At 69.7% G+C, this 44,453-nt stretch carries 39 protein-coding genes, 2 tRNA genes and 1 pseudogene (1 of these 42 cut by a window edge); 17 read left to right on the forward strand and 25 right to left on the reverse strand.

All coding sequences use genetic code 11. The annotated features are described in order from the left end of the window. Positions 1-257: the 5' portion of a DUF1641 domain-containing protein gene (locus tag AB0M95_RS22870; protein ID WP_358525087.1), read on the reverse strand. It extends 280 nt beyond the left edge of the window; only the first 257 of its 537 coding nucleotides appear in the window; its start codon is at positions 255-257; the stop codon falls past the left edge of the window. Positions 258-382: 125 nt separating this feature from the next. On the opposite strand from AB0M95_RS22870, the gene AB0M95_RS22875 reads away from it, so the two are divergent. From AB0M95_RS22875 to hypB, 3 genes are all read left to right on the forward strand, one after another. After that, positions 383-1,522, forward strand: coding sequence for an AraC family transcriptional regulator (locus AB0M95_RS22875; protein WP_363767940.1), 1,140 nt, complete (start codon positions 383-385; stop codon positions 1,520-1,522). A 92-nt stretch (positions 1,523-1,614) separates the two neighbouring features. Continuing rightward, on the forward strand, positions 1,615-1,953 hold the full coding sequence (locus AB0M95_RS22880) for a hydrogenase maturation nickel metallochaperone HypA (protein ID WP_358525083.1): 339 nt from the start codon (positions 1,615-1,617) through the stop codon (positions 1,951-1,953). 6 nt (positions 1,954-1,959) lie between these two features. After that, complete coding sequence (gene hypB / locus AB0M95_RS22885; protein WP_363767944.1) at positions 1,960-2,742, forward strand: hydrogenase nickel incorporation protein HypB; 783 nt, start codon at positions 1,960-1,962, stop codon at positions 2,740-2,742. Positions 2,743-2,808: 66 nt separating this feature from the next. Here hypB and AB0M95_RS22890 read toward each other — a convergent pair whose 3' ends face one another. Together AB0M95_RS22890 and AB0M95_RS22895 are read right to left on the reverse strand one after the other, a co-directional pair. Beyond that, complete coding sequence (locus AB0M95_RS22890) at positions 2,809-3,120, reverse strand: ribulose bisphosphate carboxylase small subunit (protein WP_363767947.1); 312 nt, start codon at positions 3,118-3,120, stop codon at positions 2,809-2,811. Positions 3,121-3,130: 10 nt separating this feature from the next. Then, on the reverse strand, positions 3,131-4,549 hold the full coding sequence (locus AB0M95_RS22895) for a ribulose-bisphosphate carboxylase large subunit (RefSeq protein ID WP_358525073.1): 1,419 nt from the start codon (positions 4,547-4,549) through the stop codon (positions 3,131-3,133). Between the two features lie 84 nt (positions 4,550-4,633). Here AB0M95_RS22895 and AB0M95_RS22900 point away from each other — a divergent pair, with 84 nt between their 5' ends. The 4 genes from AB0M95_RS22900 (at position 4,634) to AB0M95_RS22915 (ending at position 9,859) form a co-directional block, all read left to right on the forward strand. Continuing rightward, entirely contained in the window at positions 4,634-5,656 is a 1,023-nt protein-coding gene (locus AB0M95_RS22900) for a LysR substrate-binding domain-containing protein (protein WP_363767950.1), read from the forward strand. A 608-nt stretch (positions 5,657-6,264) separates the two neighbouring features. After that, positions 6,265-7,629: an amidohydrolase family protein gene (locus AB0M95_RS22905; RefSeq protein WP_363767953.1), complete on the forward strand. Its 1,365-nt coding sequence runs from the start codon at positions 6,265-6,267 to the stop codon at positions 7,627-7,629. Between the two features lie 197 nt (positions 7,630-7,826). Beyond that, the gene (locus tag AB0M95_RS22910; RefSeq protein ID WP_363767956.1) at positions 7,827-8,552 is read left to right on the forward strand and encodes an Atu4866 domain-containing protein; all 726 of its coding nucleotides are present in this window, start codon (positions 7,827-7,829) and stop codon (positions 8,550-8,552) included. A gap of 77 nt (positions 8,553-8,629) precedes the next feature. Beyond that, on the forward strand, positions 8,630-9,859 hold the full coding sequence (locus AB0M95_RS22915) for an MFS transporter (protein ID WP_363767959.1): 1,230 nt from the start codon (positions 8,630-8,632) through the stop codon (positions 9,857-9,859). A 79-nt stretch (positions 9,860-9,938) separates the two neighbouring features. On the opposite strand, the gene AB0M95_RS22920 is transcribed toward AB0M95_RS22915, so the two are convergent. Beyond that, positions 9,939-10,781 carry a helix-turn-helix transcriptional regulator gene (locus AB0M95_RS22920; protein ID WP_363767962.1) on the reverse strand — a complete coding sequence of 281 codons (843 nt, stop codon included), beginning with the start codon at positions 10,779-10,781 and terminating at the stop codon, positions 9,939-9,941. A 129-nt stretch (positions 10,782-10,910) separates the two neighbouring features. Here AB0M95_RS22920 and AB0M95_RS22925 point away from each other — a divergent pair, with 129 nt between their 5' ends. The 3 genes from AB0M95_RS22925 (at position 10,911) to AB0M95_RS22935 (ending at position 12,694) form a co-directional block, all read left to right on the forward strand. Then, a complete protein-coding gene (locus AB0M95_RS22925) occupies positions 10,911-11,201 on the forward strand; it encodes an Atu4866 domain-containing protein (protein WP_363767965.1) in 291 nt (96 codons plus the stop codon). Further along, positions 11,113-11,928 carry an oxidoreductase gene (locus AB0M95_RS22930; protein ID WP_363767968.1) on the forward strand — a complete coding sequence of 272 codons (816 nt, stop codon included), beginning with the start codon at positions 11,113-11,115 and terminating at the stop codon, positions 11,926-11,928. Before AB0M95_RS22925 ends, AB0M95_RS22930 begins: the two co-directional genes overlap by 89 nt. A 370-nt stretch (positions 11,929-12,298) precedes the next feature. After that, positions 12,299-12,694, forward strand: a complete 396-nt coding sequence (locus tag AB0M95_RS22935; protein WP_363767971.1) for a cation transporter — start codon at positions 12,299-12,301, stop codon at positions 12,692-12,694. Positions 12,695-12,737: 43 nt separating this feature from the next. On the opposite strand, the gene AB0M95_RS22940 is transcribed toward AB0M95_RS22935, so the two are convergent. From AB0M95_RS22940 to AB0M95_RS22955, 4 genes are all read right to left on the reverse strand, one after another. Beyond that, on the reverse strand, positions 12,738-13,217 hold the full coding sequence (locus tag AB0M95_RS22940; protein ID WP_363767974.1) for a hypothetical protein: 480 nt from the start codon (positions 13,215-13,217) through the stop codon (positions 12,738-12,740). Beyond that, positions 13,127-13,873, reverse strand: coding sequence for a hypothetical protein (locus tag AB0M95_RS22945; protein ID WP_363767977.1), 747 nt, complete (start codon positions 13,871-13,873; stop codon positions 13,127-13,129). The genes AB0M95_RS22940 and AB0M95_RS22945 overlap by 91 nt, the downstream gene beginning before the upstream one ends. A gap of 1,083 nt (positions 13,874-14,956) precedes the next feature. Beyond that, complete coding sequence (locus tag AB0M95_RS22950; RefSeq protein ID WP_363767980.1) at positions 14,957-16,114, reverse strand: site-specific integrase; 1,158 nt, start codon at positions 16,112-16,114, stop codon at positions 14,957-14,959. A gap of 499 nt (positions 16,115-16,613) precedes the next feature. Beyond that, entirely contained in the window at positions 16,614-16,865 is a 252-nt protein-coding gene (locus AB0M95_RS22955) for a hypothetical protein (protein ID WP_363768041.1), read from the reverse strand. Between the two features lie 191 nt (positions 16,866-17,056). On the opposite strand from AB0M95_RS22955, the gene AB0M95_RS22960 reads away from it, so the two are divergent. From AB0M95_RS22960 to AB0M95_RS22970, 3 genes are all read left to right on the forward strand, one after another. Then, positions 17,057-17,653 carry a TetR/AcrR family transcriptional regulator gene (locus AB0M95_RS22960; protein WP_363767983.1) on the forward strand — a complete coding sequence of 199 codons (597 nt, stop codon included), beginning with the start codon at positions 17,057-17,059 and terminating at the stop codon, positions 17,651-17,653. Between the two features lie 159 nt (positions 17,654-17,812). Continuing rightward, positions 17,813-18,547: an SDR family oxidoreductase gene (locus AB0M95_RS22965; protein ID WP_363767986.1), complete on the forward strand. Its 735-nt coding sequence runs from the start codon at positions 17,813-17,815 to the stop codon at positions 18,545-18,547. Beyond that, positions 18,544-18,756 carry a hypothetical protein gene (locus AB0M95_RS22970; RefSeq protein WP_363767989.1) on the forward strand — a complete coding sequence of 71 codons (213 nt, stop codon included), beginning with the start codon at positions 18,544-18,546 and terminating at the stop codon, positions 18,754-18,756. Before AB0M95_RS22965 ends, AB0M95_RS22970 begins: the two co-directional genes overlap by 4 nt. Positions 18,757-19,481: 725 nt before the next feature. On the opposite strand, the gene AB0M95_RS22975 is transcribed toward AB0M95_RS22970, so the two are convergent. From AB0M95_RS22975 to AB0M95_RS23040, 14 genes are all read right to left on the reverse strand, one after another. Beyond that, complete coding sequence (locus tag AB0M95_RS22975) at positions 19,482-20,720, reverse strand: helix-turn-helix domain-containing protein (protein ID WP_363767992.1); 1,239 nt, start codon at positions 20,718-20,720, stop codon at positions 19,482-19,484. Positions 20,721-20,821: 101 nt separating this feature from the next. Beyond that, positions 20,822-22,021: an FAD-binding oxidoreductase gene (locus tag AB0M95_RS22980; protein ID WP_363767994.1), complete on the reverse strand. Its 1,200-nt coding sequence runs from the start codon at positions 22,019-22,021 to the stop codon at positions 20,822-20,824. After that, the gene (locus AB0M95_RS22985; RefSeq protein ID WP_363767997.1) at positions 22,021-23,142 is read right to left on the reverse strand and encodes an aromatic ring-hydroxylating dioxygenase subunit alpha; all 1,122 of its coding nucleotides are present in this window, start codon (positions 23,140-23,142) and stop codon (positions 22,021-22,023) included. Before AB0M95_RS22985 ends, AB0M95_RS22980 begins: the two co-directional genes overlap by 1 nt. After that, a complete protein-coding gene (locus tag AB0M95_RS22990) occupies positions 23,139-24,005 on the reverse strand; it encodes an alpha/beta fold hydrolase (RefSeq protein ID WP_363768000.1) in 867 nt (288 codons plus the stop codon). Before AB0M95_RS22990 ends, AB0M95_RS22985 begins: the two co-directional genes overlap by 4 nt. After that, positions 24,002-25,219, reverse strand: coding sequence for a Xaa-Pro peptidase family protein (locus AB0M95_RS22995; RefSeq protein WP_363768003.1), 1,218 nt, complete (start codon positions 25,217-25,219; stop codon positions 24,002-24,004). The genes AB0M95_RS22990 and AB0M95_RS22995 overlap by 4 nt, the downstream gene beginning before the upstream one ends. Before the next feature lie 2 nt (positions 25,220-25,221). Beyond that, positions 25,222-26,949 carry an ABC transporter ATP-binding protein gene (locus tag AB0M95_RS23000; RefSeq protein WP_363768005.1) on the reverse strand — a complete coding sequence of 576 codons (1,728 nt, stop codon included), beginning with the start codon at positions 26,947-26,949 and terminating at the stop codon, positions 25,222-25,224. Further along, the gene (locus AB0M95_RS23005) at positions 26,946-27,734 is read right to left on the reverse strand and encodes an ABC transporter permease (RefSeq protein ID WP_363768008.1); all 789 of its coding nucleotides are present in this window, start codon (positions 27,732-27,734) and stop codon (positions 26,946-26,948) included. Before AB0M95_RS23005 ends, AB0M95_RS23000 begins: the two co-directional genes overlap by 4 nt. Then, on the reverse strand, positions 27,731-28,705 hold the full coding sequence (locus AB0M95_RS23010; protein WP_363768011.1) for an ABC transporter permease: 975 nt from the start codon (positions 28,703-28,705) through the stop codon (positions 27,731-27,733). Before AB0M95_RS23010 ends, AB0M95_RS23005 begins: the two co-directional genes overlap by 4 nt. After that, complete coding sequence (locus AB0M95_RS23015; RefSeq protein WP_363768014.1) at positions 28,702-30,114, reverse strand: ABC transporter substrate-binding protein; 1,413 nt, start codon at positions 30,112-30,114, stop codon at positions 28,702-28,704. The genes AB0M95_RS23010 and AB0M95_RS23015 overlap by 4 nt, the downstream gene beginning before the upstream one ends. A gap of 137 nt (positions 30,115-30,251) precedes the next feature. Beyond that, positions 30,252-31,436, reverse strand: a complete 1,185-nt coding sequence (solA, locus tag AB0M95_RS23020) for an N-methyl-L-tryptophan oxidase (protein ID WP_363768017.1) — start codon at positions 31,434-31,436, stop codon at positions 30,252-30,254. A 156-nt stretch (positions 31,437-31,592) separates the two neighbouring features. After that, positions 31,593-31,668, reverse strand: a tRNA-Met gene (locus AB0M95_RS23025). A 53-nt stretch (positions 31,669-31,721) separates the two neighbouring features. Beyond that, the gene (locus AB0M95_RS23030) at positions 31,722-32,123 is read right to left on the reverse strand and encodes a DNA-binding protein (RefSeq protein WP_358525031.1); all 402 of its coding nucleotides are present in this window, start codon (positions 32,121-32,123) and stop codon (positions 31,722-31,724) included. Further along, positions 32,120-32,368 (reverse strand): type II toxin-antitoxin system CcdA family antitoxin, encoded by a 249-nt coding sequence (locus AB0M95_RS23035; protein WP_358525028.1) that lies wholly within the window; start codon positions 32,366-32,368, stop codon positions 32,120-32,122. The genes AB0M95_RS23030 and AB0M95_RS23035 overlap by 4 nt, the downstream gene beginning before the upstream one ends. Before the next feature lie 655 nt (positions 32,369-33,023). After that, positions 33,024-33,100: transfer RNA gene (locus tag AB0M95_RS23040), tRNA-Ile, on the reverse strand. 350 nt (positions 33,101-33,450) lie between these two features. Between AB0M95_RS23040 and AB0M95_RS23045 the strand changes: the two genes are divergently transcribed. From AB0M95_RS23045 to AB0M95_RS23055, 3 genes are all read left to right on the forward strand, one after another. Continuing rightward, the gene (locus AB0M95_RS23045; protein ID WP_363768021.1) at positions 33,451-34,227 is read left to right on the forward strand and encodes a serine/threonine-protein kinase; all 777 of its coding nucleotides are present in this window, start codon (positions 33,451-33,453) and stop codon (positions 34,225-34,227) included. A 114-nt stretch (positions 34,228-34,341) separates the two neighbouring features. Next, positions 34,342-34,602 (forward strand): WD40 repeat domain-containing protein, encoded by a 261-nt coding sequence (locus AB0M95_RS23050; protein WP_363768023.1) that lies wholly within the window; start codon positions 34,342-34,344, stop codon positions 34,600-34,602. Between the two features lie 94 nt (positions 34,603-34,696). Next, complete coding sequence (locus AB0M95_RS23055) at positions 34,697-35,245, forward strand: flavoprotein (RefSeq protein ID WP_363768026.1); 549 nt, start codon at positions 34,697-34,699, stop codon at positions 35,243-35,245. 307 nt (positions 35,246-35,552) lie between these two features. On the opposite strand, the pseudogene AB0M95_RS23060 reads toward AB0M95_RS23055, so the two are convergent. After that, positions 35,553-36,662: pseudogene (locus tag AB0M95_RS23060) on the reverse strand (RNA-guided endonuclease TnpB family protein); the annotation flags it as partial. A gap of 488 nt (positions 36,663-37,150) precedes the next feature. Between AB0M95_RS23060 and AB0M95_RS23065 the strand changes: the two are divergent. After that, positions 37,151-38,518 (forward strand): cation:proton antiporter, encoded by a 1,368-nt coding sequence (locus AB0M95_RS23065; protein WP_363768029.1) that lies wholly within the window; start codon positions 37,151-37,153, stop codon positions 38,516-38,518. A 38-nt stretch (positions 38,519-38,556) separates the two neighbouring features. On the opposite strand, the gene AB0M95_RS23070 is transcribed toward AB0M95_RS23065, so the two are convergent. Then, positions 38,557-42,087, reverse strand: coding sequence for a serine/threonine-protein kinase (locus AB0M95_RS23070; RefSeq protein ID WP_363768032.1), 3,531 nt, complete (start codon positions 42,085-42,087; stop codon positions 38,557-38,559). 106 nt (positions 42,088-42,193) lie between these two features. Then, the gene (locus tag AB0M95_RS23075) at positions 42,194-43,630 is read right to left on the reverse strand and encodes a carboxyl transferase domain-containing protein (RefSeq protein WP_363768035.1); all 1,437 of its coding nucleotides are present in this window, start codon (positions 43,628-43,630) and stop codon (positions 42,194-42,196) included. Positions 43,631-44,453 lie beyond the last annotated feature (823 nt).

The raw sequence follows: 44,453 nt of genomic DNA on the forward strand, positions 1-44,453 counted from the left end.
AGTTTCGGAAGATCAAGCGGTTTCAGCGCCTCGGGCGCGGCGGCCATCGCGCCGCGCAGCTCTCCGACCGCCTTGGCGAGACCTCCGGCGATCGTGTCCCCGCGCCGCACGAACCCGTCGAGGCCCGTCACCAGGATGGCCAGCAGGTCGGCGTGGTCAAGCAGGTCGCACAGCGCCTCGGCCACGCGGGGGTCGTCGAGCTTCGACAGCACGGAGTCGCCGTGAGGCGGCGCGGTGAGCTGACGGTCCGATGCCACATGTGCCTCCGTGAAGGACGCACTTCTTAACCGGACGGAAAAGAAGTTGACATGAACAGGAGAGGCCCAATGTTAGGAATGCCGTACGCTGGCTGACTATCACTCAGGCGCACGCGCTGCCACGATTGCGCACAATCACTGCCATCTGTGCGAAGATCAGCGGCGCAGCAGGGGGAATCGAGTCGATCATGTCGCGGCTGGCCAAGTTCACTTTCATCGACGCCAGGCGCACGGCCAACCCCGTACGCCCACGAGCCCGCTCGCGCGGGATCCCCCGCGCGCTCGAAGCCCACGAGATCTTCTACACCGATGATCTCCACGACGCCTCCCTGCTGATCGGGCAGGCCCTCTCCGACAACCGGCTCACCCTGACGGGCTTCGACTCCAACCGCTTCGCCGCGAGCCTGCACGGCGTGCGACTGCGCGACGTGTCGATGCTGTACATGGACCTGCACGTCGCCGCCACGTTGGACTTTCCCGTCATCGGCCCGTACATCGCGGTGCACATGCCGATGAACGGCCGGGCGTTGTGCGACCAGGGCGGCCGCAGGCTGGAGGCGAACACCACCCGCGCCATCATCACCTGTCCCGGGCAGAGCGTCGTCATGCGCTTCGACCACGACTCGCCACAGCTGATCATCCGCATCGAGCAGGAGGCGCTCACCCGTTACGTCGCCCGGCTGCTCGGCAGGACATTGACCCGTCCGATCGTCTTCGAGCCCGAGATGGAGCTGATCAGCGACACGGCGGTGCGCTGGAACGGCGCGCTCCAGCTCCTGAACACCGAGATATTCCACACCGGATCACTCGTGCAGCGCGGGCACGGCGTCGGCGCGCTGGAAGAGCTGATCATGAGCAGCCTGCTCTTCGTGCAGCCGTCCAACTACTACGAGCAGCTCGTACGACCGACGGGCAAGCCGGCCAGGCCCGCGGTGCGGCTGTCCCTCGACTTCATCGAGGCCAATCTGGCCGAGCCGATCACCATGAACGACATCGCCCGGCACGTGAACATGAGCGTCCGGGCGATCCAGCAGGGATTCCAGGCCGAGCTCGGCACCACGCCGATGAGCTACCTGCGCGACCGCAGGCTCGAACGGGCGCGCGAGGAACTCACCGACGCGATCCCGTCCGACGGCGTCACGGTCACCCACATCGCCGAGCACTGGGGCTTCACCCACCTCAGCAACTTCGCGACGCTCTATCGCAAACGCTGGGGCGAATCACCGTCCGACACCCTCCGCAATGGGTCCTCAACCTCCTCGTGAGGCCCAGGGGCGGATCCCCAGGGTTGGAAGCCCCGTGCCTTAACGTGTAACCTCTGCGAAATCCCCGGGCACCCACGAGGGAGCCGGTTGCCATGCACGAACTGTCGATCTGCCGCTCCATCGCCGGCATCGTCACCGAACACGCGGATGAACGACCGGTGCGCACCGTGCACGTCCAGGTCGGCCATCTGCGCCAGATCGTCCCCGACACCCTGGTCTACTGCTGGTCCATCGTCATCCAAGGCACCGCGCTCGACGGCTCGGAGCTGCGGGTCGAGAGCATCCCGGCACGCATTCGCTGCACCGAATGCGAGCACGCCGAGACGCTCACCGCGCCGGTCATGCGCTGCGGGTCGTGCGGGAGCCCGCGGGTGTCGATCGTCGCGGGCGAGGAATTCCTGATCACTTCGCTGGAACTCGCGGAGGCGTGAGCATCGATGGGACGATTCCATCAACACGACGGACACGAACACGAACACGGGCACGGCCACGGGCACACCACGGCGGCCGGCGGTGGTCACGATCTCGGCGACCACTCGGGCTACCAGACCGGCGCCGAGCGCGTCGACGTGCTCGAGCGGATCTTCGGCGAGAACGAGCGTACGGCCGCCGGAAACCGCGCCGATTTCGACGCGGCCGGGGTGACGGTCGTCAACCTGATGTCCTCGCCGGGAGCCGGCAAGACCTCCCTGCTCCGCGAGACGCTGCGGCGCCTTCAGGGCCGTGTCCGCGTCGGCGTCATCGAGGGCGACATCGAGACCAGTCTGGACGCCGATCGCCTGCGAGGCTTCGGCGCGGCCGTCGCGCTCGTGAACACCGGCGACGGCTTCGGCGGCGAATGCCATCTCGACGCGCCGATGGTGCGCTCCGCGCTCCCCCGGCTGCCCCTGGACGAGCTCGACCTCGTCGTCATCGAGAACGTCGGCAACCTCGTGTGCCCCGCGGAGTTCGAGGTCGGCGAGCACGCTCGCGCGATGGTCTACTCCGTCACCGAAGGCGAGGAGAAGCCGCTGAAGTACCCGGTCATGTTCCGCACGGCCGACCTGGTCATCGTCAACAAGATCGATCTGCTGCCGTACCTGGATTTCGACCTGGACGCGTTCTACGCCAACCTGCGCGCGGTGAACCCGGCCGCGACGGTCATCGAGACCAGCGTGAAGAACGGCGAGGGAGTCGCCGAGTGGTGCGCCTGGCTGACCGATGTCAAGTCCGGTACGTAGCTCCGGGCATGCCGGCGGGACCGGGCGCGGCTGAGCCCGGTCCCAGCCCCGGCCGGATCCGGCGCTTCAGGGACGGTGGACGATGAAGCTGAGCGCCGTTGTCTGGCGCCCGAGCGAGGCGTCGTACGCGGTCACCCGCACATGGCTGCCCGGATGGGCGGCGCGACACTCCCGCACCTGCGCGAGCGCGACCGCGGGGTCGTCCAGGTCGAACAGCGGCAGCGCCCACATGTCCCAGTAGATGTTCCTCGGGCTGGGGTCCTCGGTGTGCTCGACCCCCACCGCCCAGCCGCGCCCGACGGCGTAGCGAATCTGGGCGAGGATCTCGTCGTCGGACAGGTCGGGAAGGTAGGAGAAGGCTCCCTGGGTGATTCTCATGGTGTTCCTCTCACGCGCCCGCGGGCGACATGACGTCGGGCTGGTCGGTCGACTCGAAGGCGAACTCCACGTCGCCCCAGGTCGCGAGGGCCGCCGCCAGCTCCGGTGAGTGCTTGGCGGCTTCCTTCAAGATGGCCGGTCCTTCGATCGCCAGGTCACGGCCCTCATTGCGGGCCTTGACCACGGCTTCGAGCGCGACCCGGTTGCCGGTGGCGCCCGCGGCCACGCCCATCGGGTGGCCGATGGTGCCGCCCCCGAACTGGAGCACCACGTCCTCACCGAGGTGGTCGACGAGCTGGTGCATCTGCGCGGCGTGGATGCCGCCCGAGGCGACGGGCATCACGCCGGGCATCGAACCCCAGTCCTGCTCGAAGTACAGGCCCTGTTCCGGGGAGACCGAGGTGAACGAGTCGCGGCATGTCGCGTAGTAGCCCTTGGTCACCTGGGCGTCGCCTTCCAGTTTGCCGACCACGGTCCCGGCGTGGATGTGGTCGACGCCGAGGAGCCGGCACCACTTGGCGATCACCCGGAAGCTGACGCCGTGGTTCTTCTGCCGCGTGTAGGTCGAGTGCCCGGCACGGTGCAGGTGCAGCAGCACTCCGTTGTCCCTGGCCCACTTCGACATCGACCCCATCGCGGTGAAGCCGATCGTGAGGTCGATCATGATGATCGGGCTGCCGACCTCCTTGGCGAACTCGGCCCGCTCGTACATCTGCTCCATCGTCGCGGCGGTGCAGTTCAGGTAGTGCCCCTTGATCTCCCCGGTCCGCTCCTCCGCTCTCCTGACGGCTTCGCTGACGAACTGGAACCGGTCCCGCCAGCGCATGAACGGCTGCGAGTTGATGTTCTCGTCGTCCTTGGTGAAGTCGAGCCCGCCCCTGAGCGCGTCGAACACGACCCTGCCGTAGTTCCGCGCCGAGAGCCCCAGCTTCGGCTTGATCGTCGCACCGAGCAGCGGCCTGCCGTACTTCCCGAGGATCTCGCGCTCCATCACGATGCCGTGCGGCGGCCCCTGGAAGGTCTTGACGTACGCAAGGGGGATGCGCATGTCCTCCAGCCGCAGCGCCTTCACGGCCTTGAACCCGAAGACGTTGCCGATGATCGACGACGTCAGGTTGGGGATCGACCCCTCCTCGAACAGGTCGATGTCGTAGGCGATGTACGCGATGTACTCGCCGGGACGCACCTCGTCGACCCGGTACGCCTTGGCCTGGTAGTGGTCGTACGCCGTCAGCCGGTCGGTCCACACGACCGTCCAGGTCGCGGTGGACGACTCGCCCGCCACCGCGGCCGCGGCCTCCTCCGGCGGCACCCCCGGCTGCGGGGTGATCCGGAACGCGCACAGCACGTCGGTGTCCTTGGGCACGTAGTCCGGGTCGTAGTAGCCGAGCTTCGCGTAGGGGATGACCCCTGAACTCAATCTGTCCATGGCCCTACCCTCCATCGCCGATTGTCCAGTTGTCTATTGAGAGTTCTGTCGTGATAATCAAGTAAAAGCTTGATGGAGTGTGTGATGACGCTGACCCAGTTGCGAACCTTCCTGGCGGTGGCGGAGACCGGCTCGGTGCGGGCGGCGGCCAAGCGCCTCGTGGTCACCGAGTCGGCGGTGTCGGCGTCGGTGGCGGCGTTGCAGCGGTCGCTCGGCCTCCAACTCCTGCGCCCTTCGGGCCGCGGGCTGGAACTGACCGAAGCAGGAGAGGTCTACGCCGGATACGTGCGCCGATCGCTCGGCCTGCTCGAATCGGGACGCACGGCCGCCCTAGGCGAGACCGACCCCGAGGGCGGCGAGCTGAGGATCGCCGCCGTGACGCCCGCCGGGGAGCAACTCGTCCCTCGCCTGCTGCATGCCTTCCGCCAGGCCCATCAGCGGGTCCAGATAAATCTGGAGATCGGCAACCGGGAGCGGGTCCACGAGCTACTCGACCGTCACGAGGTGGACCTCGTCGTCGGTGGCCGTCCCCCCACCGGATGGACCGTGCTCGCCATGCGCCGGCACGAGTTGCTCATCGTCGCCGCTCCCGTGGAACCACCAAGAGGCGACGGGCACACCGCTCGCATGGAACCACCGGAAGGCGACGGCCACACCGCTCGCATGGAACCACCGAAAGGCGACGGGCCCGCCGGAACGCCGGAACCATGGGAACGGCGCCGCGCATGGCTGGAGGACCAGACCTGGCTGCTCCGCGAGCACGGGTCCGGCACCCAGGCGAGCACCCAGGTCCTGCTGGAGGAGCTGGACATCGCGCCGCCGACGATGACCATCGGCTCCAACGCCGCCATCAGGGAGGCCGTGATCGCGGGCCTCGGGGTCAGCCTGATGTCCCGGGACGCGGTGGCACGCGACCTGGCATCAGGCGCGATCGCCGTGCTCGACACCCCGAGAACGCCCCTGCGCCGAGACTGGCACCTCATCGCCCACCCAGGCGGCCTGCCCGCCACCGCGGCCCTGTTCGTCCGCCACGTCGTAGCCTCGGGAGAGTTCACCACCCCCGCGCACCCGACCCCACCGCATCCACCGCATCAACGGCCCTGCTGAGGGCCGCTGTGGCATAGGACCGTCTCCACGCTTTCAGGGGATTGTCAGGCAGCCGTGACCGCCGGAATGCCGTATTAGAGCAGAGGGCACTGGCGGAGCGTTCGGTCGTGGTCATCGCTTGATCGTCGTCAAGGCCTGACCTGAAGATCGACCTTGAGTGATCCACCGTGTGTGTCCTTCTACGCACCGAGAGTATTCATCGTTGCAGCTCACACGACGTGCGATCTGTGAGTCGATGTGCCGATGGACTGGATGGTCTCCCCGGGCTCCGGTTGTCAACTGTGGCTGTCGGCGCTGCTGACTGTCTGGCGATACGAGATCGTCAGTGGCCGGCGGCATGTGGTGTGTCGGTGGCCGCGGCCTCGTCGTAGGCGATAAGGGTGGAGTGGCCGGCGCCGAGATGCCGGGCGGCGGCGACCGGTTCCTGAGCGTCGTGGTGTCGCAGGGCGATGGCGAGCCTGGGTGTGCTGTACCTGGGCAGATGGCAGCCTGGTTGCCGCCGTCGACTGGGCCGAAGCTGAGGTCACAGCTCACTCCGCGAGGGCCCGTTGCCCTGGCATGACGAACAGGATCTCTCCTTGATCGCCTCTGGCACCACCAGTCCTGCTGTGCTCGAACAGCTTCAGCGCCGATCCGCCGACCCGAAGCGGCGCATCCTGTTCACCGGCGCGACCATCGTCACCATGGACCCCGACTCCGGTGTCCTGTACGGCGCGGACCTGCTCGTCGAAGGCGACACGATCCTCGGCGTCGGCCCTGGCTTGAGCCGGGAGGGCGCGGTGGTCGTCGACGCGACCGGCACGATCCTGGCCCCCGGCTTCGTCGACACCCACCGGCACGCCTGGGAGACGCAGCTGCGCCGGATCATGCCGGACGTCGACGACCTCGGCGCCTACGTCATGTCCACTCTTGCCGGTTACGCCACGGTCTACCGGCCCCACGACATGTACGTCGGGACGAAGCTGGCCGCTCTGACGGCGATCGACAGCGGCATCACGACCATGCTCGACTTCTCCCACAACTCCCGCACCCCCGAGCACTCCGACGCCGCCGTCGAGGCTCTCGTCGACAGTGGCATCCGCGGTGTGCACGCTTCCATGGGCCCGCATTTCGGCGACTGGGACAAGCAGTGGCCCGGTGACCTGGCCCGGCTCAAGGAGAAGTACTTCGCCAGTGACGACCAGTTGCTGACCCTGCGGCTGGCCGCGCTGGCCACCGACGAGATCGCCGGGGCCGCTCTCGCCTACGGCCCCGAACTCGCCCGCACGGCGAAGGAACTGGGCATCGGGGTGAGCGTGGACGCCGTGTTCGGTATCTCTTCCTCGCAGGCCGTTCTGGAATGGGAGAGGGCCGGCATCCTCGGCGCTGACCTCACCCTGATCCACGCCACCGGCCTGACCCCCCAGGCGTGGAAGGCGATCGGGGAGAGCGGAACGACCATTGCCCTGGCCCCGACCTCGGACGCCCAGATCGGACTGGAGACCGCGATCCCCGCAGTCGACGAGGCCCTGTCGGTGGGGGTGCGGCCGGGTCTGAGCATCGACGTCGAGGTGGCGTTGGTCAGCGACATGTTCACGCAGATGCGGGCCCTGCACGCCATCCAGCGGATGCGCGCGGTCAACGCCGTCTACGGCACCGACCGGCAGCCGGCCCGCATCACCACCTACGACGTCCTGGACTTCGCGACCCTCCAGGGCGCCCGTACCAACGGCCTGGACGGCGTCACCGGTTCGCTCACTCCGGGCAAGAAGGCCGACCTCCTGGTCATCCAGGCGGAAGACCTCAACAACATGCCGCTCAACGATGCGGTCGGCACCATCGTCCTGGGCTCGGACGCGCGCAACATCAGCGCCGTCCTCATCAACGGCGAACCCCGCAAATGGAACGGCCAGGTCCTCGACGTCGACCTGCGCGCTCTGCGCGACGAGGTCCACGCCTCCCGCGAGTACGTGCTCAACACCCCCGCGGCCTGAGCACCGTCCCTTCGCTTCGAAGATCCGAGCAGCACCTTCTCCAGGCTTCAGGGAAGCGGTGCGCCGCCTCACCCGGCCCGGAGAGCGGGGCGCGCACCCGCCATCTCGCGGGAGAGAACGGGACTGCGGCAGAGCCCGCGCGCCCGGCATCAGGGCCTCACCCAGCACCACCGACGACACCGAAAGCAGATACCGACATGCCCACCACATCCTGGACGGCGCCGCGCCGCGACGACGAGGTCCTGCGCGCCGTGGGTGACCCGCAAGGGTGCCCGCTCCTGCTGACCGGCGGCACGGTCATTACCGGCGATCCGCTGCTGGGCGACTGGCAGGAAGCCGACGTCCTCATTGGCGGTTCCGTGATCGTGGGGATCGGCCCCGGCCTGCTGACCGCGGCCGGGGACGACAACATGATCGTCGTCGACTGCGCGGGCACCCTCGTCCTGCCCGCCGCCATCGACTTCACCGCCCCACACACCAGCGCCACCCTGACCCCGGGCCGGGCCGCCGACATCGCCGTCCTGCGCCTGGCCGACACCCCCGGAATACCCGTCGGCGCGGTACCGGCCCGCGGCGGCCACCTCGACCTCCTGGTCACCGACGGGCAGGTCCGCCTCTGGAACGGCCGCCCCCTCGACGCGGCCGGCACCACCACCGCGCCGGCCCCCGCGGGTGCGCCCGCCCACGACCCGGCGCATCCCTTCCTGGGGATGTGGGTCGACGACGACGGCTTCGTGCGCCAGGAGCTGCTGCCCGACGGGCGCTACGACGAGGCGCGCGGGGAGCGCCCCAGCGCCTACCAGGGCCGCTACTGGATCACCGGTAACCGCATCGACTACCTCGACGACCTGGGTTTTTGGGCCTTCGGCGAATTCCAGGACGGCAGCCTGCACCACGCCGGCTACCGCTTCACCCGCCGCTGACCACGCCACCCCACGTCTTTCCCCGGCCGATCGCACCTCCCTCGTGCGATCGGCCGGCCCGTACCCCCGGAGTCCGCATGTCCCGTCCCACCCTCACCCCCCGGCACCCGGCCCAGGCCGGCGCACCGCTCGCACCCCCTGACCGGGCCCCCGCCACCGCGGCAATCGCGCTGCTGACCTCGCTCGGTGTCCTGGTCGTCGGCCAGATGTACACCGTCCTGGCCCTGCTCCACCCCATGGCCCTCTCCCTGCACACCACACCCGAGAAGATCACCTGGACCGTCACCGCGTTCGGCTTCGCCTACGCCGCCGGATTCCTTCTCGCCGGCCCCCTCACCGACCGGTACGGGCCACGCGCGGTGATGACCACCGGGCTGGCGGCGGCAACGGCAGCCACCGCTGCGGTCAGCACGGCCCCGGACCTGACCTGGGCCATCACCCTGCGCATCGTCCAGGGACTGACAGCCGCGACATTCGCGCCCGCCGCGTTCTCCTACATCGCCCACCACCTCGCACCACAGCGGCGCGCGATCGCGCTGACCTGTGTCACCAGCGGCATGCTCGGGGCCGCCGTCCTCATGCAGATCGCGGCCCAGGCCGTGGCGGCCGGGCCCGGGTGGCGCGCGGTGTTCCTCATCAGCGCCGCCCTCATGGCCCTGAGCCTGCTGCCCGTGCGCCGCACCCTGAGCCCCACCCCGCGCCGGGACACCGACGGTGGCCTGCTCCGGGCCTTCACCGCGATGCCGCGGCTGCTGCGCAAGGGCCGCCTGGTTGCCCTGTACGCGGCCACCGCGACCCTGATGGGCGCATTCGTCGCCGTCTACACGGCCGTGGCCGCCGCCGGACCGCCCGGTATCGCCGGGCACCCCGGCGCGATCCTGGCCCTGCGGGCGAGCGCGCTGCCCGCACTGATGGCCGTCCCGCTGCTCGCGTCCCTGCTGTCGCGGCTGGCCGCGCCGCGGCGACTGGTGCTCGCCCTGGGGACGGCCGCCGTCGCCGTCGCCACCGCTTCCCTGCTCGGCGGCCACGCCATCGCCTTGGCCGTGGCGCTGCTGCTGTTCGTGGCCGCCGTCGCGACCGGGGCGCCCGCTGTCGTCGAGACCGTGAACGCCACCGCCCCGCACGCGCGGGGCGCGGCCGTCGCCCTCTACGCGTGCAGCATGTTCATCGGCGCCAGCCTGGGCCCGCAACTGGCCGGCGCCCTGACCGGGCAGGGCTTCGGCATCATCCTGCGCGTCGCCGCCGCCGGGCTCGTCCTGGGTACCGTTCTAGCGCTGCCGACCCTGCGCCACCAGCACCCGGAGTAATCTCCTTCCATTTCGTGCAGGTGAGCCCCTCGCACCACATGGTGCGAGGGGCTCACCTGCACGAGGCCGTGCCGCTGCGTTACTGCTCCGTGGCGGATTCCTGGTGGCGTGTGACGTGGAGGCTGCCGAGCAGGGCGAGCGCCTGGGCACCGGGGCTGCCGGGTGCGGCGTGGTAGATCACCAACTGCTGGCCCGGCGCTCCGCGCACGTCGAAGGTCTGGTAGGTCAGGTCGAGGGCACCGACGTCGGGGTGAACGAGCTCCTTACCGTCCCGGGTCTTTCCGTGGACGGTGTGCGAGGACCACAGGGCGGCGAACTCCTCGCTCTCCTGAGACAGGGAGCCGACGAGGTCGTGCAGACGCCGGTAGTGCGGGTCCAGGCCCGTGGCGTGACGCAGTCCGGCCACGACCGCCTCCGCAGCCCGCCCCCACTGCGTGAAGAAGCTCCGGGCGGCCGGGTCGAGGAACGTCATGCGGGCCATGTTGTCCATGTCCTCGAACGGCGAGAACAGCGCGTCGGCCAGCGCGTTCGACGCCAGGAAGTCGTTGGCCGGGTTCAGGACGAACGCCGCGGCGCTCGAGTATCCGTCCAGCAACTGGCGCAACGCGGGACTCACGCTCTCTCGCGGCTGCGGCCGCTGACCGTCCGGCGCGGTACCGGCCAGCCGGAACATGTGCTCCCGCGCCTGCTCGTCCATCCGCAGCGCACCGCTGATGGACTCCAGGATCTGCGGAGACGGGCTGCGCTCGCGGCCCTGCTCCAGTCGGGCGTAGTAGTCGCTGTTCATCCCGGCCAGGACGGCCACCTCCTCCCGCCGCAGCCCCGCCACCCGGCGCGCACCGTAGGAGGCGAGCCCGACATCGTCGGGCCGCAGGCGGGCGCGGTGGGCGCGCAGGAAGTCTCCGAGATCATTGCTGCTCACCCCTCCAGGCTACGCCGCCCTCCGCCCCGCTGCCTGGGTGCGCCGTACCCAGGCACGACTCGCCCTGGCTCGCGCCCGCCGACCCGCCCACGCTGGTGATCAGCACAGTCAGACGAGAAGGAGCGCAAGGTGAAAAAGCAGTCGAGCGGGCCGCGGGAAGCCGTCGGGCGAAAGACCGGTGACGTGGACGTGGTCGGGATGTGGGTGACCGCGGACGGGCACATCCGCCAGGAGCTGCTGTCCGACGGCCGCTACGACGAGGCCCGCGGTGGCCACCGCAGCGCCTACACCGGCCGCTACACGGTGACCGGCAGCCACCTCGACTACGTGGATGACACCGGCTTCACCGCCACCGGCGACATCCGCGACGGCGTGCTCTTCCACGAGCACCTCGTCCTGTACAAGGAGGAGCAGGCGTGACCCGCACGGCGAGGACCTTCCTGATCACCGGCGTCAGCAGCGGCCTGGGCCGGGCGTTCGCCACCGCCGCCCTGGACGCCGGCCACACCGTCGTCGGCACCGTCCGCAACGACACCGACGCGACGGCGTTCACCGTCCCGGCCTGGAGGGCACCTTCGAGGAGACGCCCCTGGCCGACCTGCGCGCCCAGTTCGACGTCAACGTCTTCGGCGCCGCCGCCACCGTGCAGGCCGTCCTGCCGTTCATGCGCGAACGCCGCCGCGGCCACATCCTGGCCGTCACCTCCATGGGCGGCCTGGCCACCTTCCCCGGCGTTTCCGCCTACTGCGGCAGCAAGTACGCACTGGAAGGCATCCTCGAAGCCCTCGGCAAGGAAGTCGCCGGCTTCAACATCCACGTCACCGCCATCGAACCCGGCTCCTTCCGCACCGACTGGGCCGGCCGCTCCATGATCCGTACGCCGCGATCCATCCCCGACTACGACGAGGTGTTCGAGCCCATCCGCGCCGCCCGCCAGACCGCCAGCGGCAACCAGCTCGGCAACCCCGCCAAGGCCGCCGCCGCCCTTCTGCGCATCCTCGACGAAGCGAATCCGCCGGCCCACCTCGTCCTCGGCTCCGACGCCCTGCGCCTGGTCCGAGCCGGACGCGAAACCGTCCAGAGCGACCTCGACACCTGGGAAGACCTCACCCTGTCCACCGACTACACCCCCGACGACGCGCCGTAAGTCGGTGCCGCCGGCGCACACGCGCCGCCAACCTTGGGGCCATCCTCACCACGAATCTCCTGATGTCACCGGGTCGCGCCGCCTACGCCAGGCCCGTCGCCGCTTGTTCAGCGCGGCCGCCGTAGTGGTGGGGTCGAGCAGCGCCGCCGAACTCGGTCACGGCGATACGGATGACGCCGCCCCCATCCGGGGCCCGGCGGCACTCCGGATGCGCGCGAGTTCGGCGGCGCCCTCGGCGAGGACCTTCTTCCGGCCGGTGGCCTACGAGTCGTTCAGCGCGCCCAGTACCTGACGCCACAACCGCCTCGACTCCATCATCAAGGTCTCCGCCGCCGCCGTCGCCTGGCAGTTCTCCGCCCACGAGCACGCCGTGCGCCAGGCCCGGGAGAAGACCAAGCTGCGGACCATCGCCGTCTCCTTCTTCGCCCTCGCCGCCCTCTCCTTAGCGGTCATGCCGTTCCTGTCCGCTGCCCAGCGCCGTGCCGGCCGCGCACTCGGCTCCGCCAGCGCGGTCGCCGACTCCAAGCAGACCCTGCTCTGCATCTGCCTGTCCGTCGTCCTCCTCGCCGGGCTGATCCTCAATGTCACCCTCGTTTGGAGCTGGGCCGACCCGACTGCCGCCCTCGTCATCACCGCGATCGCCGCAAAAGAAGGCCGCGACGCCTGGCAGGGCAAGGGCTGCTGTGCCCCGAACACCGCTCTCGCCCCGCAAGCCGGCCGGGAGGCCGACGCCTGCGGCTGCCAGACCGGCTGCGACTGCTGCTGACCACATCCGAACGACGGCCTGGTGCCCCAGCGTGACTTCGTGATCATGGCCTCGTGGTTTGCACTTCTCCCCCGAGCAGCCGGGTGTTCTCCACCATCAGGCGTTGAACGACGTTGCGCAGCGACAGCAGGTCCGCCTCCCCGCGCCGGGCGCCTGCCAGGGCCTGGTCCCGCTCCCGGCGCAGTTCTTCGACCTCGGGGTTCGCGTCCAGGATCGCTACGTGCTCGCCCCGCGCGCTGGCCGCGAGATCCCGCACGCGGAGGGCTCGAAGTTCGGCACGGGTTGTGTCGAGCTCCCGGCGCAGCGCGGCGTTCTGTTCGAGGAGCATGCGGTTCTCCACCGTCAGCGCGGCTTCCTGTCGGGCTACGGCGGCGGACACTGCGCGGGGGCGGTCGCCGGCGAGGTGGGCGCGGACGGCCTCCGCCTCGGCTTTCAGGTCGCGGTGGCGCTGGAGATACTGCGGGTTGACTTCGGCTCGCCTGGTGATCTCCGCGTCGGAGAGCGGCGTGCGGGCCCTGCGCATGCTAGTGATGACGTCCAGCACCCGGCGGCGGCACCGCTCGCTGTCGGACCGACGCCGGGCCGCGGCAGCCTCCCGCGCCGGGTGATGACCTCGACGTCGGTGGGGTGCAGCGGCAGCTTGTGGCGGCGGCGGACCTTCTGCATCCAGTAGACGAGGAACGGGTAGCGGCGTCGCTGGACGCTGCCGTCGGCCGCCTCGATGTCGATGTCGTGCCACACCACGCAGTCGAACTCCAGGTGCCGGACCTCCCAGGGGCGCCGACCGATCCGCAGGGAGAGCTCGGTGAAGTCCCGCGCGGTGCCGTCGGGCAGCAGGGCGAGGTTCTCCTCGCCCATCAGCTGCAGGAACACTGCCTCGGGCAGGGCGTCCTGGGAGCGGCCCTCCATCTCGCTGTCGGTGTCGTCGCGGTCCGGGTACCGCGGCACGTCGCTCGCCAACAGGTGTACCCCGGCGGCTTCGTTCGCGGCCAGCCACGCACGCTCCTGGTCCAGGACCGCACGCAGCGTATGCACCAGGCCCCAGTGCCGTTGAGGGGTGACCAGCAGCGGTCCGCCGCCCGCGGTCGATGGCAGCAGCCGTTCGCCGATGACGGCCCGCCGCGGGTCGCCTGCGTCGAGCCCCTGGTAGTCGGCTGAATCGCGGGCCCGCTGGGCCACACCGCACGTACTTGGTGATGCCGGCCCGGCCCACTGCCGCCGGCTGGCGGCCCTCGCCCGGCAGAGTGCGCAGGAACATCGCGAACCAGCGGGCCGCGTAACCGACCAGCCGCAGCCGCTGCTCGGAGACACCGGACGCGGCGAGCTGCAGCACGTGCTGCTGGGCGACGTGGAGCAGCCAGGGCGCGTGCACGTCGCTGAGATCGACGGTCCCGCCGGAGAACCGGGGGCTCAGCACGTCGAGCCGGATCACCGCACGCTGGTGCTCCGACTCACGGTCGGCGTACCGAAGTTGCACGGACCTGCGCCACAAGCGCAGGCAGGTCGTGCTCTGCCCCTTCGCCGGCAGGTCGGCCGCCAGCAGGTCGGTCGCCGAGTGGTCCGCGAGCCAGCGGATGCCGGACTTGACCTGGGAGGGGCTGATGCGGCCGCCCTGCCGCAGCTGGCCCTCGTAGCCGAGCAAGACCTGGGCGCGCACCACCTCGTTGAGCTCCGCCAGGGGGACGATGCCCATCGTGGTGTAGACCGCCGGGGCGGTGCGTGCCCACTGCGTCAGGTCGGGTCTGCCGGCCACGGACCACTGCCGCTGGTGCGGCGTGCACAGCCTGGTGCCCTTCGTGTTGGCCCAGCGTGAGCAGACGCGCACCGCGCACTCGCCCAGCCGGGACGCGGCCGCGGGCCGGTTGCCAAGTACTCCGTGACCGTCAGGCCCGCGGCCGCCCGGGCGCCGGCGCAGCTCTTGCACAGCCCGCTCGCCTCGGCCGGCCGCGGGCAGCCGACCGAGCACCGCGTCTCGCCGTACACGCGGCGGGCTGGTGGCGCCGGGGCGGTGGCGCACCAAGAGCTGATGTTGCCGGGAGAGCCGGCCGCCCGCCAGGCCGCCATACACCGATGGCACAGCCAGGGCGAGCACTCGACGGGCCGGTCGCAGGCCGGGTGGACGCAGGACCGCAGGGTGTGCCAGTCCGCGCCCAGCGGGAAGTGCAGCTCAAGGGCCCGCCCGGTCCAGGCCGTGCTTGGCGAGGTACTGCCAGTCGGGCTCCGCCGTTGTGGCGGCGGGCGGCGCGTACGGTGCCGGGCTGGTCATGAGAGCCCGAAGAGCTGGTCGGAGACCGCCCGGGCAGCGGCCGCCACCTTCGTGTCCGGGACGGACCGGTAGATGTCCTGGCTCGTGACGTCACTGTGGCCGAGCAGGCGCTGGAGGACGTCCCGCGCGATGTCGAGGTCCGCAGCGGTCTCGCCGAAGGTGTGCCGGAGCATGTGCGGATGCAGGTGCCGCAGCCCGGCCCGCGCGGAGAGATCGGAGAGCAGGTCCTGGATCCGCCGCGGGCTGAGCGCGTCACCGCCGGGGTCGCCCGTCGGGCCGGGGAAGGTGACGAAGGCCCAGGGGCTTGCGCCGGCTCGCCGGATGGCGAGACGCTCGCGCATCCAGTCGGCGTAGAGCATCTCCACCGCGCCCGGCACGGGCACGATGACCATGCCGCGGTTCTTGTTGGCCGCGCCCTTCGGATGCCCGCCGCGTTTCCGCAGATGGACATGCGGACCCAGGACGTAGGAGCAGCCGGGCACGGTCCGGCCAAGCGGAACGAAGTGGATGTCCTCACGCATCAATGACACGAGTTGGCCGACCCGAAGTGCGCAGCAAGCCGTGATCGCCACCATGCATCTGTCCCGGGCGGTTTCCGTCGCCAGCAGGAGGCGAGCGAACTCCTCGTGGGTGGCGGCGAGCGCACGCGCCGATGAGTGGCTCGGCCGGGAGTCCACGCGGATCCGCGGCCTGACCGCGACCATTCCGCGGCCCGTCTCGGCCGGGACGGTCGTGAACAGCGCGCTGAAAGCCTCGGGCTCAAGGCGCCCAAGGTCGGCCAGGTGGAGGTAGAAGCCGTGGATGGCGGCCAGAGCCGGAGCGAGAGTGGCCTCTTCGGGGAGTCGGCCGTTCCCCCGGCCGCTGCTTGCCCGCGGAGTGGTCCGCAGGTGCATCACGTACGTCGCCATCCGAAGAGCGGCGTCGTTCCGGGAGAGGCCGCGCTCTTCGGACCAGACGTGGAGCCGCTTCAGGTGGCCCGCGTAGGTCTTGGTGGTTGATTCCTCGCAGGACCGCCCGAATCGCAGGTGACGAAGGTGGTCGTCGACGTCGCCGACCACGGTCAAGGTGGGGCCGGCCAGCACCGTCCAGTAGGCGAGCTCGTCGCTCACTGCGACGCGAACGATCTCCGCATGCATCGGTGCCGTGATGACCACAGCATGACCGTAGCCGAGTGACCGCCCCCACCTGCCCAGAACCATCAATCTCATGACATACAGGGCATTTATCAGTTATAGGGCCGAACTATGGCACCGCCCCAGTCCCCAACCTGTCGGTCAACGCGCGGCTCCCGAGGTTGTCTTACTCGACCTTTGACGTCGATCGGTACGAATGAGACAAAGCAGCATCACGACGCGTAGAAGCCGGGAGTCAGCGGAAGTCCGCTGGCTGAGCGTCCCGGCAGCGTACACGCGAGCGAACAACGAGCAACCAACGTCGGCCTGCTTCTCGGGCCGAGATCAGCCAACATCAAGAAACCGCAGCTCATGGACTATATTCACTGATCAAACCAAGTAGGGCGGGTGGGACTTGAACCCACGACCCACGGATCATGAGTGGAGGATACTTCACCGGCTTTCCAGGGCGTTGACCTGCTGAACCAGGCGCCCGAGGTGAGCTGAGGACGAAGATCATCCCGTGTATATCCCGCAGTGCCTACTGATCAGCCGTCTGATGCCTGGCCCGCTCTCGTAGTCGACGTAGCCGGCGTTCGTACTGGCCCGCATACGACCTCTGGGCCTTATCGACGAGGCGGATCAAGGGATCCGAAGAGTGCTCATAAAGCTCGACCTCGAACGGGTCACTGTCGTAGTCGATGAGCTGCCGCAGCCGCTCGGGGTACGCGCCGTACTCACCGACCGGCAGGTACGGCTCGATGAACTCCCACTCCGAATCCGTCAGTTGCACTCGCGTCACCCAAGAACGTCTACCGGTCTGGGGCCTGCCGCGAAGGCAAATCTCGCAGATTGTTCACGACGTAATACGCGCCCTAGCACTCCAGCACCGGTTTTCGGCTGGGCTTTCCCGAGCTAAGCCGGGCACGTAGCGGCCTCGAGTCCATTGTGGCCCATACGGTCCAGAACTTGTATTGTGCGGGCATGCCCCGACCTCGTGAGTTCGATGAAGATCGCGTGATTCTCGCTATCCGCGACGAGTTCTGGGACAAGGGCTACGCGGCGACATCGATGGACGACCTGCTGCGCGTGAGCGGGCTGGGCAAAGGCAGCCTCTACGGGGCGTTCGGGGACAAGCGCAGCCTGTTCCTGCGAGTGCTGCGCCACTACGACGACGCGAACCTGCTGATGCTGCGCGAGCGTCTGGCATCCGCCGCGCGCGGGATCGACCTGGTGCGCGAGTTCGTGCTCAGCCCGACCGGCGACCCGACCGGAGCAGTTGCGCGCCGGGGTTGCCTGCTGGCGAACAGCAACGCCGAACTCGCCACCAGCACTCCGGACGTGGCCGCTGAAGCCCGCCGCACTTACGACGCGATCACCGCCACGCTCACTGCGGCACTGGAGCGCGCCCAGCGCGAAGGAGACCTCGACCCCGACACCGACCCCGCCGAGACCGCCCGCGCGGTCCTCGTCGCCCAACTCGGCCTCATCGCGCTCGGGCGCACCGGCACGGACATCGACGTGCTCACCACGGCGGCCCAGTCCGCCCTGGCGCGGCTCCTGCCCACCCCGATGCAGTAGCAACAGCTCAGCCGCCGAACTGTACCGCCGCAGCCTGCCACCTGCCCCGAGCCCTCGGGGGTGCGCCCTCAAGCTGCACGCCACGACCATTCTTGACTACTCGGTCCATATCTGGGAAGATTATGGACGTAACAGTCCATAACCTCGAAGGAGAACCGCATGGCCGTCTTGGCAGACAAGGTCGCCGTAGTCACCGGGGGCAGCACCGGCATCGGGTTCGCGACCGCACGCGCGTTCCGCGACGAGGGCGCCAAGGTGTTCATCACCGGTCGCCGCAAGGAGGTGCTCGACGCCGCGGTCGCCGAGCTCGGCTCCGACGTGACCGGCGCGGTCTGCGATTCTTCGGTGCCCGCAGAGCTCGACGCGTTCTACGGGACCGTGCGCGACCAGGCCGGACGCATCGACGTGCTCGTCGCCAACGCCGGCATCGGCATCGCAGCTCCGTTCGGCGAGGTGACGGAGGAGCTGATCGACTCAGTGTTCGCCACCAACGTCAAGGGGACGATCTTCACCGTGCAGCAAGCGCTGCCGCACCTCAGCACAAACGCATCGGTGATCCTTACGGGTTCGACCGCCGCGACACGGCCCAACCAGGGGCTCGAGGTCTACGCAGCGTCGAAGGCCGCGGTCCGCAGCCTCGCCCGCGGCTGGGCCCTCAGCTCGCGCGCACATGGCTTTCGGGTCAACGTCGTATCCCCGGGCGGAGTACGCACCCCCGGCCTGCTCGAACTGATCCCGCCCGAGATGCTCAAGCAGGCCGAAGGCCGCATCCCCCTTGGCCGCCTCGCCGAGCCCGAGGAGATCGCCGCCGTGACGACGTTCCTCGCCTCGGACGCGTCGAGCTACATCAACGGTGCCGAATACTACGCCGACGGTGGATCCGCGCAGGCATGAGCGCTCTCGTAAGCGCCGAGCACATCGTGTTCCTCGGCCGGGGCGCCGAACTCGTCGGCGAACCGGTGGGCGAGGTCGAAGCGGATCGGCTGGAGTGGATCCCGATGAGTGAGATCCCCGGCATGATCGCGCGCGGCGACGTATGGAACTCCGGGGTCCTCGTCGGGCTCCTGTACGCGCGGGAGCGGGTCAACGCGTCGCGCGGATAACCGCTCGTTTGAGTTCGGCGATGCGCCGGCCGTGGCGCTGGGAGCCGATCATGCCGGCGAGTTGTTCGGCGCGGTAGAGGTGGGGTTGTGCGGCGTCTGCCTTCGCCCATGGCGAGTAGGGCATGGGCAAGGTCGCAGCGTAGTCCCGCCTCGGCGCGGTTATAGGTGCCGTCCATGCCGGCGAGCGCGGAGCGTAGATCCTCGGCGGTATCGGGGTCGCCGAACCGGACCAGGCAGTTGCCTCGCCGGCGGGCGGGTCACGGGTTACCCCGTGGCCCTTCGACTTTATGCCTCTGAGCTGGGAAAACGGCCCCAGTTTCCTCCCGTGTACATCCCCTGAGGACCGGCTCAGGGCTGCTTTCGGTGGCATGCACCTGCAGGCGCGTGCGGGGCCGTTGGCCGAGAAGGTCCAGGCCAACGGGTGTTCAGAATGATCACGGGGTAGGGCGGGTGGGACTTGAACCCACGACCGACGGATTATGAGTCAGTTCGATTGGTGTCGCTGAGTGTCGCGGGATGACGTTTTCTATTACTCTGCCCGCGATCATGCCCATCATCGTGCCGGGAAGTGATGGTGGATGCCGCGCCGTATCGCGTACATGCGAGCAACCACCGAGCAAACATGCGTTCTTGAGCATCGCCATTATGTGCCATTTGTCCCCTATCTCGACACCGCTGTGTAAGGTCAGGATTTCGTGGCGAGGCCCAGCCAAGAAGCCGCCCAGTCAACTCGAGGTTCTGGCCTGCCGGCCTGCCGCGGGATGTGGTTTCGCGTACCGGCCGGAGAGGTGGCCGAGCTTGAGCCCCAGGTGCAAGGCGAGACGCTCGGTGCCTTTCCGGAGGCTGACCCCGCCTATTTCCTCGATCTTCGCCAAGCGGTGGTAGAGCGTCGTGCGATGGATGACGAGCTGCTCGGAGGTCGCCTTGATATCGCCCGCGAGGTCCAGGAACACCTCCAGGGTGTGCAGCAGCTGACCGGGTTCATCCCGCTCGGCCAGTTTGCCGAGCGCCGGATGCAGCAGGTCGAGGCTGATCTGCTGGAAGGGCAGCTCGGCCAGTATGCGGTAGATCCCGAGCTCGGACCATTCGACGATGCTGTCCAGGCCCAGGACCCGGCCGATGCGCGTCGCCTGCTGGGCCTGCCGGTAGGACAGACGCGCATCGGCAAGGTGAGCGACCTGCGTCCCGATGCCGACGCGTCCACTGTCGGCACCCGCACCCTGCAGACCTCGTTCGTAGTCCGCCTTGATGCGGCCCGCCAGCTCCACCGGCCTGGTGTCGCGGTCGACGGCCACGACCAGGATGGCGTGGTCGGGTCGCACCAGGTGCAGGCCACGCCTGATCGGGAGTTGCCGCCGGGCGTGTGCGAGGGACAGGTCGGCCGCGTTGGCACGGTCGTCGTGGTCGGCGGGCTCCTCGGTGTCCAGGACAATGACGCGGACCGGCCGGGCGATGTCCATGAGCGCGTCCTCGGCGAGGCCGCTGACCGCTTGCGCGCGGACCGCGGGGTCGTCGTCCAGCAGGTCCCGCAGGAGCTCACGCTCGCGGGCTCGCTGGAGGTTGTTGAGCAGCCCGTCACGATAGAGGATGTTCGCGGCCTCGTCCGCCGCCCGCTCCGCCACCGCGATCTCCTCGGCCGTCAGCGACTCTTCGGCGTCGATGAGCCACAGATAACCCAGGTGCAGGTCGCGGAACCGGATCGGTATGCCCACCCGGCTCAGCATGCCGAACTCGGGGTTGCCCGGCAGGCGGAACCAACCGGTGGCATGCTGTGCACCGTGCCGGCGCGCCCACTCGATGGCCTCGGGATTGGCCTTCCTGTGCAGGATCGAGGCCAGCCGTTGCTCATCCACTGCGCCGTAGTGCGGACTGTAGGACTGCAGCCGCATCTGCGGGTCGTCTATGGCGACCGACCGGGACAGCTGTTCGCCGACCCGGTCGGTGAGGCGTTGCAAATCACTCACCCGCCAAGTCTCCACCAGCGGGCATGCTCCTCATCCGGTAGTCCGACGTGACGGCGAGCGGATCCGCCGGAAGTGCTCCTCTGCCTACTCCGACTGCGTGATCACCGCCGGGCGGGCATCGCTGCCAGCACCGACTGCTCCGTGGGATAGGCGGCGGGATCGAACCGGTCCAGCCGGTAGGCGCGCTGGTCCAGCCACTCGCTCGACCCATCCAGGATGACGTCGGCCAGCATCCGCCCGAGCCCGGGCCCGTGAGTCACCCCAGCCTCGTTGTCCCCGGCCAGGACGTAGAGCCCGGCGACATCGGGCACCGGCCCGGCCAGGAAGCGCCGGTCAGGGGTCATGCACGGGATGCCCTGCAGCCACCAGGAAATCGTGGTGTCCTTCACCGGCACCAGCTTGCGCAGCTTCGGCACCAACGTCGAGGTCAGGCGGTCGGCGAGCTCCTCGTGGCGCGGCTGCCCGCCGTCGCCCGCCGTGGCGTCCAGCTCGAACAGGGGCGCGTAGCCGTCGCCGTTTCCGTAGGTGAGCCCGCCACGGTGTTCGCGCAGCCAGAGCCCGAACAAGTCAGGGATCATGACCGTCGGCATCGACGACGAGACACCCGAATGCGGTGAGACGACCCGCGTGGCGACCATGCGCAGCAGCGGCACTCGGTAGCCGACCTCGCCGAGCAGCTCGTTGGTCCAGGCGCCGCAGGCGAGCACCACCCGGTCGGCGGCGATGTCGCCCGCGCTGGTGCGTGCTCCGACGACGGCACCGTCGGACGTGAGAAGGCCGGTGACCCGGGTGTTCGTCCGGACTTCCGGCAGCCGTGAGGCGAGCGCGCGCGTGGTGCGACCGGCGCTGATCTGGATGCCTCCCGGGTGTAGGGCGCCGCCGACGACGCTTTCCGCCGCGATCACGCCGCCCGTGAGGTCGGCGACGTCCCTGGCCGAAAGAGCTCGGGTCTCTTCGGGCGCGAATGGGTGGTCGAGGACCGGCTCCACCCAGCTCCGCAAGCCCTCTTCTGTCGTCGCCGCGTACATGTTGCCGTTGGAGCGGTAGTCGATCGCCGCTCCACTCCTGGCGAGCCGGCGGTAGTAGGCGACGCCGTACTTCTCCAGCTCCAGATCGGTGTCGGTGAAGAAGTTGGCGTACCCGGCGGCCCACAGGCCGACGAATCCGGCGCCCGCGCCTGAGGTCGCGGCGGCGGGTACGCCGGAGTCCACCACGATCACCTGGCCCGCGTCACGTTCCAGCAGATGGTGGGCTACCGAGGCGCCCATGACTCCAGCACCGACCACGACGGTTACCGACATCACATCTCCCCAGAGAGCATCGTTGCGTAGGCCTGGTGAAACGCCGCAACGGACGGCTCCTCACCCGACAGCGGGCCAGGATCGAAAAAGCGGGACCGGACACCGAGCTGGGTGCGCTCGCACAGCGCCCAGTCCTGCAGGTTCGTCTGGTCCCATACCTTGATCAGGTTGTCCAGGTCGTAGTCACGCCCCGCCTCCGCATCGGCCCGGACGAGCCACGTCATGGTGACCTCGGTGCGGTCGATCGCGACGGGCCGGTCGCGCAGGACGACGGCGTAGTCGGGGCAGCAGACGACGGCGAAGGTGGGCTTCAGGTGCAGGGCCACGGTGTACGGCTCGCCGGACAGCATGGGCCGGGAGGAGGCGGGCTGTCCGTCGACGGTGAGCGAGACCGCTCCGGGCTTGAGCCCTAGCCTGGTGCACTGCACCCGCATGTCATCGCTGCGCCGCAGATCATCACCGAGAGCTGCCACATCGAACGCCCTGAGGAGCTCCGGATGGTTGACGTTGCAGTGGTAGCACTCCTGGGCATTCTCCCAGACCAGCTTCCAGTTCGCCCGCACGTCGTAGGTGATCTCGTGGGCGACGGTCGCGCCAGGAAGGTCGAAGGGGGCGATGGCGTCCTCACCGAGAGCCAGCAGGTCGGCCAGCGGGGTGGCTTCCTCGTCGAGGTTCACGAAGACCAGCCCCTGCCAGGTGGCGACCTTCGCCTTCCGCAAGGGGTAGCGGTCCTTGTCGAAGTCCGGTGGCATCTTGGAGGCGCCCAGCATGGTCCCGTCCAGCTTGTAGGCCCACTGGTGGTACGGGCAGACCAGCCGCCGTGCGGAGCCGCATCCCGCGTCGAGCAGGCGGGCACCGCGATGGCGGCAGACGTTGTGGACCGCGGCGATCTCTCCCTCCAGGGTCCTGCTGACGATCACGCTCTCCAGGCCGCTTTCCACCGTGACGTACTGGCCTGGCCTGGCCAGTTGCGACTCGTGCGCGGCGAACAGCCAGCTGCGGTTGAAGATGGCTTCGAGCTCCTGCTCGAACAGCTCGGCTGTCATGTACAGCTCGCGCGGCATGCCGAGGCCGCGCTCGATGTGGTCACGCATGATCTGGCCGGCTGTGGGGTTGGTCATCGGGTCCACCTTTTGAGGAAGGAGTCGACGATCGTGAGGTAGACGTCGACGTTGGGCTCGTCGAACATGCCGTGGCCGTTGCGGTTCAAGGTCAGCCACTCGCAGTCGGGGATGCCATCGGCGAGGACCTGGTTGATCTCCCTGGACGACATGTCGTGGCCGCCGTGGACGGCGAGGGTCGGTGCGACGATTTCGGGCAGGCGAGCTTCCACGTCCCAGCCGCGCAGGGCTGTCGTGGCGAACCACAGGCGATCGCCCCAGAGTCCCTCGCCCGCAGGGCCAGGAGCCAGCGCCTCCGCGCTCATCTGCTCGGTGTCCTGGAAGTTGGTCGAGTAGGCCGCGAGCCACCGGGTCACGGCCGAGACGAAGGCCGGGTCGTCATGGTCGCCCAGCGCGTCAGCCGTCAGCGCCGCCGCCGCCTCGCGCGGCGGCAGCAGGTCGAGGATCTGCCGCAGGAACTCTGTGGTGATCCTCGCGGTGCTCGGTGTGGTGTTGGACAACACCAGGCGCCCGACCCGTTCCGGATGGTCGAGCGTGTACTGCAGAGCGAGCATGCCGCCCCAGGAGTGGCCGAGCAGGTCGACCCGCTCGGCTCCGAAGTGGGCGCGTACGGCATCGACGTCGGCGACCGCCCGTTCGACGCTCCAGGGGTACGGCTCCGCCGGTACCTCGGACCTGGCGGTGCCGAGCTGGTCGAAGGTGACGACCCGGCGGCCGGCACCGGCCAGCCGGTGCAACGGATCCATGTAGGCGCAGCCATCGCCGCCCGGCCCGCCGTGCAGGCCCAGAAGCAGCGTCCCGCCCTGCCCGCTCACCTCGCAGCACAGGCTGAACCCCTCGGCCGAAACGACCTTCTCGATCACGCGACCTCCACGATCATGACCTCGCGGGGAAGGGTGGACAGCAGCCGCGCGCCGTCCCGGTCGAACACGACGGTGTCGACCATCGCGAGGAACGCGACGCTCTCGAAGTTCGTCACCAGCCCGGCCTCGATGACGTCCTCGGTGTCCTCATCCGAACTGGACCAGACGAACTCGCCGACCCAGTCGGGAGGGAGGGAGACCCCGAGCTCGTAGCCGCCGGCCCACCCGTCGACTCCGGCCTCGGCGAAGTACTCGCGCAGCGCGCGGTGCAGGTCGCGGAACGGCAGCCCTGGGCGGGCCGTCGCGGTGAGCACGTCGTGCGCGCCTGCGATGACCTTCGCCAGGTCGGTGAACCAGGGAGGTGGTTCGCCGACGAAGAAGGGGCGGGTTCCTCGTGCGTGGTAGCGGTGTACGGCGCCTGCGACGTCGGCGTGGAAGTAGTCGCCGCGCTGGATCTTCCTGCGGGTGCTGACGCCGTGCAGCATCGGCATCGGCGGGCCGACGGCGATGGTCTCGTGCATCGCTGTGGGCTCCCCGCCTGCGGCGATCATGCCGGTCATGTACGTGTTCCAGGCTTCCAGCTCGGTCATGCCCGGATACGCCTGCCGGTGGAGCTCGGTGATCCCGGCGTCGCAGGCGGCCTGCGCGTGCTCGATCATGGTGATCTCGGCGGTGGACTTGATCCGGCGAGCTCGGCGGATCACGGTGGTCGCGTCGGCCAGGCCGTACCCGCGTGTGGTCAGCATCGCCTCGATGGCGGCCAGCCCGGCCGGGTTGGGGAGGGCGCTCCACCGCTCGACGCCGACGGTCCCGCGGGTCCAGCCGCGAGCGGCCAACTCGGCGGCAAGGAGGTCCGTGAAGCCGTCCAGATCCGTCTCGGGAATCCCGCGGAAGTCGTCCACGCACGAGGTCAGCCGTACCAGTTGCTCGTGCTCGGCCACCTCGATGAGGAGTATCCGGTCGTGGTCGACGTGGACGACCGTGCAATGAGTGGGCGGGAAGCACGTCGAGGAGTGTGAGCGGTACCAGCGGGCGTCATAGCCGTGCAGCCAGCACATGCCGTCCGGCGAGGTGATCAGCAGGATGTCGAGCCCGCTCTCGGCCATCCGCGTCCGCAGCAGTGCCAGCCTGGCCGCGTACTCCTCACGGCTGAACGGCAGCTCGGCCGGACGCTGAGCGAGCCGTTCCTCCTCCAGGCGGATGAAGTCCGTCATCGTCAAACTCCGATCAAGCTGGGTGCCGCCGCAACCAGCCGTTGGGTGTAGGGATGGGCGGGCGCGCTCAGGATGTCGGAGACGGTTCCCGACTCGCAGACCGCCCCGCGGTCGAGGACCAGGACCCGGTCGGCCGCGACCGACACGACGCCCAGGTCGTGGGTGATGAACAGGGCGGACAGCCCCAGCTCGGCCCGCAACTCGCCGAGCAGCTCCAGGATCGCGGCCTGCACCGAGACGTCCAGCGCTGAGGTGATCTCGTCGCACACCAGCACGTCGGGTGTGGCGGCCAGCGCCCTGGCGATCGCCACCCGTTGGCGCTCACCACCGGAGAGCTGGTGGGGATAGCGCTCGGCCGTCCGCGCGGGCAGCCGTACCTGCTCCAGCAGCGCGCCGACCTCGGCCCGCGCCTGCGCGGCCGACAGCCCGCGCAGAACCTGGGCGGGTCTGGCCAGCTCGTCGCCGATCTGGCGGCGCGGATTGAGCGACTGGTAGGGGCTCTGGAAGATGTACTGGACGCGGCGACGCTGGTCCACCGTACGGCGGCGCACCCGGTCGGCCAGCGGTTCGCCGTCCAGCAGGATCGTGCCCCGGTCCGGGCGGTGCAGGCCGACCAGGCAGCGCGCGATCGTCGTCTTGCCGCTCCCTGACTGGCCGACCAGGGCCAGGCACTCGCCCTTGGCGAGCTCGAAGGACACTCCGTCGGCGGCAACGACCGTCCCATGCCCGGCGTGGAGGTCGCGGACATCCAACAGGGCGCCGCCCCCCGATTCCTGGGCCGGGGTCCGTTGATCACCGAGCGTGATGGGCGGGGTCGCCGCCGAGTGCAGGCAGCGCACCAGATGCCCGTCGGCGATCCACGCAGGCTCAGGCGGTGCCTGGAGGCACTCGGCCGTCTGTTGCGGACAGCGCGGCGCGAAGGCACAGCCCGGGGGCCGGTCCTCGACGCCGACGGCGGTGCCCGGCATGGCGATCGGCCGGGCCGGGCGGCGGTGGTCCGGAATCGACTGGAGCAGGCCACGGGTGTAGGGGTGTCGTGGCCGCTCCAGCAACGTCGCGGCCGGCCCCTCCTCCACGATCCTCCCCGCATACATGACGGCGATGCGGTCGGCCAGCTGGGACACCACCGCCAGGTCGTGCGACACGTACACGATCGCCGCGTCCTGCTCCTCGCGCAGCCGGCGCACCTCGTCGAGGACGCTCGCCTGCGTGATGACGTCGAGGCCGGTGGTCGGCTCGTCCATCACGATGAGGGGAGGACCGCAGCACAGCGCCATCGCGATCGTGACCCGCTGCTGCTGGCCGCCGGAGAGCTGGTGGGGGAACCGCTTCGCCGTACCCTCCGACAGGTCCACCGCGGCGAGCAGCTCGAACACGTCACGCGGTCGGCGCATGACGTCGGAGATGGCTGCCCCGATGCGCAGGGAAGGGTTCAGCGCCTGTCCGGCGTCCTGCGGGACGTAGGAGACAAGCTCGCCCCGCACCCGACGGCGAGCGTTCTCCTCCAGTTGGAGGACGTGCCGTCCGGCCACGACCACGTCGCCGGACACGATGGACGTGCCGGTCCGCGCGAAACCCAGCAGGGCCAGCGCGGTCGTGCTCTTGCCGCTGCCCGACTCGCCCACCAGACCGAGGATCTCCCCCGGCCCGAGGCTCAGGTCCACGTCCTCGACGACCGGTTGTCCCGAGGCGAGCTCGATGCGCAGCCCGGTCACACTCAGCACGCTCATCGTTTGCCTCCGGCCAGCGCGTCGCTGATCAGGTTGATGGCCACGGTGAGCACGCCGAGCATGATCGCGGGGACCAGCACCGACAAGGGGTTCAGATCGAGGTCCATTCCTGCCCTGTTCTCCGAGACCATCAGGCCCCAGTCGGCGGCCGGCGGCTGCATGCCGAGGCCGAGGAAGTTGACTCCGGCGATCAGCAGCACCGACCAGGTGCTGCGCAGGCCGATGTCGGCTGCGATGGGCCGCGCGATGTTCGGCAGCACCTCTCGCCGCAGGACCGACACCGAGCTCTCACCACGGACGACCGCCGCCTCGACGTAGCCACGGACCGATTGCTCGGCGGTGGCGGCCCGGATGATCCGCGCGATCGCGGGGACCTGGATGATCGCAGTCGCCAGGACGACGGGCACGATGCCTCGCCCGAGCCCTGTAGCCACCAGCAGGACGAACACCAGCGCGGGGAAGGCGATCAGCACGTCGACGCCACGCATCAGCACCGAGTCCAGCCACGAACGTGTGTAGCCCGCGGACAGCCCGATCGGGAGCCCGACCGCGTAGGCGAGCAGGGTGGCCAGCCCCGCGTAGGCCAGCACGCTCCAGCCACCGGCCAGTGCTCTCGACAACACGTCGCGGCCCAGGAAGTCGGTCCCCAGCAGGGCGTGGCCGCCCGGCGCGTCGAACGGCAGGCCGATGGTCCTGGCCGGGTCGTGGGGGGCGAGGAGCGGGCCGGCCAGCGCGATGAGGGCGATGAGGCCGAACATCACCAGCCCGATGCGCCGCCCCTTCATGCCGTGTCCGTCCTGAGCTTCGGTACGGCGAGCATGACCAGCGCGTCGGCCACGATGGTCACCGCCACATAGATGACGGCCAGGATCATCGTGACCGACCTGACCTCGGTGTTGTCATGGATGGTGACGGCATCGACGAGTTCCTTTCCGATGCCCGGATAGCCGAACATCACCTCCACGATGAGCAGGCCCCCCACGAGGTACTGCGCGATCAGCGCGAACACTTGGATGCTGGGCGCCAGCGCGTTGCGCAGCGCGTAGCGGCGAATGACGCGCGGCTCGGCGATGCCGTTCAGCCGGGCGACGGCGACGGAATCGGCCGACAACGCCTCCAGCATTCCGGCCCGGATCATCCGTACCGAAGCCCCGACGGTCACCCCGATCAGCGTCAGCACCGGAAGCACGAGCAGCTCGGGAGTTTCGAGCGGGCTATGGCCCGGAGTGATCAGTGACACCGGTGGCAGGACGTCGAGCCAGGTGACGAAGACCGCCAGGATCAGGGCTCCGAGCACGAACTCGGGAAGAGCGGCGGGCACCAGCGTCGCCGTCGAGATCAGGTGATCCTGCCAGCGGCCCGCGCGCAGTGCCACGTACACGCCGAGCAGCAGGGACACCGCGACGATCAGCACGAAGGACACCGCGGCGAGCACCACGGAGTTCGCCAGCCTGCCGCTGATCTGGCTCCACACGCTGATGTCGGCACCGGCTACGTAACTCGTGACCGAATGCCCCAGATCCCCGTGCAGCAGCCCGGTGAGCCAGTCCCAGTACTGCCGCGCCAGCGGTCGGTCGAGCCCCATCTCGTGCCGCAAAGCGTCCAGGGCGGGCCCCTTGGCCTGGCGGCCGAGCAGCGCGCTGGCGGCGTCGCCCGGCAGCACGGAGGTGGCGACGAACACCAGGACGGACAGGACCAGCAGCGTGAGCAGGCCCGCGGCGATTCGACGCAGGACGTATACGACCACCGGGTTCATGCGGTGAAGTAGGCGTTGGCCAGGCCGGATGGAAGGCCGAGCGCCAGATATCGGCTCGGCGTGATCCCCGCTACCCGGCTCGACGTGGCGTCGAGATTGTTGACGTTGGCCCACCATATGTAGCCTCCGGCGTCCCACTGCTCCTGCTGTACGGCCAGCCAAGCGCTCTGCGCTGCCGACTCCCGCGTGGCGGCCATCGCGGCAGCGACCTGGACGCCGGTCTGCTCTTTCGTCCAGTGCGTCTCGTTGCCGTAGCCGTCGGGCAGGACGGCGTACTGGTAGAAGTTCGCCAGGTTGGCGAATCCGGCCCAGAGCGTCTGCGCGAACGGTCGCTGCAGGTACTGCAGGGTCGGGTCGAAGTAGGACGTGGCGTCCACCTGGGAGACGTTGATCGTCACGCCGCCGTCCTTGGCCTGTTGGGCGAAGAGCGTCGCCGCCTCGACCATGCCGGGCGCGACGGCCGCCGTCTCCAACGTCACCGTCAGCCCGTCGGCGTACCCGGCTTGCGCCAGCAGCGCCCTGGCCTGCTGGACGTCACGCTTGCGCTGGGGGATCGCGTCGGCGAAGAACTCCAGGCCCTTGCCGAACAGGTCGTTGGCGACGGTGCCGAAGCCGAACAGAGCGACGTCTACGAGTTGCCGGCGGTCCACGAGCAGGCGCATCGCCTGCCTGACGCGTACGTCGTCGAACGGCTTCCGGTCGACGGCCATGTAGAACGCCTGGGAGGCGGTGCTGGGGGTGTCGAGGAGCCTGATACCACTGCTCGCATGCGCTCTGGCCTGGGTGAACGGCATCTGCGCCAGCACGTCGATCTGGCCGCCGAGCAGCGCGTTGACGCGGGCCGTGTTGTCGTCGATGGACTGGATGACCAACTCGTCGACGTACGGCTTGCCCTTGTCCCAGTAGACCGGGTTGCGCCGGCAGACGCTCTGCCGGCCCTGGTCGAGCGAGGCGAAGATGAACGGGCCCGTGCCGACCGGCTTGCTGAAGTCGGTGGTGCCGTCCTGCACGACCCAGCAGGCGGAGATCGTCTGGGGGAAGAGCAGGTCGGGGCTCTTGAGGGGGATGACGATGCTGTGCGGTCCAGTGGCCTTGACGTGGTCGAGGTCGACGTTGGCCACGCTGACGGAGAGCTGGTTGTCGGGGTCGGCCATCCAGCGCAGCGTGTAGATCACGTCCTGCACGGTGAAGGGCTTGCCGTCGTGCCAGGTGACGCCCTCGCGGAGGGTTAACGTCCAGGTCTGCGCGTCCTTGTCGGACGTCCAGCGGGTGGCGAGGGCGGGGCGGATCTCCATGTTCGGGCCGATGTCGACGAGCGAGTCGTAGACCGCGCAGGTCATCGCCATGTTGATCAACGCGCTCGTGGCGCCGGAGGGGTTGAACGATTCGGACTTGCCTGCGCCCAACATGCCAACGCGCAGCCGCCCACCCCTTCGCGGCGGGCCTGCGGGCACGCTCGGTGCGGCCGTCGTGCGGGGCCTCCCGCATCCTGCCACGACGCCTGCGCCAACCGCGAGCCCTGCGGCGCCCAGGAAGGTCCTGCGTTTCATGACACCTCCTGCCCAAGCCGGTATCGAGCCGGGGCGGCCTCGGAAAGCGAGGGCCGGTCCGGGCTGAACGCCTCGATCGGATACTTCGGCCGATTTTCGAAGGCCAGGTCAGCGAGGATACGGCCCATCAAGCTGGCGAACTTGCCCGCATGCCCGGCGCCGACCGCCAGGAACACCCGCGGATGCCCAGGGACGGCGCCGACGATGAACTCCCGGTCTCTGGGCAGGTCGTAGACGCAGGTCTTGGCCAGCACGGTCTTCCCCGCCCATGCGGGAAGCCGTTCTCGGAGGAAGCCCCTGACGAACTCCGTCTCCGCCGGATCGGGCTCGAAGCTGCGGGTCTCCTGCGTCACGAACCTGCCCGTCATGTCCCTGGCGGCCTTGACGCCCTGCTCGCCGTGCATGGGGATGCCGTAGAAGTCGTGGTCGCCGTGCCAGATCCAGATCGGGAACCGGTCGGGACGGAACGCCTCGAGGTCGGCGGCGAAGTACTGGACCTGCTCCTGAGACAGCGCGAGCGGGATCGAGGTGCCAAGCCGTTCGAGCAGCGGCGGCGCCCACGATCCTGCGCAGACGACCAGCGAACCGGCGCTGAAGTCGCCTTGGCCGGTGCGAACCAGCACACCGGTGGACGTCGACTCGATGTCCTGGACCGTGCAGTCGTCCAGCACCGTCGCGCCTTGCTCCCTGGCCAGCCGGAGATGCTGCGCCGTGGCCCGGCGGATGTCGACCAGACCGCCATCGCGCTGGAAGAGCGCGATGGTGTCATCGTCGATCACCCACTGCGGCCAGGCATCGCGAACGTCAGCCGCCGTCAGCACGTCGTACGGAATGTCTGCAGCGTCCAGGGACTGCCGGTAGGATTGCAGCACCTCGAAACCGGGCGTATCCACCCTGGCCAGGTCCAGCCCTCCCGTACGGACCACGACCTTTTCGCCGCCGTGCTCCTTGACCTCGGTCCAGGTGTCGTAGGCAGAGGGGGTCAACGCGGTGTAGACCGGTGAGTGGTAGGCATGCCGAATGATACGCGAGTGGTCGTCCGACGAGCCTCTGGAGTGCCCCGGGGTGAACTGCTCGCACACCAGCACGCTTCCGCGCCTGGCCCTGCTCAGCCAGTAGGCCGCGGCGGCGCCGAGTGCCCCGGCGCCGATCACGATGTGGTCGTACCTCGCATCTGCCATTGCCGCAGCGTGCCAGCTGACACTGCGGCACGCACGCTACGATTGATGGATCAAATGGTGGATACCGCTACGTTTTGTCGCCCAGCAAGGTTCGATGACGCCAGATCCGCACTTTCGACGCCACAGCGAGCCTCGAAGCGGGGGGGGCACGTTCCCCACATCCGGTAGGACTTGAACCCACGATCCACGGATTATGAGTCCGCCCGATCAGCGACCGACGGCATCTGGATATCAGCATGGTCCAGCGAGTACGACAAACCCTGGCCGGTGGCGGGTGTTACGCGTTCAGATGCCGATGAGTCGGACGCGGTTGCCGCACAAACGGACCATGTCGTCCACATCGGAGGTCAGCATGGCCACCGGGCCAGGTTGGCGCAATGCCATCTCGGCGATCGTCGCATCGATCGCGTACTTGTGGCCGTGCAGGCCTGTGGCCTTGAGTAGTTCAGCGGACCTCTTCGCTGCGCTCTCGGTCAACGGTTCGACCTTCACGCGGGAGAGGACCCACTGCAGTCGCGGCATGTCCACTCGTGTGTGGCTGACTTCCACAATGGTGTTGGCGCCGATGACGAAATCGGCACCCATGGAATGAAACACTTGGAACATGGCGAGGATCTTGCGGTCCTGCGCGATCCAGGCGGAGAGCCCTTGGGAGTCGAGGACGACGGTTTCGACATGCTCGATCACGCCGCACTCGCCGAACCGCCGGAACCCGCCGTCCCGAAGATACCGGCGCGGGCCTCGGCCAGTTCCTCGTCGGTGAACTCCCCATGCTCCTCCTGATGACGCAGCAAGTCGGCGGCCAGGAGTTGGTGCCGCAGTTGGCGTGCCACCGCCTCGGCGACATAACCCGAGATGTTGTCAGTGAGCTTCCTGAGCTCGGTGACCTGGTCGTTCTGCAGTGTCACCGTAATGCGTGTCGTGTCGGCCATAGATCAATCATACCGCGGTATGCGCATGCCGTGAGGTGGAACGCACCCTGTCGTTGACCGCGCTGGAGGACGCGAAGTACGCCAGGGCGGCCCTGGATGCTCTCCCTTCGCCTTGGCCCTGCCACAGAGCGGCAGGCGGTTCACCGACTCGGGGGAAGGCTGCTACGTCCTGAGCGGTCGATGTGGGGAGGCGGGCAAGCTCGGAGAGGAATCGCGGCATCTCGGTCGGCGATAGGATCAGGCTGCCGTATAGGTCGACGCGTTCCAGCATCGGATGGGGGCCGCGCCCGCGCACCTGATCGACGAGACGCACGAAGACCTCGTGGGGTCTGGTGCCTCGGCGACGGGGGTGAGCTTCCTGCGTCTCGGGCTGGTCCCATGCTGTTCCACCCTCATCAGCACCGCATCAACGCCCATGATCACATCCTAATCAGGGCCCCGGGAGACCTCTCGGGGTCCTTCGGCCTACGGGCGCGGAATCGTTCCGCGAAGCGCCGGAAACCGCATCGCGACCTGGGGAAACTCGGTCCGCGTCATCCCGCGTATATCCCGTGACTGGCGACAAACGGCGGCTCTCGGTGGCCTACGGCTGCATGCCCAGTAACCATGATCCATGGAGGAACCGCAGCTCAGGCAGGGTTTCCCTGATCAAACGTGGTAGGGCGGGTGGGACTTGAACCCACGACCGACGGATTATGAGTCCGCTGCTCTGACCGGCTGAGCTACCGCCCCGCAAGCCTGGAGTCTCTCATAAGTTGGCGTCTATGTGAGCACAGGAAGATGTTCACTCTAGCCGGTGCCGGGTCAAGTTTAGGACGGTGGGCGAGATCGGGGGCGGGTGCCGGTCTTCGCGTCGGCCGTATGGGTAGGGGTGATGATCGCTAGAGTGCGGTAAGTGATCATGACTCGGTCCCTTCGCCCTGTACGGGTGGCTCTGGCCGTGCTGTTGGTCCTGGGTGGGGGGCCGGTCGTCCGGAAAGGGTCGCTGGATTGGGAGAGCACGAGGCGTCCGTAACCCTGACATACCTCCGCTCGCGTGCGATATGCCCTCTGCGGTCGGCGATGCGGGCTACCGTGGCGGCATGGCCGAGACGGGGAAAGTCGTCGGGGAACGGTACCGGCTGGTCGAGATGATCGGGTCCGGGGGGATGGGCAGGGTCTGGCGGGGGCTGGACGAGTTGCTCGACCGGGAGGTCGCGGTCAAGGAGGTCCTGTTCCCTCCCGGCATGGACGCGGCCGAGCGCGAGATGGCCGGCAGGCGGGCGATGCGCGAGGCCCGCGCGGCGGCGCGGCTGAGCCACCCGGGCATCGTCGCGGTGTACGACGTGATCGTCCGGGACGACTCCCCGATCATCGTGATGGAGTTCGTCCGCGGGCCGTCCCTGCACCGGCGGATCGGCGAGGAGGGGCGGCTGCCCCCTGCCGAGGTGGCGCGGATCGGCGTCGAGATGCTGGCCGCGCTGGAGGAGGCGCACGCCGCGGGCATCGTCCACCGCGATCTGAAGCCCGCGAACGTGATGCTCACCGCGAACCGGGTCGTCATCACCGATTTCGGCATCGCCAGCCTGGCCGGGGACGCGACGCTGACCGTGTCGGGGGAGGTCATCGGCACGCCGGCATTCATGGCGCCCGAGCAGGCGCACGGCCTGCCGGTAACCCCTGCCTCCGACCTGTGGTCGCTGGGGGCGACGTTGTACGCCGCGGTCGAGGGCGTTCCTCCGTACACCGGGCCGAACGTGACGGCCGTCCTGTCCGCCCTGCTGACCCGGGACCCGGAGCCGACGGCGCACGCGGGTCCGCTCGCGCCCGTGCTGGAGGGCCTGCTGCGCCGGGATCTCGGGCAGAGGCTCACGGCCTAGCAGGCCAGGCGTCTGCTTCGCGCCGCGATCGCCGAACGCCCGCATCCGGCATCCTCCGGCGTCACGCTGGGACGACCGTCCTCCCAGGAAACGCCGCCCCGGGGCTCGGCGCCCGTGGACGGGCCTCCCCAGGATGCCGTCGCCGTCGCGGACGCCGCGCCGGCCGCGGTTTCCGTCGCGGATGCGGATTCCGTCGCGGACCGCTTCTGGGACGTCCCCCGCCGCCGGTACATCAAGGAGTTCTCCGGGGACTCGTGGTCCTCGGAGGACGAGTCCGAGCCGGGGGAGATCATGGCGCTGGCGTTCAGCCCGGACGGGCGGACGCTGGCCACCGGCTTCAAGGATGGGATCGTCCGGCTGTGGCGGGGCCGATGAGCGGACGGGCGCCGTGCCAGAATCGCCACGGACAGGGACAGAACGCGATCACCGTGGGTGTGCGGGCGGGGTCGTCGAATCGGTGGGAGAGCTCGTGAGCCGGGTCTTGTACGTCATCGTCTGCGCGGCCGGCGCGGCGCGGGACGTGGGCAGGTTGGTGGGCTTGGCGCAGGACGCCGGGTGGGAGGTGCAGATCGTCGCCACTCCGTCCGCGCTGGACTTCGTCGACGTGCCCGCGCTGGAGGAGCAGACCGGGCGGCCCGTGCGCAGCCGCTACCGCAAGCCGGACGAGCCCAAGCCGCCTCGGCCCGACGCCATCATCGTCGCCCCGGCCACGTACAACACGGTGAACAAGTTCGCCCGGGGCATCGCCGACACCTATGCCCTCGGCCTGCTGGCGGAGGCTCCGGGCTTGGGCATTCCCGTCGTGATGCTGCCGTTCGTGAACGCCGCGCTGGCCGGGCGGGCGCCGTACCGGCGCAGTGTCGAGGAGCTGGCGGCCGAGGGGGTCCGCGTCGTCACGGGAGACGCCGGACCGCACGCGCCCGGCCCGGGCGAGGACGAGCTGGACGCCTTCCCCTGGCACCTCGCCGTTTCCGCGCTCGGCGGCCCGGGCGACGCCAAGGCTTATAACGCCAAGTAGTCGATTTACTACTCATTCCTCCGCGTGGTGGGCGGAAGCTGAGATTGTCTCGTCGGCGCGCGAACTCCAACCGCCGGGCGACCCATGCGTAATTGCTTGACGCGCTCCCCGGGCTGAAGTGAAGCCCGGGGATTCCGCCTGTGCCGCGCATGCTCACGCGGCGGCACTTCGGTGGCTTCCTGCTTCCTCGACCGTGCCCTTCTCCCCGCGCCGGGGCGCGGAGGTCCGGGGTCTTACCAGTCTCCACAGGCGTTTTGGGTCTCCGCTTCCCGCCCATCTCAGGCACGGGTTTCCGTCCAGCGGCGACCTGCCGCCTCCCGGCGGCCAGGATGTTACGTGCGGCATTGACATCACGGTCATGGACCACCCCGCACAGGCAGGTCCACTCCCGCACCTTCAACGGCATCTCGCCGGCGACAGTCCCGCACCCCGAGCACAGCTTCGAGGAGGGGAACCACCGGTCGATCCGGTGAAACGTCCTGCCGTACAGGCGGGCTTTGTACTCCAACATGGTCACGAACGCCGACCAGCCCGCGTCATGCACGCTCTTGGCCAGCCGGGTACGCGCCAGTCCCACCACGGCCAGATCTTCCACGAACACCGCTTGGTTCTCGCGGATGATCTTCGTGGAGAGCTGATGGTGGAACTCACGGCGCGCGTCGGCGACCTTCCCGTGCTGCCGGGCGACCTTCCTCCGAGCCTTGGCCCGGTTGGCCGACTTCTTCTCCTTACGGGCGAGCGCCCGCTGGAGCTTCTTGAGTTTCTTCTCCGCCCGGCGCAGGAAACGCGGGGCGTCTATTTTCCGCCCGTCGGACAGGACCGCGAAGTGCCCCAGCCCCAGATCGATCCCGGTCTCCGACTCGACCGGCGCAAGAGGCCGCTGTTCGACGTCGACGACGAACGAGGCGAAGTACCTGTCGGCCGCGTCCTTGACCACCGTCACGCTGGACGGGGCGGCGGGCAAGGAACGGGACCAGCGGACCTCCACATCCCCGATCTTCGGCAAGCGCAACCTCCCGCCGGACGTGACACAGAAGCGGGCGTTCCTGGTGAAACGGATCGCCTGCCGTTTGTCCTTACGGGACCGGAACCGGGGCGGGGCCACCCTCGGCCCCTTCCGCCTCCCGCTGACCGAGTCGAAAAAGTTCCGAAACGCCTGGTTCAGGTCCGCCAGCGCCTGCTGCAACACCACAGCCGACACCTCACCCAGCCAGGAGCGCTCCGGCGTCTTCTTCGCCTCGGTGATGACCCGCCTGGACAACTCCCCATCCGAGATGTACGGCAACCCGGCCGCGTGAGCGTCGGACCGTGCGCGCAGACCGTGGTTGAACACCACCCGCGCGCACCCGAACGCCTTGGCCAGCTCGGCACGCTGACCAGGAGTCGGGTAGAGGCGGAAGTTGTACCTGAGCTGCACGGCGCCAACAGTAGCCTGGTACCGGGCCGGGCGAATGGGTGTTCGAGAACTCGCGACCACCTGGGGCGCCTACTTCTTCACTGGCGAGCCGGCCACCGCCGAACGCCACCGCGAACCCCGCGCCGTCCTCCTTTGTCACGCCTGTCGGGTCGAACGGCACCACCATCTCGACTCCGCCGGGTAACGCCGATCCGCCTTGGCGGAGGATCAGCTTTCCCTGCCCCGCTACGCGGGACAGTCCGCTTCACCCCCGGCCTGAAGGCCGGAGCACTACGGACGAACCCGGTAGTGTCTGATATCCGAGCCCTGTTCTCTCGGTACCGGCCCAGAAGGCGGGATCGTGCTTACACGTGGTTCGCCGGAAGAGGCCCGCGAGAGGTTTTCACCAGCGCACTTCATGTAATACGGCGACAGATCGCTGAATCCTTAATGCCGTGCGGACGGCCTACTTATCGTGGATCCGCATTGGCGCCTAGGAGAGGTCGCACATGAATGTGAACATCCTCGCCGCACCGGCGACGCCACTCGGCGGTCACCAGCTTCTGATCTTCCTGGTCCAGGTCGCATCCCTCTTACTGCTCGCGTTATGCCTGGGCCGTCTCGCCGAACGCCTGAAGATGCCCGCCATTGTCGGCGAGCTTCTCACCGGCGTGATCCTCGGGCCTTCGCTGCTCGGCCATTTCGCCCCCGGATTCTCGTCCTGGCTGTTCCCCGCCGCCCCGGAGCAGGCGCACCTGCTCGACGCCGTCGGGCAGATCGGCGTCCTGCTCCTGGTCGGCGTGACCGGGACCCATCTGGACGTGGCCATGCTGCGCCGGCGCAGCGCCAGCGCCCTTCGGGTCAGCCTCACCGGCCTGCTGATCCCCCTCGCCCTGGGCATCGCGCTCGGCAGCACGCTGCCCGCCTCGCTCATCCCCGGCGGCACCGACCGCACGGTCTTCGCGATGTTCCTCGGCGTGGCGATGTGTGTGTCGGCCATCCCGGTCATCGCCAAGACCTTGTCGGACATGCGGCTGCTCCACCGCGACGTCGGCCAGCTCACGCTCGCCGCCGGCACCGTGGACGACGCGGTCGGCTGGTTCCTGCTCTCGGTGGTCTCCGCCGCCGCCACCGTCGGCGTGACCCTGTTGGGCGTCTCGCTCTCGGTCGCGTACCTGGTGGGCTTCCTCGCCTTCGCCGTCGTCGCGGGACGCCCGCTGGTACGACGCGTGATGAGCCTGACGGCCGGGTCGCGCGAATCCGGCCCCGCGATCGCCACGGCGGTCGTGCTGGTCCTGCTCGGCGCGGTCACGACGCACGCGCTCGGCATGGAGCCGATCTTCGGCGCGCTGGTGGTCGGCACGCTGATCGGCATGACCGGCACGGCGACCCAGAAGCACCTGGCGCCGCTGCGCACGATGGTGCTGTCGGTGCTCGCCCCCATCTTCATCGCGACGGCGGGCCTGCGGATGGACCTCACCGCGCTGCTCCAGCCGGCCGTCGCCCTGACCGGTCTGGCCGTCCTCGCCATCGCGATCCTCGGCAAGTTCGCCGGGGCCTACCTCGGAGCCCGTCTGAGCCGGCTCGGCAAGTGGGAGGCGGTGGCCCTCGGCGCGGGGATGAACGCGCGCGGGGTGGTCGAGGTCATCGTCGCCATGACCGGCCTGCGGCTCGGCGTGCTCACCACCGCGACCTACACCGTCGTCATCATGGTCGCGCTGGTCACGTCGCTGATGGCGCCGCCGCTGCTGCGGGTGGCCATGCGGCATATCACCCAGAGCGACGAGGAACTCCTCCGCAAGGCCGCCCACGAGTCCTGGGCGGGCATGTACGACACGACCGCCCAGCCCTCCCCCACCGGCCCGGCACACCCCTGAGCCCTTGGTGCCGGCCTCGGGGAACGTGGTCCCCGGCGTCAACCGTCGCAGATGTCGCGGTAGGGGACGTCGGGGAAGGATCTGCGCCACTCCGGCTCGGTGAGGGGGCGGGTGGCGCGGGTGCAGATGGTGGCGGCCTGGGTCTCGGGGTCGATCGCGAGGTCCCGGACGACGCCGGTCGCGTCGAGGAGCCGCAGCCACTGCCCGCCGGAGGCGAAGGCCGCGGTGAGGAGGCGGGCGCTTCCACCGGGGATCGCCGACCCGAGCGGGGCGGGCGTCGCGACGTCCCAGAGCTGGACGGTCCCGTCGCTCAGGACGGACGCGGCGACGTCGCCCCGGGGAGAGAAAAGCAGGGCCGAGATGGCGGTGCCGGAGGTCGCGACCCGGAAGACGGGACCGCGCCTGCGGCCGGTGGCGACGTCCCAGAAGGCCAGGCGGCCGGATTCGTCCGCGGTCGCGAGGATCCGGCCGTCGGGGCTGAAGGCCCGCGCGACCGCGTACCTGTCGACCCTGCCGGACCCGAACGCCGGCCCGGACGCCTGGCCGGTGGGCACGTCGATGAGCCGGCCGGAGGGCGAGCCGACCGGGATGACCGAGTCACTCGCCGGCCGGAAGACGACCTTCATCTCCGCACCCGGGTCGAAGGTCTTGATCCAAAGACGCCGCCGTACGTCCCAGGCGAACAGCCGCTGGGGATGCCCGCGCGCCGGTCCTGCGTCGGGCGTCGTCGCGGACACGACCAGGACGCTGCCGTCGTCGTTCATCGCCAGGCCGTACGCGTACCAGTCCCCGGGAAGGGTGACGCTGCCGGTCTCCACGTGCCGCGCGGTGTCCCAGACGCGTACGACGTTGGCGCGGCGGCCGTCGACGAAGGCGAGAACCCGCCCGTCGCCACTGAACGCGAGGTAGTCCCGCTCCACGCCGTCCGGCTCGGCCAGGGGGATGCCGGCGCCGAGCGGGCGGCGCCGCGCCGCGTCCATCAGCACCAGGTTCCGGGCGCCGGACCGGTGCGTCGCCAGGAGCCGGCCGTCGGGGCTCAGCTGCGCGACGTCGGGCCGAGCGCCGGGGAGCCGCGCGGGGGCGCGGATGTCGGAGATGTCGAGGGTCACGACCGTGTCGTCGGCCAGGTAGCGCAGCGCCGTGCCGTCGAAGGCGACCCCGTCGGGGCTCGCCTGGAAGGTGAGCACGGTGACGCCGTCCTCGGCACGGAGGAGCCGCATCCTGTCGCCGCCGACGGCGAGGTACCGTCCGTCGGGGCTGAACCAGATCCCACCGTCGCCGTCGCCGTTCCACAGGGTGCGGCGCGTGCGGACGTCGACGAGCGAGATGACATCCCTGCTCACGCAGGCGATGGTCCGTCCGTCGGGGCTGAACGCGATGCCCTGCGGGGCGCCCTCGCAGGTGTTGGCGCCATGCCAGCGGGCCACGGGCGTGCCGCCCGGCAGGCGGAGGAGCTCGAAGCCGTGCTCCATGGTCATCACCGCGGCCAGCGTGTTCTCCGGGTTGAAGGACGCGTGGGTCAGGGCGCCTCGGGGAGCGAATGTGGCGTTCATCCGGGTATCCCAGATCGTGCCTCCCTGCCCCGCATGCACCTCGACGTACCGGTCGCCCTCCGCGAAAGTGACGAAGTTGAAGATCTCCGGCTCATCCAGGCGATGGCGGGCACCGGTCGGCTTGCCGGTGGTCATGTCCCACACGCTGACGGTGTCGCCGGCCGCGACCGCGAGATGCCGTCCGCTCGGGCTGATGTCCGCCCCTCGGAACCGGTCGTCGCCGATGCCGAGCCCGTCCCATCCGCCGGTCCGCTTCCCGCTCCGGAGGTCGTAGATACGGACGCCCTGCGGGGACACGCTGACGAGCCGGCGCCCGTCTGCGGTGATCCGCCGGACGGACTCGCCACCCGTCCAGGGGTCGGTGAAGACGGCGCGCTCGCGCTGCGCCCAGGAGTTCTGCAGCGCGGCCCGCGTCTGCGCCGTCCCGGACAGCCGCCAGGACGCGACGCCGAGCAGCATGGCGCGGACCGGGTCGGAGGTCCGCGTGCGGTCGGACTCGGAGGCCGCCTGCCCGGCGAGCGCCTGGTCACGCTGCCCGGCGACGACGCCGCTCTGCCGCACCACCGTCGCGACGGCCACGAGAGACACGACGAGAAGAGCGGCGAGGGTGATCGTGAGCAGGAGGCGGCGGCGTCCGCGCCGGCGGGTGGCCGCCTCGCAGGCGTCGAGGAAGTCGCCTTCCAGCGGGCTGAGCCGCAGGTGGCGGCGTCCGGTGGAGGCCCAACGCCGCGCGGTCTCCAGGCGGCCGCCCTGCAGGACGTCGCCGTCCCGCCGCCCGTGGCCCTCCCACTGCCGCGCCGCCTGGCGGATCATCGAGTGGACGGCGAGGCCGTCGCGCTCGTCGTCCACCCAGGCCCGCAGCCGGGGCCAGGCGCGCAGCAGGGCGGGGCGGGCCAGCGCGAACTCCTCACCCCGCGCGGTGACCAGGTAGGAGAAGACGGTGAGGACGCGCCGCAGCGCGGCCGTCTCGCCGGATGTCCTGCCCCCGAACAGCTCCTCGCGGGGAAGCGCCCGGAGCGCGAGGTCGCCGCTCTCACCCACGCCGACCATGCGCAGGAAGACGTCGGGCACGAGGTTGCGCTCGGACGGGTCGAGGAAGCCGTACGCCTCCTCCGCGAGGGTGCCGAGGCCCGGGTCGGCCGGGCCGTCCGCGCCGAGCAGGCCCGCCTCGGCGCTGCCGGCCCGCAGCAGGTCGGCCTGGGCGTCGCCGGGCTGGGAGATGAGTCCGAGGAGCAGTTGCCGGGCGGTGGGCCGCTCCTCCGGCTCCTTGCTGAGCGCGGCCTCCACCAGCGGGCGCAGGGAGGCGGGCAGGACGTCCAGGTCGGGATCGGTGGCCAGCACCCGGTGCATGACCGCGCCAAGGCTCTCGGCGTGGAACGGATCGTCCCCGCTCGCGGCGTACAGGACGACGGCGCCCCAGGAGAAGACGTCGGCGGGGGCCGCCGCCCGCTGACCCATGAAGACCTCGGGCGCCATGTACGTGGGAGTGCCGGTGACCAGGCCGCTCGCGGTCAGGGACATCTCCAGCGTCCGGGCCACGCCGAAGTCGATCACCCGGGGGCCGTCGGGGCCGAGGAGCACGTTGTCGGGCTTGAGGTCGCGGTGGATGACGCCGGCGTCGTGGATCGCCGCCAGCGCCGTCGCCACGGCCGTGGCCAGGCGGTGCAGCTCGTCGCCGCGGAACCGGCGGCCGTCGGCGACCGCCTGGCGCAGGCTCGGCCCCGCGACGTACTCGCTGACGATGTACGGCTTGGGGGCCTCCAGGTCGACGGCGAGCACTTGGGCCGTGCAGAACGAGGCGACCCTGCGGGCGGCGGTGGCCTCCCTGCCGAACCGGGCGCGCAGGTCCGGGTCGGCCGCCGCGTCCCCGTGCAGCACCTTGACCGCGACCCGCGTCCCCTCGCCGTCGTAGGCCTCGTACACGACGCCCTGACCGCCCGCGCCCAGGCGGCCGCTCAGCCAGAACTCGCCGAGACGCGACGGATCTTCGGGCAGCAGTGCGGACGTCGGCGACATCGACTCACTTCCTCACCACGGAAATCGGTCAGCCCGTTAGATGCCGCCGGAGGCGCGGAGGTTCGTGAGTACGACCGGGAGTCGCGGAAGCTACCGAGTACGGAGGTCAGAGGGGGATGTTGCCGTGGCGGCCCGTGCGGGCCGGGGCCGCGGCCAGGGCCTCGGCGACGCGGCGGCGCGTGGCGCGCGGCTCGATGACCTCGTCCACCACGTCCAGGGCCAGGGCCCGGCGGACGCCGCCCGCCACCCGCTCGTGCTCCGCGACCAACTCGGCCCGCAACGCCGCGCGCTCCGCCTCCGGGGTCGCGGCGAGCCGCTTGCGGTGCAGGACGCCGACCGCGGCCTCCGCCCCCATCACCGCGATCTCGGCCGCGGGCCAGGCGTAGACGGCGGTGGCGCCGAGGGAGCGGGAGTTCATCGCGATGTAGGCGCCGCCGTACGACTTGCGCATCACGACGGTCACCCGCGGCACGGTCGCCTCCGCGAACGCGTGCAGCAGCTTGGCGCCGCGCGGGACGACCCCGCCCCACTCCTGGGCCACGCCCGGCAGGTAGCCGGGGACGTCCACCAGCACGACCAGCGGAACGCCCAGGGCATCGCACATGCGGACGAACCGCGCGGCCTTCTCGGCGGACAGGGAGTCCAGGCAGCCTCCCTTGCGCAGCGGGTTGCTGGCCACGACCCCGACCGCGCGCCCCGCGAGCCGCCCCAACCCGACGACGATGTTCGGCGCCCAGCGCGCCTGGAACTCCTCGAACCCCGGCGACCCGTCCTCGCCCGGGTCGAGCACCGCGCGCACGATCGGGTGGACGTCGTACGCTCGGCGCGGCGACTCGGGGAGCAGCGCGCCCGGGTCGCGGCCGTCGTCCACGCCCGCGAGGTCGAGCCGCCCCGGATCGGCGAAGAAACCCGTGATCAGCCGGGCGCGCCGGTAGGCGTCGTCCTCGGTCGTGGCGATCACGTGGGCGACCCCGGAGCGGCGGCCGTGCGCGTCCGTGCCGCCCAGCCCCTCCATGTCGATGTCCTCGCCGGTCACGCTGCGCACCACGTCAGGGCCGGTCACGAAGACGCGCGCCGACTCGGCCATGATGATCACATCGGTCAGCGCGGGACCGTACGCGGCGGCGCCCGCCGCAGGACCGAGGATGACCGAGATCTGCGGCACCCAGCCCGACGCGCGGGTGAACGCGGCGAACACCAGCCCGCAGCCGTGCATGGACTCCACGCCGTCGGCGAGCCGCGCGCCGCCCGAGTGCCACAGGCCGATGATCGGGCAGCGGCGGCGCATCGCCTCGTCCACCGCCTCGACGATGCGCAGCGCGCCGTCCAGGCCGAGGGCGCCTCCCATCACGGTGGCGTCGGTGCAGAACGCGACCACCTGCCGGCCGCCGATGGTCCCGGCCGCCGCGAGCACTCCCGCGCCGTCCACGGGGTGGAGGAAGACGACCGAATCGGGGTCCAGCAGGCGGGCGAGTCTCGTCTCCGGAGCGGCGGGGTGGCGGCCGAGCCGCTCAGCCGGTGCGGCGGTGACGGTCACGGTCATAGGGGCTCCTCACGCGTTTCACCGCCGCGCACGCGGGCGGGACATGTTCAGGACGCCGTCACGCCGCGTCGCGTCCCGGCTCGTTCACCGCGCCGGCCAGACCCGCCACGGTGAATCTGTCAGCACGCTAGACGCCGCCCACGAAAACGTCCAATAGGGTTTTCTGATGAATGGGGTGAAGGAATTCATATGACCGATCGAATGCGCGAACAGGGGTGGAACGCACTTGACGTCATCCGGAAATGCGTGCGACCGTCAGTCGGGTGAACAGGTCAGCACTGACGACCAGGCGACGTCACGTCGACTATCATCGGGTCACCTCCACATCGTGTCGAATCGCGGCCCGATGCCGTCCGGACGTGGGAAGTGAGAACGTCCGGTAAAGAGCGTCGCCATGCTTCCGCAGGCGCCCTCTCACGTCCGCCTGGCCCGGATCGCCGCCGCTCCGAGCCTCCGAGGAAAGCCCGCACCCGCCGTGACGCGCCTGATCCACCACGGTGGGACGGCCGCGGGCAGGCGCTCGCGAAAAGGGGCGGAAACACCAGAGAATTCCAGCGGTAATCGCACGCCGAGAAAGCGGCCCCGGACGGCTGCCATGGTCGCGGCGAGCCGCGCATGCCGCGGTGATAATACGCGCACGTAACTGGTTAGGTCACCAAGATCGCTAGGTCTTGGATTACGCCGCAGTAGGCAACACTGAATTACCGGCGGGGGCGCGAAGGTCGTCGAGGAGTGTGAGCCCTGGGATGGCGGGCAGCCAGGGGCGGCCCTCGGCGAGTTCGACGAGGGCGTGGAAGAAGCCGACGCCGTGTTTGCGGGCGGT

This window comes from Sphaerisporangium sp. NPDC051017, assembly GCF_040683095.1.
Classification (GTDB): domain Bacteria; phylum Actinomycetota; class Actinomycetes; order Streptosporangiales; family Streptosporangiaceae; genus Sphaerisporangium.

Excerpts from the sequence above, each read along its gene's own strand:
- AB0M95_RS23075 (WP_363768035.1), bottom strand. The coding sequence starts at position 43,630 with ATGACCGTGACCGTCACCGCCGCACCGGCTGAGCGGCTCGGCCGCCAC.
- AB0M95_RS22915 (WP_363767959.1), top strand. The coding sequence starts at position 8,630 with ATGTCCCGTCCCACCCTCACCCCCCGGCACCCGGCCCAGGCCGGCGCA.
- AB0M95_RS22890 (WP_363767947.1), bottom strand. The coding sequence starts at position 3,120 with ATGAGAATCACCCAGGGAGCCTTCTCCTACCTTCCCGACCTGTCCGAC.
- AB0M95_RS23035 (WP_358525028.1), bottom strand. The coding sequence starts at position 32,368 with ATGGCCGACACGACACGCATTACGGTGACACTGCAGAACGACCAGGTC.
- solA (WP_363768017.1), bottom strand. The coding sequence starts at position 31,436 with ATGGCAGATGCGAGGTACGACCACATCGTGATCGGCGCCGGGGCACTC.
- AB0M95_RS23010 (WP_363768011.1), bottom strand. The coding sequence starts at position 28,705 with ATGAACCCGGTGGTCGTATACGTCCTGCGTCGAATCGCCGCGGGCCTG.
- AB0M95_RS22900 (WP_363767950.1), top strand. The coding sequence starts at position 4,634 with ATGACGCTGACCCAGTTGCGAACCTTCCTGGCGGTGGCGGAGACCGGC.
- hypB (WP_363767944.1), top strand. The coding sequence starts at position 1,960 with ATGGGACGATTCCATCAACACGACGGACACGAACACGAACACGGGCAC.
- AB0M95_RS22985 (WP_363767997.1), bottom strand. The coding sequence starts at position 23,142 with ATGACCAACCCCACAGCCGGCCAGATCATGCGTGACCACATCGAGCGC.
- AB0M95_RS23015 (WP_363768014.1), bottom strand. The coding sequence starts at position 30,114 with ATGTTGGGCGCAGGCAAGTCCGAATCGTTCAACCCCTCCGGCGCCACG.
- AB0M95_RS22970 (WP_363767989.1), top strand. The coding sequence starts at position 18,544 with ATGAGCGCTCTCGTAAGCGCCGAGCACATCGTGTTCCTCGGCCGGGGC.
- AB0M95_RS23070 (WP_363768032.1), bottom strand. The coding sequence starts at position 42,087 with ATGTCGCCGACGTCCGCACTGCTGCCCGAAGATCCGTCGCGTCTCGGC.
- AB0M95_RS22880 (WP_358525083.1), top strand. The coding sequence starts at position 1,615 with ATGCACGAACTGTCGATCTGCCGCTCCATCGCCGGCATCGTCACCGAA.
- AB0M95_RS23005 (WP_363768008.1), bottom strand. The coding sequence starts at position 27,734 with ATGAAGGGGCGGCGCATCGGGCTGGTGATGTTCGGCCTCATCGCCCTC.
- AB0M95_RS23065 (WP_363768029.1), top strand. The coding sequence starts at position 37,151 with ATGAATGTGAACATCCTCGCCGCACCGGCGACGCCACTCGGCGGTCAC.
- AB0M95_RS22965 (WP_363767986.1), top strand. The coding sequence starts at position 17,813 with ATGGCCGTCTTGGCAGACAAGGTCGCCGTAGTCACCGGGGGCAGCACC.
- AB0M95_RS22980 (WP_363767994.1), bottom strand. The coding sequence starts at position 22,021 with ATGTCGGTAACCGTCGTGGTCGGTGCTGGAGTCATGGGCGCCTCGGTA.
- AB0M95_RS23045 (WP_363768021.1), top strand. The coding sequence starts at position 33,451 with ATGGCCGAGACGGGGAAAGTCGTCGGGGAACGGTACCGGCTGGTCGAG.
- AB0M95_RS22960 (WP_363767983.1), top strand. The coding sequence starts at position 17,057 with ATGCCCCGACCTCGTGAGTTCGATGAAGATCGCGTGATTCTCGCTATC.
- AB0M95_RS22995 (WP_363768003.1), bottom strand. The coding sequence starts at position 25,219 with ATGACGGACTTCATCCGCCTGGAGGAGGAACGGCTCGCTCAGCGTCCG.
- AB0M95_RS22910 (WP_363767956.1), top strand. The coding sequence starts at position 7,827 with ATGCCCACCACATCCTGGACGGCGCCGCGCCGCGACGACGAGGTCCTG.
- AB0M95_RS22895 (WP_358525073.1), bottom strand. The coding sequence starts at position 4,549 with ATGGACAGATTGAGTTCAGGGGTCATCCCCTACGCGAAGCTCGGCTAC.
- AB0M95_RS23000 (WP_363768005.1), bottom strand. The coding sequence starts at position 26,949 with ATGAGCGTGCTGAGTGTGACCGGGCTGCGCATCGAGCTCGCCTCGGGA.
- AB0M95_RS22930 (WP_363767968.1), top strand. The coding sequence starts at position 11,113 with ATGACACCGGCTTCACCGCCACCGGCGACATCCGCGACGGCGTGCTCT.
- AB0M95_RS22940 (WP_363767974.1), bottom strand. The coding sequence starts at position 13,217 with ATGCGCAGGGCCCGCACGCCGCTCTCCGACGCGGAGATCACCAGGCGA.